Annotated in this window: 46 protein-coding genes, 1 tRNA gene and 3 rRNA genes (1 of these 50 running past the window's edge); 23 read left to right on the forward strand and 27 right to left on the reverse strand. The window is 69.7% G+C overall.

Annotated features, from left to right (window positions below; translation table 11 throughout):
- Positions 1-76: 76 nt before the first annotated feature.
- The 6 genes from rrf to dnaE form a co-directional block, all read right to left on the reverse strand.
- A 5S ribosomal RNA gene (rrf, locus tag QRX60_RS00005) occupies positions 77-193 on the reverse strand.
- An 82-nt stretch (positions 194-275) separates the two neighbouring features.
- Positions 276-3392, reverse strand: a 23S ribosomal RNA gene (locus QRX60_RS00010).
- Positions 3393-3721: 329 nt separating this feature from the next.
- Positions 3722-5240 (reverse strand): 16S ribosomal RNA (locus QRX60_RS00015).
- The 16S, 23S and 5S rRNA genes sit together here, the layout of an rRNA operon.
- Before the next feature lie 359 nt (positions 5241-5599).
- On the reverse strand, positions 5600-6793 hold the full coding sequence (locus tag QRX60_RS00020; RefSeq protein ID WP_285998729.1) for a low temperature requirement protein A: 1194 nt from the start codon (positions 6791-6793) through the stop codon (positions 5600-5602).
- Positions 6794-7214: 421 nt separating this feature from the next.
- Positions 7215-8696 carry an MFS transporter gene (locus tag QRX60_RS00025; RefSeq protein WP_285998730.1) on the reverse strand — a complete coding sequence of 494 codons (1482 nt, stop codon included), beginning with the start codon at positions 8694-8696 and terminating at the stop codon, positions 7215-7217.
- Between the two features lie 103 nt (positions 8697-8799).
- Complete coding sequence (dnaE, locus tag QRX60_RS00030; protein ID WP_285998731.1) at positions 8800-12384, reverse strand: DNA polymerase III subunit alpha; 3585 nt, start codon at positions 12382-12384, stop codon at positions 8800-8802.
- A gap of 721 nt (positions 12385-13105) precedes the next feature.
- Between dnaE and QRX60_RS00035 the strand changes: the two genes are divergently transcribed.
- The 5 genes from QRX60_RS00035 to QRX60_RS00055 all read left to right on the forward strand — a co-directional run bounded on the left by QRX60_RS00035 (position 13106) and on the right by QRX60_RS00055 (position 19184).
- Positions 13106-13753, forward strand: a complete 648-nt coding sequence (locus QRX60_RS00035; RefSeq protein ID WP_286003458.1) for a FadR/GntR family transcriptional regulator — start codon at positions 13106-13108, stop codon at positions 13751-13753.
- Complete coding sequence (locus QRX60_RS00040; RefSeq protein WP_285998732.1) at positions 13750-15171, forward strand: amino acid permease; 1422 nt, start codon at positions 13750-13752, stop codon at positions 15169-15171. The genes QRX60_RS00035 and QRX60_RS00040 overlap by 4 nt, the downstream gene beginning before the upstream one ends.
- Positions 15168-16097, forward strand: a complete 930-nt coding sequence (locus QRX60_RS00045) for an asparaginase (protein ID WP_285998733.1) — start codon at positions 15168-15170, stop codon at positions 16095-16097. The genes QRX60_RS00040 and QRX60_RS00045 overlap by 4 nt, the downstream gene beginning before the upstream one ends.
- Positions 16094-17485 carry an aspartate ammonia-lyase gene (gene aspA, locus QRX60_RS00050; protein ID WP_285998734.1) on the forward strand — a complete coding sequence of 464 codons (1392 nt, stop codon included), beginning with the start codon at positions 16094-16096 and terminating at the stop codon, positions 17483-17485. Before QRX60_RS00045 ends, aspA begins: the two co-directional genes overlap by 4 nt.
- A 73-nt stretch (positions 17486-17558) precedes the next feature.
- Positions 17559-19184: a CocE/NonD family hydrolase gene (locus QRX60_RS00055; protein ID WP_285998735.1), complete on the forward strand. Its 1626-nt coding sequence runs from the start codon at positions 17559-17561 to the stop codon at positions 19182-19184.
- On the opposite strand, the gene QRX60_RS00060 is transcribed toward QRX60_RS00055, so the two are convergent.
- Positions 19174-19932 (reverse strand): metallophosphoesterase, encoded by a 759-nt coding sequence (locus QRX60_RS00060; protein WP_285998736.1) that lies wholly within the window; start codon positions 19930-19932, stop codon positions 19174-19176. The two genes, QRX60_RS00055 and QRX60_RS00060, sit on opposite strands and share 11 nt — an antisense overlap.
- Positions 19929-20561: a GntR family transcriptional regulator gene (locus QRX60_RS00065; protein ID WP_285998737.1), complete on the reverse strand. Its 633-nt coding sequence runs from the start codon at positions 20559-20561 to the stop codon at positions 19929-19931. The genes QRX60_RS00060 and QRX60_RS00065 overlap by 4 nt, the downstream gene beginning before the upstream one ends.
- 45 nt (positions 20562-20606) lie before the next feature.
- Between QRX60_RS00065 and QRX60_RS00070 the strand changes: the two genes are divergently transcribed.
- Positions 20607-21776 carry an aminotransferase class V-fold PLP-dependent enzyme gene (locus QRX60_RS00070; protein WP_285998738.1) on the forward strand — a complete coding sequence of 390 codons (1170 nt, stop codon included), beginning with the start codon at positions 20607-20609 and terminating at the stop codon, positions 21774-21776.
- Here QRX60_RS00070 and QRX60_RS00075 read toward each other — a convergent pair.
- Together QRX60_RS00075 and QRX60_RS00080 are read right to left on the reverse strand one after the other, a co-directional pair.
- Positions 21773-22720 (reverse strand): SDR family NAD(P)-dependent oxidoreductase, encoded by a 948-nt coding sequence (locus tag QRX60_RS00075; protein WP_285998739.1) that lies wholly within the window; start codon positions 22718-22720, stop codon positions 21773-21775. The genes QRX60_RS00070 and QRX60_RS00075 overlap by 4 nt on opposite strands.
- Before the next feature lie 55 nt (positions 22721-22775).
- Positions 22776-23912 (reverse strand): acyl-CoA dehydrogenase family protein, encoded by a 1137-nt coding sequence (locus tag QRX60_RS00080; protein ID WP_285998740.1) that lies wholly within the window; start codon positions 23910-23912, stop codon positions 22776-22778.
- Between the two features lie 31 nt (positions 23913-23943).
- Between QRX60_RS00080 and QRX60_RS00085 the strand changes: the two genes are divergently transcribed.
- Both QRX60_RS00085 and QRX60_RS00090 read left to right on the forward strand, forming a co-directional pair.
- The gene (locus tag QRX60_RS00085; protein WP_285998741.1) at positions 23944-25431 is read left to right on the forward strand and encodes an AMP-binding protein; all 1488 of its coding nucleotides are present in this window, start codon (positions 23944-23946) and stop codon (positions 25429-25431) included.
- A gap of 14 nt (positions 25432-25445) precedes the next feature.
- Positions 25446-25862, forward strand: a complete 417-nt coding sequence (locus QRX60_RS00090; RefSeq protein ID WP_285998742.1) for a cupin domain-containing protein — start codon at positions 25446-25448, stop codon at positions 25860-25862.
- Here the strand turns inward: QRX60_RS00090 and QRX60_RS00095 are convergent.
- Entirely contained in the window at positions 25859-26323 is a 465-nt protein-coding gene (locus QRX60_RS00095; protein ID WP_285998743.1) for a MarR family winged helix-turn-helix transcriptional regulator, read from the reverse strand. The genes QRX60_RS00090 and QRX60_RS00095 overlap by 4 nt on opposite strands.
- A 125-nt stretch (positions 26324-26448) precedes the next feature.
- Between QRX60_RS00095 and QRX60_RS00100 the strand changes: the two genes are divergently transcribed.
- Complete coding sequence (locus QRX60_RS00100; RefSeq protein WP_286003459.1) at positions 26449-26949, forward strand: carboxymuconolactone decarboxylase family protein; 501 nt, start codon at positions 26449-26451, stop codon at positions 26947-26949.
- Between the two features lie 227 nt (positions 26950-27176).
- Positions 27177-28643, forward strand: a complete 1467-nt coding sequence (locus tag QRX60_RS00105) for an MFS transporter (protein WP_408630249.1) — start codon at positions 27177-27179, stop codon at positions 28641-28643.
- Here the strand turns inward: QRX60_RS00105 and QRX60_RS00110 are convergent.
- The 3 genes from QRX60_RS00110 to QRX60_RS00120 all read right to left on the reverse strand — a co-directional run bounded on the left by QRX60_RS00110 (position 28603) and on the right by QRX60_RS00120 (position 29686).
- Positions 28603-28674, reverse strand: a tRNA-Val gene (locus QRX60_RS00110). The two genes, QRX60_RS00105 and QRX60_RS00110, sit on opposite strands and share 41 nt — an antisense overlap.
- Positions 28675-28720: 46 nt before the next feature.
- Positions 28721-29182 carry a peroxiredoxin gene (locus QRX60_RS00115; protein WP_285998744.1) on the reverse strand — a complete coding sequence of 154 codons (462 nt, stop codon included), beginning with the start codon at positions 29180-29182 and terminating at the stop codon, positions 28721-28723.
- A gap of 72 nt (positions 29183-29254) precedes the next feature.
- Positions 29255-29686 carry a DUF3052 domain-containing protein gene (locus tag QRX60_RS00120; RefSeq protein WP_285998745.1) on the reverse strand — a complete coding sequence of 144 codons (432 nt, stop codon included), beginning with the start codon at positions 29684-29686 and terminating at the stop codon, positions 29255-29257.
- A gap of 417 nt (positions 29687-30103) precedes the next feature.
- On the opposite strand from QRX60_RS00120, the gene aceE reads away from it, so the two are divergent.
- Both aceE and QRX60_RS00130 read left to right on the forward strand, forming a co-directional pair.
- Positions 30104-32899 (forward strand): pyruvate dehydrogenase (acetyl-transferring), homodimeric type, encoded by a 2796-nt coding sequence (gene aceE / locus QRX60_RS00125; protein WP_285998746.1) that lies wholly within the window; start codon positions 30104-30106, stop codon positions 32897-32899.
- Positions 32900-32972: 73 nt separating this feature from the next.
- A complete protein-coding gene (locus QRX60_RS00130; RefSeq protein ID WP_285998747.1) occupies positions 32973-34184 on the forward strand; it encodes an alpha-hydroxy acid oxidase in 1212 nt (403 codons plus the stop codon).
- Here the strand turns inward: QRX60_RS00130 and QRX60_RS00135 are convergent.
- Positions 34181-34936 carry an SDR family oxidoreductase gene (locus QRX60_RS00135; RefSeq protein WP_285998748.1) on the reverse strand — a complete coding sequence of 252 codons (756 nt, stop codon included), beginning with the start codon at positions 34934-34936 and terminating at the stop codon, positions 34181-34183. The genes QRX60_RS00130 and QRX60_RS00135 overlap by 4 nt on opposite strands.
- A 70-nt stretch (positions 34937-35006) precedes the next feature.
- Between QRX60_RS00135 and QRX60_RS00140 the strand changes: the two genes are divergently transcribed.
- Positions 35007-35606, forward strand: coding sequence for a TetR/AcrR family transcriptional regulator (locus tag QRX60_RS00140; protein ID WP_285998749.1), 600 nt, complete (start codon positions 35007-35009; stop codon positions 35604-35606).
- Positions 35607-35716: 110 nt separating this feature from the next.
- Entirely contained in the window at positions 35717-37333 is a 1617-nt protein-coding gene (locus QRX60_RS00145; protein ID WP_285998750.1) for an L-lactate permease, read from the forward strand.
- On the opposite strand, the gene QRX60_RS00150 is transcribed toward QRX60_RS00145, so the two are convergent.
- The 4 genes from QRX60_RS00150 to QRX60_RS00165 form a co-directional block, all read right to left on the reverse strand.
- A complete protein-coding gene (locus tag QRX60_RS00150) occupies positions 37314-37949 on the reverse strand; it encodes a nicotinamide mononucleotide transporter family protein (RefSeq protein ID WP_285998751.1) in 636 nt (211 codons plus the stop codon). The two genes, QRX60_RS00145 and QRX60_RS00150, sit on opposite strands and share 20 nt — an antisense overlap.
- A gap of 342 nt (positions 37950-38291) precedes the next feature.
- A complete protein-coding gene (locus tag QRX60_RS00155; RefSeq protein WP_285998752.1) occupies positions 38292-39068 on the reverse strand; it encodes a mechanosensitive ion channel family protein in 777 nt (258 codons plus the stop codon).
- A 309-nt stretch (positions 39069-39377) separates the two neighbouring features.
- Positions 39378-40598 (reverse strand): ABC transporter permease, encoded by a 1221-nt coding sequence (locus QRX60_RS00160; protein ID WP_285998753.1) that lies wholly within the window; start codon positions 40596-40598, stop codon positions 39378-39380.
- A complete protein-coding gene (locus QRX60_RS00165; RefSeq protein WP_286003461.1) occupies positions 40595-41500 on the reverse strand; it encodes an ABC transporter ATP-binding protein in 906 nt (301 codons plus the stop codon). Before QRX60_RS00165 ends, QRX60_RS00160 begins: the two co-directional genes overlap by 4 nt.
- Positions 41501-41629: 129 nt before the next feature.
- On the opposite strand from QRX60_RS00165, the gene QRX60_RS00170 reads away from it, so the two are divergent.
- The 5 genes from QRX60_RS00170 (at position 41630) to QRX60_RS00190 (ending at position 46529) form a co-directional block, all read left to right on the forward strand.
- Positions 41630-42844: a PucR family transcriptional regulator gene (locus tag QRX60_RS00170; protein WP_285998754.1), complete on the forward strand. Its 1215-nt coding sequence runs from the start codon at positions 41630-41632 to the stop codon at positions 42842-42844.
- 183 nt (positions 42845-43027) lie between these two features.
- Entirely contained in the window at positions 43028-43951 is a 924-nt protein-coding gene (locus tag QRX60_RS00175) for an ACP S-malonyltransferase (RefSeq protein WP_285998755.1), read from the forward strand.
- On the forward strand, positions 43948-44931 hold the full coding sequence (locus tag QRX60_RS00180; RefSeq protein WP_285998756.1) for a beta-ketoacyl-ACP synthase 3: 984 nt from the start codon (positions 43948-43950) through the stop codon (positions 44929-44931). Before QRX60_RS00175 ends, QRX60_RS00180 begins: the two co-directional genes overlap by 4 nt.
- Before the next feature lie 74 nt (positions 44932-45005).
- On the forward strand, positions 45006-45251 hold the full coding sequence (locus QRX60_RS00185) for an acyl carrier protein (protein WP_004559006.1): 246 nt from the start codon (positions 45006-45008) through the stop codon (positions 45249-45251).
- A 27-nt stretch (positions 45252-45278) separates the two neighbouring features.
- Positions 45279-46529, forward strand: coding sequence for a beta-ketoacyl-[acyl-carrier-protein] synthase family protein (locus tag QRX60_RS00190; RefSeq protein ID WP_285998757.1), 1251 nt, complete (start codon positions 45279-45281; stop codon positions 46527-46529).
- Between the two features lie 47 nt (positions 46530-46576).
- Here QRX60_RS00190 and QRX60_RS00195 read toward each other — a convergent pair whose 3' ends face one another.
- The gene (locus QRX60_RS00195) at positions 46577-47164 is read right to left on the reverse strand and encodes a hypothetical protein (protein WP_285998758.1); all 588 of its coding nucleotides are present in this window, start codon (positions 47162-47164) and stop codon (positions 46577-46579) included.
- A 32-nt stretch (positions 47165-47196) separates the two neighbouring features.
- Positions 47197-47700 (reverse strand): DUF3145 domain-containing protein, encoded by a 504-nt coding sequence (locus tag QRX60_RS00200; RefSeq protein WP_285998759.1) that lies wholly within the window; start codon positions 47698-47700, stop codon positions 47197-47199.
- A gap of 272 nt (positions 47701-47972) precedes the next feature.
- Between QRX60_RS00200 and QRX60_RS00205 the strand changes: the two genes are divergently transcribed.
- Positions 47973-50057, forward strand: a complete 2085-nt coding sequence (locus QRX60_RS00205; protein WP_285998760.1) for a hypothetical protein — start codon at positions 47973-47975, stop codon at positions 50055-50057.
- A gap of 17 nt (positions 50058-50074) precedes the next feature.
- Here the strand turns inward: QRX60_RS00205 and QRX60_RS00210 are convergent, their stop codons facing one another.
- Positions 50075-51469 (reverse strand): dihydrolipoyl dehydrogenase family protein, encoded by a 1395-nt coding sequence (locus QRX60_RS00210; RefSeq protein WP_285998761.1) that lies wholly within the window; start codon positions 51467-51469, stop codon positions 50075-50077.
- Between the two features lie 137 nt (positions 51470-51606).
- Here QRX60_RS00210 and QRX60_RS00215 point away from each other — a divergent pair, with 137 nt between their 5' ends.
- The gene (locus QRX60_RS00215; RefSeq protein ID WP_285998762.1) at positions 51607-52023 is read left to right on the forward strand and encodes an Lsr2 dimerization domain-containing protein; all 417 of its coding nucleotides are present in this window, start codon (positions 51607-51609) and stop codon (positions 52021-52023) included.
- A gap of 74 nt (positions 52024-52097) precedes the next feature.
- On the opposite strand, the gene QRX60_RS00220 is transcribed toward QRX60_RS00215, so the two are convergent.
- The 5 genes from QRX60_RS00220 to QRX60_RS00240 form a co-directional block, all read right to left on the reverse strand.
- Positions 52098-52829 carry a lipoate--protein ligase family protein gene (locus tag QRX60_RS00220; protein ID WP_285998763.1) on the reverse strand — a complete coding sequence of 244 codons (732 nt, stop codon included), beginning with the start codon at positions 52827-52829 and terminating at the stop codon, positions 52098-52100.
- Entirely contained in the window at positions 52826-54211 is a 1386-nt protein-coding gene (locus QRX60_RS00225; protein ID WP_285998764.1) for an NAD(P)(+) transhydrogenase (Re/Si-specific) subunit beta, read from the reverse strand. Before QRX60_RS00225 ends, QRX60_RS00220 begins: the two co-directional genes overlap by 4 nt.
- Complete coding sequence (locus QRX60_RS00230) at positions 54208-54510, reverse strand: NAD(P) transhydrogenase subunit alpha (protein WP_072482404.1); 303 nt, start codon at positions 54508-54510, stop codon at positions 54208-54210. Before QRX60_RS00230 ends, QRX60_RS00225 begins: the two co-directional genes overlap by 4 nt.
- Positions 54511-54515: 5 nt before the next feature.
- The gene (locus QRX60_RS00235) at positions 54516-55628 is read right to left on the reverse strand and encodes a Re/Si-specific NAD(P)(+) transhydrogenase subunit alpha (RefSeq protein WP_285998765.1); all 1113 of its coding nucleotides are present in this window, start codon (positions 55626-55628) and stop codon (positions 54516-54518) included.
- Between the two features lie 123 nt (positions 55629-55751).
- The gene (locus tag QRX60_RS00240; RefSeq protein ID WP_285998766.1) at positions 55752-56369 is read right to left on the reverse strand and encodes a TetR family transcriptional regulator; all 618 of its coding nucleotides are present in this window, start codon (positions 56367-56369) and stop codon (positions 55752-55754) included.
- Positions 56370-56562: 193 nt separating this feature from the next.
- Here QRX60_RS00240 and QRX60_RS00245 point away from each other — a divergent pair, with 193 nt between their 5' ends.
- Both QRX60_RS00245 and QRX60_RS00250 read left to right on the forward strand, forming a co-directional pair.
- Positions 56563-57630, forward strand: coding sequence for a ferredoxin reductase (locus tag QRX60_RS00245; protein ID WP_285998767.1), 1068 nt, complete (start codon positions 56563-56565; stop codon positions 57628-57630).
- A gap of 10 nt (positions 57631-57640) precedes the next feature.
- Positions 57641-57671: the start of a fatty acid desaturase family protein gene (locus QRX60_RS00250; RefSeq protein WP_285998768.1), read on the forward strand. It continues 1079 nt past the right edge of the window; only the first 31 of its 1110 coding nucleotides appear in the window; it begins with the start codon at positions 57641-57643; the stop codon falls past the right edge of the window.

Raw genomic sequence — 57671 nt, forward strand, 5'->3', positions numbered from 1 at the left:
CCGGGGGAGTGGATGCGGGCATGAGAAAAGGCCCCGGGAGAACCAAAGTTCTCAACCGGGGCCTTCCCCAACATAAGTTCGGCGGTGTCCTACTCTCCCACAACCCTTCGGTTGCAGTACCATCGGCGCTGTCAGGCTTAGCTTCCGGGTTCGGAATGGGACCGGGCGTTTCCCTGACGCTAAAACCACCGAAACACTACGAAACAACCACACCCCCCACAAACACGAGGGCCGTGTGGTGTTTCAGAACCGTAGAGTGGATGCGTAACACCTTCGTAGACAAGTCCTCGGCCTATTAGTACCAGTCAACTCGACAACACATCACTGTGCTTCCATTTCTGGCCTATCAACCCAATGGTCTCTTGGGAGCCTTAACCCACAAAGGGTGGGATACCTCATCTTGGAACAGGCTTCCCGCTTAGATGCCTTCAGCGGTTATCCCTTCCGAACGTGGCCAACCAGCCATGCCCCTGGCGGAACAACTGGCACACCAGAGGTTCGTCCGTCCCGGTCCTCTCGTACTAGGGACAGCCTTCCTCAAGTATCCTACGCGCGCGGCGGATAGGGACCGAACTGTCTCACGACGTTCTAAACCCAGCTCGCGTGCCGCTTTAATGGGCGAACAGCCCAACCCTTGGGACCTACTCCGGCCCCAGGATGCGACGAGCCGACATCGAGGTGCCAAACCATGCCGTCGATATGGACTCTTGGGCAAGATCAGCCTGTTATCCCCGGGGTACCTTTTATCCGTTGAGCGACACCCCTTCCACCAGGAGGTGCCGGATCACTAGTCCCGACTTTCGTCCCTGCTCGACATGTCTGTCTCACAGTCAAGCTCCCTTGTGCACTTGCACTCAACACCTGATTGCCAACCAGGCTGAGGGAACCTTTGGGCGCCTCCGTTACTCTTTAGGAGGCAACCGCCCCAGTTAAACTACCCATCAGGCACTGTCCCTGAACCAGATCATGGCCCGAGGTTCAGATTCCCAATTCGACCAGAGTGGTATTTCAACAACGACTCCACAGTAACTAGCGTCACCGCTTCACAGTCTCCCACCTATCCTACACAAGCCGAACCGAAAACCAATACCAAACTATAGTAAAGGTCCCGGGGTCTTTCCGTCCTGCCGCGCGTAACGAGCATCTTTACTCGTAGTGCAATTTCGCCGGGCCTGTGGTTGAGACAGCCGGAAAGTCGTTACGCCATTCGTGCAGGTCGGAACTTACCCGACAAGGAATTTCGCTACCTTAGGATGGTTATAGTTACCACCGCCGTTTACTGGCGCTTAAATTCTCAGCTTCGCCCCAAAAGGCTAACCGGTCCTCTTAACGTTCCAGCACCGGGCAGGCGTCAGTCCATATACATCGTCTTGCGACTTCGCATGGACCTGTGTTTTTAGTAAACAGTCGCTTTCCGCTGGTCTCTGCGGCCACCCACCCCTAGTCCGCAAGGGACTTCAAGGTGTTTGGCCCCCCTTCTCCCGAAGTTACGGGGGCATTTTGCCGAGTTCCTTAACCACAGTTCACCCGATCGCCTTGGTATTCTCTACCTGACCACCTGTGTTGGTTTGGGGTACGGGCCGTGCATGCACTCACTAGAGGCTTTTCTCGGCAGCATAGGATCACTCTACTTCGCCTCAAACGGCTACGCATCACGTCTCAGCCTCATGGAACACGGATTTGCCTATGTTCCGGCCTACACGCTTACACCAGTACTACCACTCACTGGCGGAGCTACCTTCCTGCGTCACCCCATCGCTTGACTACTACGAAATCAGGTCCCACGCTCCACACACACCCCGCCATCCGAAGATATTGGGACGCGGCTTCGGGTGGTTAGTATCAAACGCCTCGTCATGGGCGCACATGCTCGGGTACGGGAATATCAACCCGTTGTCCATCGACTACGCCTGTCGGCCTCGCCTTAGGTCCCGACTTACCCTGGGCGGATTAGCCTGGCCCAGGAACCCTTGGTCATCCGGCGGCAGAGTTTCTCACTCTGCATTCGCTACTCATGCCTGCATTCTCACTCCCACACCCTCCACGACTGGCTTCCGCCGCCGCTTCCCTGGATGCAGGACGCTCCCCTACCCATCCACACCACTAGACAAGAGACTCAAGGCCTCAAGCCGATGTATTGCATGAATGACACAGCTTCGGCGGTGTGCTTAAGCCCCGCTACATTGTCGGCGCAGGACCACTTGACCAGTGAGCTATTACGCACTCTTTCAAGGGTGGCTGCTTCTAAGCCAACCTCCTGGTTGTCTGGGCAATCCCACATCCTTTCCCACTGAGCACACACTTAGGGGCCTTAGCTGGTGTTCTGGGCTGTTTCCCTCTCGACGACGAAGCTTATCCCCCGCCGTCTCACTGCCACACTCTCACACCACGGTATTCGGAGTTTGGTTGATTTCGGTAACCCGGTAAGGCCCCTAGACCATCCAGTAGCTCTACCCCCGTGGTGAAACATGTGACGCTGCACCTAAATGCATTTCGGGGAGAACCAGCTATCACGGAGTTTGATTGGCCTTTCACCCCTACCCACAGCTCATCCCCTCAGTTTTCAACCTAAGTGGGTTCGGGCCTCCACGACGTCTTACCGTCGCTTCACCCTGGCCATGGGTAGATCACTCCGCTTCGGGTCTAGACCACGCGACTCAATCGCCCTATTCAGACTCGCTTTCGCTACGGCTACCCCACACGGGTTAACCTCGCCACGCAGCACTAACTCGCAGGCTCATTCTTCAAAAGGCACGCCATCACCCAAAGGCTCTGACGGCTTGTAGGCACACGGTTTCAGGTACTCTTTCACTCCCCTCCCGGGGTACTTTTCATCTTTCCCTCACGGTACTCGTCCGCTATCGGTCTTCAGGAAGTATTTAGGCTTACCGGGTGGTCCCGGCAGATTCACAGCAAATTCCACGAGCTCGCTGCTACTCGGGAACACCAAACAAACAATCAACGACATGTTTTCGCGTACGGGGCTCTCACCCACTCCGGCCCGCCATCCCAAGCGGTTCCACTAACATACGTGACCATTCCGAGGACTGTCAGATCCTCGACGCTGGGTCCCACAACACCGCACATACAACGCCTGACAGCTTGACATATACACGGTTTAGCCTCTTCCGCTTTCGCTCGCCACTACTCACGGAATCACGGTTGTTTTCTCTTCCTACGGGTACTGAGATGTTTCACTTCCCCGCGTTCCCTCCACACACCCTATATATTCAGGTGCGGGTAACACCACATCACTGGTGCTGGGTTTCCCCATTCGGAAATCCTCGGATCACAGCTCGGTTGACAGCTCCCCGAGGCTTATCGCAGCCTCCTACGTCCTTCATCGGCTCCTGAAGCCAAGACATCCACCATGTGCCCTTAACAACTTGACCACAAAGATGCTCGCATCCACTCTACAGTTCTCAAACACCACACCAGAAACAAACAACGTTCCAGGGCTATGCTCTAGCCCTGAGGCGTGCTGCCTCAGGACCCAACAGTGTGCTTCATGAACAACTTGCCCTCCAGGCGCCGGCCCTTCGTTCCACGACCGCAAGCGGTCAGTACTAGACGAGGCATTGCCAACCAGAACAAGCCATAACCAGTAGTTCCACAATTCCTTGAGCAACCGGAACAAGCACACATTCGGCACTTGAGTTCCAGCCACCCCACCACGGTAGTTCCGGGAATCCCGGCCGAGTGGATGTGTTGTGCTCCTTAGAAAGGAGGTGATCCAGCCGCACCTTCCGGTACGGCTACCTTGTTACGACTTCGTCCCAATCGCCAGTCCCACCTTCGACCACTCCCTCCCTTACGGGTTGGGCCATGGGCTTCGGGTGTTACCGACTTTCATGACGTGACGGGCGGTGTGTACAAGGCCCGGGAACGTATTCACCGCAGCGTTGCTGATCTGCGATTACTAGCGACTCCGACTTCACGCAGTCGAGTTGCAGACTGCGATCCGAACTGAGACCGGCTTTAAGGGATTCGCTCCACCTCGCGGTATCGCAGCCCTCTGTACCAGCCATTGTAGCATGTGTGAAGCCCTGGACATAAGGGGCATGATGACTTGACGTCATCCCCACCTTCCTCCGAGTTGACCCCGGCAGTCTCCCACGAGTCCCCGCCATAACGCGCTGGCAACGTAGGATAAGGGTTGCGCTCGTTGCGGGACTTAACCCAACATCTCACGACACGAGCTGACGACAGCCATGCACCACCTGTACACCAACCACAAGGGAAGCCCCATCTCTGGGGATGTCTGGCGCATGTCAAGCCCAGGTAAGGTTCTTCGCGTTGCATCGAATTAATCCACATGCTCCGCCGCTTGTGCGGGCCCCCGTCAATTCCTTTGAGTTTTAGCCTTGCGGCCGTACTCCCCAGGCGGGGCGCTTAATGCGTTAGCTACGGCACGGACAACGTGGATGTCGCCCACACCTAGCGCCCAACGTTTACAGCGTGGACTACCAGGGTATCTAATCCTGTTCGCTCCCCACGCTTTCGCTCCTCAGCGTCAGTATCGGCCCAGAGACCCGCCTTCGCCACCGGTGTTCCTCCTGATATCTGCGCATTTCACCGCTACACCAGGAATTCCAGTCTCCCCTACCGAACTCAAGTCTGCCCGTATCGACCGCACGCTCCACGTTAAGCGTGGAGATTTCACGGCCGACGCGACAAACCGCCTACGAGCTCTTTACGCCCAATAAATCCGGACAACGCTTGCACCCTACGTATTACCGCGGCTGCTGGCACGTAGTTAGCCGGTGCTTCTTATCCAGGTACCGTCACTTGCGCTTCGTCCCTGGCGAAAGAGGTTTACAACCCGAAGGCCGTCATCCCTCACGCGGCGTCGCTGCATCAGGCTTGCGCCCATTGTGCAATATTCCCCACTGCTGCCTCCCGTAGGAGTCTGGGCCGTGTCTCAGTCCCAGTGTGGCCGGTCACCCTCTCAGGCCGGCTACCCGTCGTCGCCTTGGTAGGCCATTACCCCACCAACAAGCTGATAGGCCGCGGGTTCATCCTGCACCGCCGGAACTTTCAACAACACTTCATGCGAAGCGTTGTGATATCCGGTATTAGACCTCGTTTCCAAGGCTTATCCCAGAGTGCAGGGCAGATTACCCACGTGTTACTCACCCGTTCGCCACTCATCCCCACCCGAAAGTGGTTCAGCGTTCGACTTGCATGTGTTAAGCACGCCGCCAGCGTTCGTCCTGAGCCAGGATCAAACTCTCCAACAATGAATAGTTTGATCGAGACTATTTCTCAATCTAGATTTTCTCAAAGGAACCTCATACGAGGTTTCATATATAAGCTCTACTGGCTTAGTTCACTAGCACACTGTTGAGTTCTCAAGCAACACACTCCGAATCCACCCGCTTTACCGGCGGCTAAGATCCTCGGCGTTTGTTTCAAGCTTTGTTCCGAGGCTATCACCTCGGTTCAGGACCACCCACTCTACCACGTTCGTGGGAGCTTGGTTCGTGGCCCCGGCGGCCGCCCGGTTTCCCTGGCGACTTGGAGAACTTTACATGCCCTCGAAACCCCCTCGCACAGGGGGGGTCCCTTTATTCGCGCCAGGCCGCTGACCTGCGTCGATCTACGACTGGGGCTGCCCTTGGGTCGCGACGACCGTCAGCGCGACGAGCGCGGCCGTCAGGACCGCGGCGACGTGGATCGGCGCCGGCGTGAACGACGCCGCGACGACGAGCACCGCTGTCACCGGGAAGCCGATCGCGATCGGGCGGCACTCGTTGGCCGGTCCGATGTGCAGCAGCCACACGCTCAGCAGGAAGACCGCCACCGGCACCGTCGTCGGCAGCGCCGCGGCCACCCCGCCGAGGTCGTGCAGCGTCCCCGTGTCGTAAGCGACCGCCACCTCGAGCCCGGCCCCCACGGCCGCGGCGGACGCGAAGATGAGGTAGTGGCCGTAGCCCCAGCTCATCGACGTGAACATGGTCGGCCGGCGGACGAGCCGCGCGTGCCCCGGCCGGTCGAAGTACAGCCACCACATGGAGAACACGAGCACCAGGCCCGCCGCGGCCAGCGAGATCAACGCGCCGAGGTGCCCGGGCTCGGCCGCGCCCTCCTTGATCGCGGTCGTCGCGCTGAGGATCACTTCGCCGAGCACGATCAGGGTGAACAGGCCGTACCGCTCGGCGATGTGGTGCGGGTGCCACGTGGTGCCGTGCCGGCTCTCCGCCCAGACCGGGACCGCCATTTCCAGCACCGCGAACACGACGAAAGCGATCACCTGCACTCCGTGCGGCAACCACAGGTAGGAAACCCACAGCACCTGGACCATCGCGATGCCGACGGCGTACCGCAGCGCGGCGGGGCGGCAGCCCGGGTCCGACCGCGCCGCCCGCAGCCACTGGAACACCAGCGCGAGCCGCATCAGGACGTAGCCGGCCACCATCAGCCGGAAGTCGCCTTCGAACGCGGCCGGCACCGCGGCCGCGACGGTCAGCCCGCCGGCGATCTGCACGAGCGTGGCCAGCCGGTACGGGACGTCGTCGGTGTCGAACGCCGAGGCGAACCAGCTGAAGTTCAGCCAGCCCCACCAGATCGCGAAGAACACCATCGCGAACGACGAGACGCCGTGGGCGGCGTCCCCCTCGGCCAGCGCGTGGTGCAGCGACGCCGCGGCCTGGCCGACGGCGACCACGAAACAGAGGTCGAACAGCAGTTCCAGGGGCGTCGCGACGCGGTGGTCCTCACCGCTGTCGCGCGAGCGCATCGGCCGGTACCAGCCCCGGGTCCGGTACCCCGGCCGCAACGGCTGCTCGGTCATCGGCGCTCCCCGGGCTCGTGGCTGTCGGACGCGGTCATCCCAACATGATCACGAGCCGGGTGGAAGCACGACACGGAGGAACGGACGGGCCCGGTTCCCCCTCACCCGGGCCCGCCCGCCGCCGTCACGCGCCGGCAGCCGCCGATGGGCATCCCTTCCGCGAGTGCCGGACGGTCCCCCGCGGACGCCGACACTCACTGGACGGAAGGTGACCGAGTGTGTCCATTCCCTCGAACTCCGGACGCCTCGATCGCTCGGGTCGGTCACCCCATCCCCGGGTGACCGACCGATTGCCACTGTCGGTAGCCGAAGCCGCGCAGTGAAGGCTCCATAAGATCTACCCGGTTGCTCTGCGTAGCACCAGTGTCTTTCCGTGCTCGTCACTCGTTTGGAGCATCGCTAATCTGCCGAAAGTAGTGTCTCAGCCGCGGTGCACGTCCGAGGCGGCCGCCTCGGCCCTCCGAGCCGCTCGTTCCTGCTCGGAAGTTTGCGCACGGTGGTGCCGCGCCCGGAGTTCGGCGATCGCGAGGGCCAGCGCGGTGCACGTCAGACCGGCCGCGCAGCACAGCGCGACGGTCAGCGCGAGCGGGTAGTCCGTCGCCGCGCCGACGACGGTCCCGAACACCGACGCGAGCACGGCGGTGCCGATCGCGGTGCCGATCCGCTGCCCGGTCTGCAACGCGCCGCCCGCCACCCCCGCCATCCGGACCGGCACGCACTCCAGCGTCAACGTCGTGTTCGGCGAGATCACCATGCCGCCACCCACGCCCGCGAACAGCAGCGGCAGCGCGAACGCCCACCCGGACGCCGACGGCGGCACGAGCTCGGCGAGCAGCGCGACGGCGAGCAGGCCCAGCGCGACCATGGTCAGGCCGGTGACGGTCAGCCGCCGGCCGAAGGTCGGCACGAGCCGCCCGGCGACGGCCGCGGACACCGCCGAGCCGACCGCGAACGGCGTCACCGACAGCCCGGACTGCAGCGGCGTGTAGCCGAGGCCCTGCTGGAAGAACATCGCGAAGACCAGCCAGATCCCGGCGAACCCGCAGAAGTAGAGAGCGCCGACCGCGGCCCCGGCGGAGTACCCCGGGGTGCCGGTGAACAGCCGCGTGTCCAGCAGCGGCGTCCGGTCGCGCCGGACGACCGAACGCTCCCAGCGCACGAACGCGAACCCGAACACCAGCGCGACGACGAACATCCACCACAGCCGCGCGGGGCCGTCGGTGTCCGATTCGATGACCGGGAGCAGCACGCCGAGCACGGCGACCGCGAGCAGCACGATGCCGACGAAGTCGATCTCCGACCGCACCCGGAACTGCTTCTTCTCGCTGCGCGGCAGCAGCCGCAGGGCCAGCGCGAACGCGAGGACCCCGATCGGCACGTTGACGTAGAACACCCAGCGCCAGCCGTCCTGGGCGCCGAAGACGGCGAGGATGAACCCGCCGAGGATCGGGCCGACCGCCGTGGAGATCCCGACGACGGCGCCGAACATCCCGAACGCGCGGCCGCGCTCGGCGCCGCGGAAGAGGTCCTGGATCAGGCCGGTGTTCTGCGGGGTCAGCATGCCCGCCGCCACACCCTGGGCGAGCCGCGCGATGACCAGCGTCGTCTCGTTCGGTGCCGCGCCGGCCAGGGCACTGGTGATGACGAACGCGGCGAGCGCGCCGAGGAACATGGTCCGGCGGCCGAACGCGTCGCCGAGGCGGCCGCCGGTGACCAGGACCAGCCCGAACGCCAGCGCGTAGCCGGAGACGACCCAGCGGATCCCGCCGCTGCTCGCGTGCAGCCCGGTCTGCATCGACGGCAGGGCGACGTTGACGATGCTGACGTCGAGCAGACCCATGAACCCGGCCGTCAGCGAGACGGCGAGCGCTTTCCAGCGCCTCGGATCGGGTTCGTACGACATGGATGAGCTGACCTCACGCGTGTTCACCGGCTGGGGATACCCCACTCAGCAAACACGAAAGGCGGGATCCGCGCGCGTTGTGCGAATCCCGCCCTTCGGCGGATCAGGTGGACGCGGTGATGCCGCGGATGCCCTTGAGCTCCCCGATCAGCATGGAGCTGACCTTCACCGGGTAGTCGTAGAGCGCGAAGACCGTCTGGTTCTTGCCCACCAGCTTCAGGTGCACCGGGGTTTCGCCCTTGTGGGCGAGCAGCGTGGACCGCAGCTCGCTCACCACCGACTGGTCGATCTTCTCCGCCGCGGCGAGCAGGACCAGCGGCGGCTCGTCGTCGCCGTTGCCCGTGCCGACCTCGGACAGGTCCAGCGTCGCGAGGCCGCCGCCGAAGACCGACATCTTGTCTTCGCGCCAGTTGACCCGGCCCTTGACCAGCACCGCGTTGTCCTCGATCAGCTCGCCCGCGAACAGCGCGTACGACTTCGGGAAGAAGAGCACCTCGAGGGAAGCGTCCATGTCCTCGACCGTGCAGATCGCCCAGGGCTCGCCCTTCTTGTTGACCCGCCGCTCGAGCGAGGTGATCAGCCCGGAGATGACGATCTCGCCTTCCCGCGGCGGATCGGCGAGGATCGAGGCGATCGGCTTCGGGGCGTGCTTGCGCAGGATCCGCTCGGCGCCGTCCAGCGGGTGCGCCGAGACGTACAGGCCGAGCATCTCCCGCTCGTAGGCCAGCAGCTGCTTGCGCGGGTACTCCTCCTCGCCGAACTTCAGGTGCGCGAGCGGCGACGACGACGGCTGCGCCTCCCCCTCGTCCCCGCCGAAGCCGAACAGGTCGAACTGGCCCATCGCCTCCTGGCGCTTGAGCGGGACGACGGCTTCCACCGCGTCTTCGTGGACCTGGATCATCGACAGCCGCGTGTGGCCGAGCGAGTCGAACCCGCCCGCCTTGATCAGCGACTCGATGACCCGCTTGTTGCAGGCCACGAGCTCGGACTTGTCGAGGAAGTCGGTGAAGGAGGCGTACTTGCCCTTCTCCGCGCGCGTCTTGATGATCGACTCGACGACGTTCGCGCCGACGTTGCGGACGGCACCCATGCCGAAACGGATGTCGTCCCCGACGGCCGCGAACCGCAGGGCCGACTCGTTGACGTCCGGCGGCAGCACCTTGATGCCGAGGCGGCGGCACTCGGACAGGTAGACCGCCGACTTGTCCTTGTTGTCGCCGACCGACGTGAGGAGGGCCGCCATGTACTCGGCCGTGAAGTTCGCCTTGAGGTACGCGGTCCAGTAGGAGACCAGGCCGTACGCGGCCGCGTGGCTCTTGTTGAACGCGTACCCGGCGAACGGGAGGATCGTGTCCCAGAGCGCCTTGACGGCCTCGGCGGAGAACCCGCCGGGGACCAGGTCGCTGGCCTTCATGCCGGCTTCGAAGCCCTCGTACTCGAGGTCGAGGACTTCCTTCTTCTTCTTGCCCATCGCGCGGCGGAGCACGTCCGCGCGACCCATCGTGTACCCGGCCACCTTCTGGCCGATGTGCATGATCTGCTCTTGATACACGATCAGGCCGTAGGTGTCGGCCAGGATCTCCCGCAGCGGCTCGTCGAGCTCCGGGTGGATCGGCTTGACCTTCTGCCGGTTGTTCTTCCGGTCCGCGTAGTCGTTGTGCGCGTTCATGCCCATCGGGCCGGGGCGGTAGAGCGCGCCGACCGCGACGATGTCGTCGAACACCGTGGGCTCCATGCGCCGGAGCAGGTCGCGCATGGGCCCGCCGTCCAGCTGGAACACGCCGAGCGTGTCGCCGCGGGCGAGCAGCTTGTAGGTCTCCGGGTCCTCGACGCCCAGGGTATCGAGGTCGATGTCGATCCCGCGGTTGGCCTTGATGTTGTCGATCGCGTCGCCGATGACCGTCAGGTTCCGCAGGCCCAGGAAGTCCATCTTCAGCAGGCCGATGGCCTCGCACGACGGGTAGTCCCAGCCGGTGATGATCGAACCGTCGTCACGCTGCCAGAGCGGGATGGCGTCGGTCAGCGGGTCGCACGACATGATGACCGCGCAGGCGTGCACGCCCGCGTTGCGGATCAGGCCCTCGAGGCCGCGGGCGGTCTCGAAGATCGTCTTGCACTCTTCGTCGGTCTCGACCAGGGCGCGGACCTCGGCGGCCTCGCCGTAGCGCTCGTGCTTCGAGTCGACGATGCCCGAGAGCGGGATGTCCTTCGCCATGATCGGCGGCGGCAGCGCCTTGGAGATCTTGTCCGCGATCGCGTAGCCCGGCTGGCCGAAGTGGACGCGCGCCGAGTCCTTGATCGCGGCCTTGGTCTTGATCGTGCCGAACGTGATGACCTGGGCGACCTTGTCCGAGCCGTACTTGTCGGTCGCGTACCGGATCATCTCGCCGCGCCGGCGGTCGTCGAAGTCGATGTCGATATCGGGCATCGAGACGCGCTCGGGGTTCAGGAACCGCTCGAACAGCAGCTTCTGCGGGATCGGGTCCAGGTTGGTGATGCCCAGGACGTACGCGACGAGCGAGCCGGCGGCCGAACCACGGCCCGGGCCGACCCGGATGCCGACGCGGCGGGCGTAGCTGATGAGGTCGGCGACGATCAGGAAGTAGGCCGGGAAGCCCTTCCCGATGATGACGTCGAGCTCCTTCTCGATCCGCTCGGGGTAGCCCTCGGGCGGGCCCTCCGGGAAGCGCCACTTCAGGCCCTTCGCGACCTCTTCGCGCAGCCAGCCGCCCTGGTCGTAGCCCTCGGGGACCTCGAAGAACGGCAGCCGGTCCTTGTGCGCGTAGACGTCTTCGTACGACTCGATGCGCTCGGCGATCATCAGCGTCGTGTCGGCCGCGCCGGGGACCTCCTTGTCCCAGTACTCGCGCATCTCGGCGGCGGACTTGAGGTAGTAGCCGTCGCCGTCGAACTTGAAGCGGGTCGGGTCGTTGAGGGTCTTGCCGGCCTGGACGCACAGCAGCGCCGAGTGGGTGTCGGCCTGGTCCTTGGTGACGTAGTGCGAGTCGTTGGTGGCCAGCGGCTTGAGGTCGAGCAGGCGGCCGACCTCCAGGAGGCCCTCGCGGACCGACCGCTCGATCGGCAGGCCGTGGTCCATCAGCTCGAGGAAGAAGTTGTCGGCGCCGAAGATGTCCTTGTAGTCGGACGCGGCCTGGATCGCCGCCTCCTTCTGGCCCAGCCGCAGCCGGGTCTGCACCTCGCCCGACGGGCAGCCGGTGGTCGCGATGATGCCCGAGTGGTTTTCCGCGATCAGCTCGCGGTCCATGCGCGGCTTGCGGTAGTAGCCCTGCATGCTGGCCAGGGAGGACAGCTTGAAGAGGTTGCGCAGCCCGGTGGCGTTCTGGGCGAGCATCGTCATGTGGGTGTAGGCACCGGCGCCCGAGACGTCGCCGCCCTCGCCGAGCTCGTCGGAGCCGCGCTGGTTCGACTGCCCCCAGAAGACCGGCTTCTTGTGGAATCGGCTCTCCGGCGCGATGTAGGCCTCGATGCCGATGATCGGCTTGAGGCCGTGCTTCTTCGACTGCTGGTAGAACTCGTCGCCGCCGTACATGTTGCCGTGGTCGGTCATGCCGACCGCGGGCATGCCGAGGCGCGCCGCCTCCGCGAAGAGGGGAGCGATCTTCGCCGCACCGTCGAGCATCGAGTACTCGGTGTGGACGTGCAGGTGGACGAAGGAATCGTTCGACACCAGCGAAAACCTCCCCTAGGTGAATGGGACCGGCGCGCCCGGGTCCCTCACCCTAACCCGTGGCACCGACAGTCCTCGCACGTGCTCGCCGGGGTCGATTCTGCTCCTCGCGGGCGGTGTTCCGCCGCTGCGACGCGCCCCCTCTTCGGGCGGTGGTGATCACGGTGCGGCGGGTGGGCACCGGGCGCGGTCGGGCGGTCACGCGGGGCCGCCTTCGGCGGGTTGGCGGGTGTGGGTTGGCGGGGTGGCTTGGCGGGCGTGGGGCGGGCTGCCAGGGTCGCGAATGACTCATTCGCGGCGCCGAAGGTCGCGAATGAGTCATTCGCGACCTTCCGCCCGGCCGATGGGGTTGGCTGGCACGCGGCCTGACGGCGGCGACTGCGCTCGGAGGGGCAGATCTGGCGAGCCCGGAGGTTGGCCGCGGGCCGGGCCGCGGTGGCGGTGAGTTCCTGGGGCGTCGTGAATGACTCATTCATGTCGTCCGACGACATGAATGAGTCATTCACGTCATCGGGGCGGGCTGGCGCGCGAAGGAGGAGAGGCTCGTCGGACGTCATGAACGGCCCTTCGTGACCTGGCAGCCGCCCCGGCGCCGAGGTGAGGTCGGCCACAGCCGCCCTGGCTCGCGTTGACAGCCCGTCCCCCGGAACCGAACATTCCCCGCATGAACCTGTCTGACAGCCAGACAGCCGGACAAGGTGGTCCCCGGCGGGTGAGCGCCATGGAGGCCGTGCTGGCCCACCTGCGGCGGCTGATCGAACGCGGGGACTACCCCGTCGGCGCCAAGCTTCCCTCCGAAGCGGCCCTGAGCAGGGAGTTCGAGGTCAGCCGCTCGGTCATCCGGGAAGCCCTGCGCGGCCTGCAGGCCCTCGGCATGACCGAGTCCAAGACCGGCAAGGGCACCTTCGTCACCGCCACCGGGCCCGCCGACAACCCCACCTTCGGGCCCTACTCCGCCCGCGACCTCATCGAGGTGCGCCGGCACGTCGAGATCCCCGTCGCCGGGTACGCCGCACTGAGACGCAGCCAGGACGACCTCGACCTGCTCGGCCACCTCGTCGAGCGGATGGACGCCGAGACCGACAACACCGCCTGGGTCGCGCTCGACTCGCTCTTCCACATCACCATCGCCCAGGCCTCGGGCAACCCCGTCTTCGGGAAGGTGATCGAAGAGATCCGGGACGCGCTGTCCCGCCAGTCCGCCTTCCTCAACCAGCTCGGCGACCGGCGCCGGCAGTCGAACGTCGAGCACCGGGAGATCGTCACGGCGATCGAGAGCGGCTCCGAAGAGCGAGCCGTCGCCGCCATGACCGCGCACCTCACGCACGTCGAAGCCACCCTCACCAGCATCGTGAACGGGGACCAGTGACCGAACAGACCCTCACGGCCACCACCGCGGACGCGGGCGACGCCGGCTACCGCAAGGCCCTCAAGCCCCGGCACGTGAACATGATCGCCATCGGCGGGGCGATCGGCACCGGCCTGTTCCTCGGCGCCGGCGGGCGGCTCGCGCAGGCCGGGCCGGCGCTCGCGATCGTCTACGCCGTCTGCGGGCTCTTCGCCTTCTTCGTCGTCCGCGCGCTCGGCGAACTCATCCTCCACCGGCCCTCCAGCGGCGCCTTCGTCTCCTACGCCCGCGAGTTCATGGGCGAGAAGGGCGCGTACGTCGCCGGCTGGATGCACTTCCTCAACTGGTCGACCACCGGCATCGCCGACATCACGGCGATCGCGCTCTACGCGCACTTCTGGTCGTTCTTCTCCCCGGTCCCGCAATGGGTGCTCGCGCTGGCGGCGCTCGCCGTCGTGCTGACGCTGAACCTCGTCTCGGTGAAGCTGTTCGGCGAGATGGAGTTCTGGTTCGCCATCGTCAAGGTCGCCGCGCTCGTGCTGTTCATGGTGATCGGGATCTTCCTGCTGGTGACGCAGACGCCGATCGACGGCGCCACCCCGGGCCCGCAGCTCATCACCGGCCACGGCGGGATCTTCCCGGCCGGGCTGCTGCCGATGGTCCTCATCGTGCAGGGCGTGGTGTTCGCCTACGCCTCGGTCGAACTGGTCGGCGTCGCCGCCGGCGAGACCCCGAACCCGGAGAAGATCATGCCGAAGGCGATCAACTCCATCATGTGGCGGATCCTGGTCTTCTACGTCGGCTCGGTGGTCCTGCTGGCGATGCTGCTGCCGTGGAGCTCCTACTCCAAGGAGCAGAGCCCGTTCGTCACCGTGCTCTCGCACCTCGGCGTGCCCGCCGCCGACAGCGTGATGAACCTGGTCGTGCTCACCGCGGCGCTGTCCAGCCTGAACTCCGGCCTCTACTCGACCGGCCGGATCCTGCGGTCGATGGCCAAGGCGGGCTCGGCGCCGAAGTTCACCGGCGTGATGAACCGCAACCAGGTGCCCTACGGCGGCATCCTGCTCACCGCGTCGGTCTGCGTGCTGGGCGTCGGGCTGAACTACCTGGTGCCGAAGGAGGCCTTCGACATCGTGCTGAACTTCGCCGCGATCGGCATCCTCGCCACCTGGGCGATCATCGTGGTCTGCCACCTGCTCTTCGTCCGCAAGACCAAGCGCGACGGCGTCGAGCGGCCGGCGTTCCGGCTGCCGTTCTCGCCGTACACCGAGATCGCGACGCTGGTGTTCCTCGCCGCGGTCGTCGTGCTGATGGGCTTCGACGAGACCGGCCGGATCACCCTGCTGGCCCTGCCCGCGATCGCCGTCGCGCTGGTCGCCGGCTGGTTCGCCGCGCGCAAGCGGATCGACATGCGCGCGTTCGACGAGGAGGGCGTGTGAGTCACGAACCCCTGGTCGAGCTGGTGCGCGACGGCATGGTCGAGGGCGTGCACCACGGCTCCGCGATCGTGCTCGCCCCGGACGGCACCACGCTCTTCGCCGCGGGCGACCCGGACGCCGCGATGTACCCGCGGTCGACGGCGAAACCCCTGCAGGCGACGGCGATGGCCCGGCTCGGGCTGCGCCTGTCCCCCGCCGGGTTCGCCATCGCGGCGGCCAGCCACTCCGGCGAGCCGATGCACCTCGACGCCGCGACGGCGGTGCTCGCGGGACGCTCCCCCGACGCGCTGGGCAACCCCGCGGACTTCCCGTTCGACCCGATCGAGCGCGACCACTGGGTCGCCGCCGGGCGCGCCCCGGGCCGGCTCGCGCACAACTGCTCCGGCAAGCACGCGGCGATGCTCGCGACCTGCGACCTGAACGGCTGGCCCGCCGCCGGCTACCTCGACCCGGCCCACCCGTTGCAGCGCGCGATCGCCGGCACCGTCGAGGACCTGACCGGGCGGCGCATCGACCGGGTCGCGGTGGACGGCTGCGGCGCGCCGCTCTTCGCGACGTCGCTGCGCGGCCTCGCCACCGCCGTGGCGAAGATCGCCACGGGCGCGTCCGGGACGCCTGAGCACCTGGTCGCCGACGGGATCCGTCGGCACCCGGAGCTGGTCGGCGGCAGCCGCCGCGACGTCACCGCCGTCATGCGCGCGGTGCCCGGGCTGATCGCGAAGGACGGCTTCGAGGCCGTCCAGGCCGCCGCGCTGCCGGACGGCACCGCGATCGCCTTCAAGATCGCCGACGGCGGTGACCGGGCGCGCCCGCCGGTGCTGGCCGCCGCGCTGAGGCTGTGCGGGATCGACGTCCCGCCCGGCCCGGAAAACCTGCGCGTCACCGGAAAACTGGCCGAGAGCATCTCCGTGGGGAGCCCGCGATGACCACCCGCCGCGAACACGACCTGCTGGGCGACAAGGACGTCCCCGCCGACGCGTACTGGGGCGTGCACACCGCCCGCGCCCGGGAGAACTTCCCCATCACCGGCACCACGATCGCCGCCTACCCGCACCTGATCTCGGCGCTGGCCGCGGTCAAGGAGGCCGCCGCGCGCGCCAACGCCGAGCTGGGCCTGCTCGACCCCGAGATCGCGGACGCGATCGGCGAAGCCTGCCGGGAGATCCGCGCAGGCGCGCTGCACGGCGAGTTCGCCGTCGACGTCATCCAGGGCGGCGCCGGGACCTCGACCAACATGAACGCCAACGAGGTGATCGCGAACCGCGCCCTCGAGCTGCTCGGGCACGCCAAGGGCGACTACCACGTCGTGCACCCCAACGAGCACGTCAACCTCGGGCAGTCGACGAACGACGCGTACCCGACCGCGGTCAACGTCGCGACGATCCTCGCCGTGCGCGAGCTGTCCGAGTCGATGGTCGTGCTGGAGCGGGCGTTCGCCGCCAAGGCCGTCGAGTTCCACGACGTCCTGAAGATGGGCCGCACGCAGCTGCAGGACGCGGTCCCGATGACGCTCGGCCAGGAGTTCGGCACCTACGCGGTGATGCTCGGCGAGGACCGGCTGCGACTGAACGAAGCCGTCGCCCTGCTGCACGAGATCAACCTCGGCGCGACGGCGATCGGCACCGGCCTCAACGCCGCGCCGGGCTACGCCGAAGCCGCGTGCCGCCACCTGCGCGAGATCACCGGGCTGCCGGTCGTCACCGCCGCGGACCTGGTCGAGGCGACGCAGGACTGCGGCGCGTTCGTGCACCTGTCGGGCGTGCTGAAGCGGATCGCCGTCAAGCTCTCGAAGAGCTGCAACGACCTGCGGCTGCTGTCGTCGGGCCCGCGCGCCGGGCTCAACGAGATCAACCTGCCGCCGGTGCAGGCGGGGTCGTCGATCATGCCCGGCAAGATCAACCCGGTCGTCCCCGAAGTGGTGAACCAGGTCGCGTTCGAGGTGATCGGCAACGACGTCACCGTGACCATGGCCGCCGAGGCCGGGCAGCTGCAGCTCAACGCGTTCGAGCCGATCATCCTGCACGCGCTGTCGGAGAGCATCACGCACCTGGGCGCGGCCTGCCGGACGCTGGCCACGAAGTGCGTCTCGGGGATCACGGCGAACGCCGACGTCCTGCGCGGGTACGTCGAGAACTCGATCGGGCTGGTCACGGCGCTGAACCCGAGCATCGGCTACGCGGCCGCGACCGAGATCGCGAAGGAGGCGCTGGCGACCGGGCGAGGCGTGGCCGAGCTCGTCGTCGAGAAGGGCCTGATCCCGGCCGAGGAGCTGGCGAAGCTGCTGCGGCCGGAGACGCTCGCCCGGGTGCTTTAGTGGGGCGCGCCCGCCCGGCAGCCGGTATCGTCGATCCGGAAGGCAGGACTCCACTTCGGAAGGCTGGGCGCCCGTGCTGGACCGACTTGTCGACAAGATGCTCGGACTTCCCCGAGCCGAAGGCCCGAAGCCGGTCGTGACGCGCGATCTCACCGTGCCGATGCCCGACGGCGTCACGCTGCTCGCCGACCGGTACGCCCCGGCCGGGACGACGTCGGCGCCGGTGGTGCTGATCCGCACGCCCTACGGGCGCAAGGGCATCCTCTCGAAACTCTTCGGCGACACCTTCGCCCGGCACGGGCTGCAGACGGTCATCCAGAGCACCCGCGGCTCGTTCGGCTCCGGCGGCGAGTTCCGGCCGTTCCACCTCGAGCGCGAGGACGGCGTCGCGACCGCCGAATGGCTGCGCGCGCAGCCGTGGTGCGACGGGAACCTCGCCATGGCCGGCGCCAGCTACCTCGGGCACACGCAGTGGGCGGTCGGGCCCTACCTCGACCCGCCCCTGGCCGCGATGTGCCTCGGTGTCACCGCGTCGGAGTTCGTCTCGACGTTCTACCCGGGCGGCGTGCTCGCGGCGGACAACATGGTCTCGTGGTCGGCGATGATCGGCCGGCAGGAAGAGCGCTTCGCCGCGCTGCCGAACCCGCTGCAGAAGCGCAAGACGCGGAAGGCGATGTCGTTCCTGCCGCTGAGCCGCGCCGACGTCGCCGCGATCGGGAAGCCGGTGCAGTTCCTCCAGGACATCACCGAGCACTTCGTGCCGGACGACGACTACTGGGCGATGTCCGACCACAGCGCCGAAGTCGCGAAGCTGGACGTCCCGGTGTCCATGGTCACCGGCTGGTACGACCTGTTCATCGGCTCGCAGCTGCGCGACTTCCGAACCCTCGCCGAGGCGGGCAAGGCGCCGCGGATCACGATCGGGCCGTGGGCGCACGGGGAGCCCGCCAGCATGGGCCCGATGATCCGGGACCAGCTCGGTTTCCTGCGCGCCCACCTGCTCGGCGACCGCACCTTCCTGCAGCGCGCCCCGGTCCGCCTCTTCCTGCAGGGCGCCGGGACCTGGCTCGACTTCGAGTCGTGGCCGCCGCCGTCGACGGCGACCGCGGCCCACCTGCGGCCGATCGGCGGGCTCGGCGAACGGGCCGGCGACGAGGCGCTGCCGACGACGTTCACCTTCGACCCGGCCGACCCGACTCCGGCGGTCGGCGGGCCACTGCTGACGGGCGAGTGGAAGCAGCGGGACAACCAGGAGGTCGAGGCGCGGCCGGACGTCCTGGTGTTCACCGGCGAGCCGCTGCCGTCGGACCTCGACGTCATCGGCGAGGTGACGGCGACCGTGCACGTGCGCACCGAGCTCGGGCACGCCGACATCTACGTCCGGTTGTGCGACGTCGACTCCGGCGGGGTCTCCCGCAACGTGACCGACGGGATCCGCCGGCTGCGGCCGGGGTTCCCGTCGGCGGACGCGGACGGCGTGGTGACGGCGGAGGTGACGCTCGACCCGACGGCCTACCGCTTCCGCCACGGCCACCGGCTGCGCGTCCAGGTGGCCGGCGGGGCGTTCCCGCGGTTCGCGCGCAACCACGGGACCGGCGAACCGGTCACGTCGGCGGTCGACGGGAAGCCGAACCGGTTCGAGGTGTTCCACGACGCCGCCCGGCCGTCGAAGATCACCCTGCCGGTGTTCAACAGCTGACGGTGCGGTGGTGGCTGGTCACCCGGCCGTCGTCGTGCACCACGTGCAGCAGCAGCGAAGGCGGCCGCTCGTAGTCCAGCGGCCCGCCTTCGTCCCAGCCGCGGTCGGCGCCCGGCTCGGCCGGCAGCAGCGACTGCGAGACGACGCCGGGGGCGATGCGCAGCGGCACCCCGGCGAACGTCGTCGAAGCACCCGTGTGCACGTGCCCGGCCAGCAGCGCCACCACGCGCGGGTGGCGCAGCAGGACCCGGGCGAGCCGCTGCTCCCCCGACTGCCGGATCGCGTCGACCAGCGGGACACCCACCTCGACCGGCGGGTGGTGGAAGGCGACGACCGCCGGGCCGTCGCCGCCGGCGAGGACGCCGTCGAGCCAGTCGATCGTCTCGTCGGCCAGGAAACCCGCGCCGCGGCCCGGGATCGTCGAGTCGCACATCGCGAACAGCACGCCGCCGACCTCGTGGGCGACGTCGACGGGTGCGTCGGAGGCGGGCAGGCCCAGCAGTCCGGTGCGGAACGCCGCCCGGACGTCGTGGTTGCCGGGACACACCAGCACCGGCGCCGGGTGCTTCAGCAGCTCGGCGGCGCGCGCGTACTCCGACGCCGCACCGTGGTCGGCGATGTCGCCGGTGACGACGACGGCGTCGATCGGGCGAGCCAGCCCGCCCAGCCAGGCCATCACGGCGGCGACGCGGTCCTCGGCCCGCGGGCCGTCGTCCAGGTGCAGGTCACTCAGGTGCGCGATGATCATCTTTCGTCCTTCCCCAGGTACGCCAGCGCTTTCACCCAGTTGCGGACGAGCACCGCGGACGCGGTCGGCAGGTCGCCGTCGCGCAGGGACGCGGCGATCCGGCGGTGCTCGCCGATGCTCTCCCCGGCGCGGTCCGCTCCGCCGAAGTAGCACGATTCGTACCGCTTGAGCAGCGGCTTGGTCTGCTCGATCAGCCGCAGCAGGTGCGGGTTCGGGCAGCGCGAGAGCAGCAGCGCGTGCCACCGGTCGTCCACTTCGGACAGATCGTCGCCGCGCTCCAGCGCCGCGGCCATCTCGTCGGCGACGGCGTCGAGCGCGTCCGGCAGCCCGGCCAGCTCCAGGGGCGACGTCCAGCGCAGGGCGAGCGCTTCGAGCTCGGCCAGCAGCGGGTAGAGGCGGCGGGCTTCGTCCGGGTCGAACGGCGGCACCAGGAACCCCCGCCCCGGCGCGGAAACGAGCAGGCCGCGGTCGGCGAGCCCGATCAGCGCCTCCCGCAGCGGCGTCCGGCTGACGCCCAGCTCGCGGGCCAGGTGCACTTCGTTGACGCGGGCGCCGGCGGCGAGCCTCCCGTCGAGCACGCGGGTGGTGATCTCCTCGATGAGGTCGCTGCGCAGCGGGGTTCGGGCCACGTTCGCAGTATTGCATACAGAAAGGACCTACTGTATTCAGTTCACATGGCCTTCGACGTCGACCGCGCCCGCCGTGAAACGCCCGGCTGCGCCGAAGTGGTCCACTTCAACAACGCCGGTTCCGCGCTCCCCCCGGCCGTCGTGACCGACACCGTCGTCGACTACCTCCGCCACGAAGCGCTGGTCGGCGGGTACGAAGCGGCTGCCGAGGCAGCGGACCGCCTGGACGCGGTGTACGCCTCGGCGGCACGGCTCGTCGGTGGCGAGCCCGACGACATCGCGCTCACCGACAACGCGACCCGCTCGTGGCAGGCGGTGTTCTACGCGCTTCCGTTCAACGCCGGCGACCGGATCCTCACTTCCCGCGCGGAGTACGCCAGCAACGCCATCGCGTTCCTGCAGGTCGCCCGGCGCACCGGCGCGGTCGTCGAAGTGGTCGGCGACGACGAGTCGGGGCAGCTGGACGTCGAGGAGCTGCGGCGGCGCGTCGACGGCGACGTCAAGCTGATCGCCGTCAGCCACGTGCCCACCCAGGGCGGCCTGGTCAACCCGGCCGAGGAGATCGGCGCGGTCGCCGAAGCGGCCGGCATCCCGTTCCTGCTCGACGCGTGCCAGTCGGCCGGCCAGCTCGACCTCGACGTGACGCGCCTCAAGTGCGACGCGCTCTCCACCACCGGCCGCAAGTACCTGCGCGGGCCGCGCGGCACCGGGTTCCTCTACGTGCACCCCCGGCTGCGCGAACGGCTGGAGCCCGCGATGCTCGACCTGCACTCGGCGACCTGGGTGTCGCCCACCGAGTACGTCGTCGACCCGACCGCCAAGCGCTTCGAGGTGTGGGAGCGCGACTTCGCCGCGGTGTTCGGCCTCGGCGCGGCGATCGACTACGCACTCGGCTGGGGTTTGCCGGCCATCGAGACGCGTGTCGAATCGCTGGCCGCCACCCTGCGCGCCCGGCTCGCCGAAGCCGGGGCGCGCGTGCACGACGTCGGCGCCCGCAAGTGCGGCATCGTCACCTTCAGCGTCGACGGCACCCCGGCCGGGGAGATCAAGGCCCGGCTCGCCGAGGCGAACATCACCACCTCGATCTCGTCGCGGACGTCGGCCCAGTTCGACTTCACCGCGCGCGACCTGCCGGACATGGTCCGGGCGTCGGTGCACTACTACAACACCGAGGACGAGATCGACCTGCTGGTGCGGCAGGTGGAAAAGCTCTAGAAGGCGTCGACTCCGGTCAGCTCGGCCGAAACCGTCCACAGGCGCTCGGCCAGGACCGGGTCGATCGCGTAGTCCTTGACGCCGGTGCGGCCGCCGTCGGCGGGCGCCGGCTCGGCGATCTCGCAGTCCTCGAGGTAGACGCCGCCGAGGCCGTCGAGCTGCGGGGACGTCGCCGCCCACACCTGCGTCGCCGCGCCCTGCTCCGGCGTCTTGGCGCCGCCGGTGACCTGCCCGGCCTCGTCGACCATGCCCGCGTCGACCAGCTCCTGACGGTCCAGGTGGCGCACCAGCTCGGTCAGGATCCGGCCCGGGTGCAGGGCGAACGCGCGGACGCCGTGCTCGCGCGCCAGCTTGTCGAGCTGGACCGCGAAGAGGACGTTCGCCGTCTTCGCCTGGCCGTAGGCGAGCCACTTGTCGTAGCCCTGGCGGAATTCGAGGTCGTCGAACCGCACCGGGCCGTAGTGGTGGCCGCGCGAGGACACCGAAACCACGCGGGCGCCCGGGGTGAACGCCGGCCAGAGCCGGTTCACCAGGGCGAAGTGCCCGAGGTGGTTGGTCGCGAACTGCGCCTCCCAGCCCGGCCCGACGCGCGTCTCCGGCGACGCCATGATCCCGGCGCTGCCGATGAAGATGTCGATCCCCCGGCCCGAGGCGAGGAACCGCCCGGCGAAGGCGCGGACGCTGTCGAGGTTGCCGAGGTCCAGCTCGTCGATCTCGACGTTTTCGAAGCCCCGCAACGCTTCTTCGGCTGTCGCGCGGCGGCGGGCCGGGACGACGACGTGCGCGCCCGCCCGCGTCAGGGCGCGCGTCGTTTCGAGCCCGATGCCGGAGTAGCCGCCGGTGACGATCGCGAGCTTGCCGGTCAGGTCGATGCCGGCCAGGACCTCGGCCGCCGTGCTGGTGGCGCCGAAGCCCGAGCCGATCTTGTGCTGTGCAGTGGTCATACCCCGACGCTAGGAGCTGGAGTGAACTCCAGCGCAACCCCGAGTGACGCAGGGATCAGTCCTTGAGCAGCTGCCGGGCGATGACGAGCTTCTGGATCTCGCTGGTGCCCTCGTAGATGCGGAACAGCCGCGCGTCGCGGTAGATCCGCTCGACCGTGACGCCGCGGACGTAGCCCATGCCGCCGTGCACCTGGACCGCGCGGTCGGCGACCCGGCCGAGCATCTCGGTGCAGAACAGCTTCGCCGACGACGGCCCGAGCTTGCGGTCCTCGCCCGAGTCGTACTTCGCGGCGGCTTCGTGCACCATCGCGCGGCCGGCGGCGAGCTCGGCGTGCGACTCGGCCAGCAGCGCCTGCACGAGCTGGTACTCGCCGATCACGCGGCCGCCCTGGCGGGCCGTCCGCGCGTAGTCGACGGCTTCGGCGAGCGCGCGTTCGGCCATGCCGACGCACAGCGCCGCGATGTGCAGCCGGCCGCGGGCGAGCGAGGCCATCGCGATGCCGAAGCCCTTGCCCTCCTCGCCGACCAGCGCGCCGGCGGACAGCTCGACGTCGTCGAAGACCACCTCCGACGTCCACGCGCCGGCCTGGCCCATCTTGGCGTCGTGCGGGCCGACGGTGACGCCGTCCGCGCCGGCGGGCACCAGGAACGCCGAGATGCCGCGGCTGCCGGTGCTGTCGAGGTCCGTGCGCGCGAACGCGACGAAGACCTCGGCCAGCGGCGCGTTGGTGATGAACCGCTTGGTGCCGGACAGCCGGTAGCGGTCGCCGTCGCGGACCGCTCTGCTCGTCAGGCCGCCCGGGTCCGAGCCGGCCTCGGCCTCGGTGAGCGCGAACGACGCGATCGCCTGCCCCGCGGCCAGCCGCGGCAGCCAGCGGGTGCGCTGGTCCGGCGTCCCGTAGTGCACGATCGCCTGGCCGGCGATGCCGTTGTTGGTGCCGAACAGCGACCGGAACGCGGGCGTCGTGTGGCCGAGCTCGATCGCGAGCCGGACGTCTTCGGCCATGCCCAGGCCGAGGCCGCCGTACTCCTCGGGCAGCGCCCAGCCGAACAGGCCCAGCTCGGCGGCCTTGTCCCGGATTTCGGCCGGGATCTCGTCGCGCTCGTCGATCTCCGTCTCGCGCGGCACGACCTCCTTGCGGACGAAGTCCCGCACCGCACCGAGCACCTGCCCGAAAAGCTCCGCGTCCATGCGTCGCACCGTACCCGGTAGCGTGCGGCGCGTGAGCACCTTCTTCGCCGTGGCAGAGCAGCACCCGGACCGCCTCGCGGTGCTCGCGCCGGACGGCACGGCCGCGACGTTCGGCGAGCTGGCCGCGCGGGCGAACCGGCTGACGCACGCGCTGCACCGGCTGGGGCTCGGGCCGGGCGACGGCGTCGTCGCGATCGTCCACAACGGACTCCCCTACTTCGAGCTGCTGTTCGCCACGCTGCAGGCCGGGATGTACTTCACCCCGGTCAACTACCGGTCGTCGCCGGCCGAAATCGCCTACGTGGTGGAGAACAGCGGCGCGCGGGTCGTCGTCGCCGACGCGGACATCGCGCGGGGCTGCGCCCTCGACGTGCCCCGGTTCTCGGTCGGCCCGGCCGAGGGCTGGGGCGACTACGCGTCCTGGGGCGAGGACGAGCCGTCGACCGCGCCGCAGCCGCGGACCGCCGGCCAGACGATGCTCTACACCTCGGGCACCACCGGGCGGCCCAAGGGCGTCCGGCGCGCGCTGAGCGGGAACCCGCCGGCCCTGCACCCGATCCACCGCGACCTGATGGCGCTGTTCGACGTCCGGCCGGGGCCGGGCGTGCACCTGGTCGCGTGCCCGCTCTACCACGCCGCGCCCGGCTCGTTCGCCGTCAACGCGATGCACCTCGGGCACAGCGCGGTGCTGATGGACCGCTTCGACGCCGAGGAAACCCTGCGGCTCATCGAACGGCACTGCGTCACCGGCACCCACCTGGTGCCGACCATGTTCCACCGGATGCTGCGGCTGCCCGAGGACGTCCGCGCGCGCTACGACACGTCGAGCCTGGTGAGCGTGATCCACGGCGCGGCGCCCTGCCCGCGCGAGGTCAAGGAGCGGATGATCGGCTGGCTCGGCCCGGTGGCGCACGAGTACTACGGCGCGTCGGAAGGCCTGATCTGCGGTGTCACGGCGGCCGAATGGCGGGAAACGCCGGGAACCGTGGGCCGGCCGCTGACCGGCGTGCGGCTGAAGATCCTCGACGACGACGGTTCCGAGGTGCCGGACGGCGAGCCCGGCACGATCTGGTTCAGCTCCGCGCACACCGCGATCGACTACCTCGGCGACCCGGAGAAGACGGCGGCCAACCGGTCCGGGGAGTTCATCACGGTCGGCGATTTCGGGTACCGCGACGCCGAAGGCCGCGTGTTCCTGCTCGACCGGCGGACCGACCTGATCCTTTCCGGCGGCGTCAACATCTACCCCGCCGAGATCGAGGCGCGGCTGCTGAGCCACCCGGACGTCGCCGACGCGGCGGTGATCGGCGAACCGGACGAAGAGTGGGGACAGCGGGTCGTCGCCGTCGTCGAGCCGGTGCCGGGCGTGGTGCCGGACGACGCCCTGGCCGCGCGGCTGGCCGAGCACTGCCGCGGCGAGCTGGCCGGCTTCAAGACGCCTAAGCGGTTCGACTTCACTGATCGCCTCCCCCGCACCGAATCGGGCAAGATGATGCGGCGCACCCTGCGCCAGGCTTGAGGGAGGACCGCCCGATGCGCAAGACCGTCACGCTCTTCGCCGCGACCGCGCTGGCCGTCACGCTGGCGTCCGGGACCGCGTCCGCGACGCCCGGCAGCGGCGTCGCCGGCACGATCCTGGCCCAGAAGACCATCGGCCACACCGACTACACACTGCGGGAGATCACCATCCAGCCCGGCGGCTACACCGGCTGGCACTTCCACGACGGCACGCTCTACGCGTACGTGAAGGCCGGGACGCTGACGCACAACCTGGCCGACTGCAGCATCGACGGCGTCTTCGGCACCGGGCGCGCGTTCACCGAAAAGCCCGACCAGGTGCACATCGGCCGCAACCTCGGGACGACGCCGCTGGTGCTCGAAGTCCTGTACGTGCTCCCGGCGGGCAGCCCGCTGTCGGAGGACGCGCCGGACCCGGGCTGCGGCTTCTAGCTCGAGAACCAGCCCGCCGCGTCCAGGCGGTAGGCCGCGGGACCGACGACCGCGCGCAGATCGGTCTCGAGCGCGGTCATCCGCTCGGCGCCGACCGTGCGGGCCCAGTCTTTTCGCAGGTCGTCGAAGATTTCCGCGGACTTCGTGAGCGCGTCGACGCCGTGCGCGGTGAGCCGCACGATCTTGCGGCGCGCGTCATCGGGATCGTCGGCGCGCTCGGCGTACCCGAGCGCCTCGAGCCGCTCGACCGTCTTGCCGGCCGCCTGCTTGGACACGCCGAGCCGGCGGCCGATCTCCGACGCCGTCGCGCCCCGGACCCCGATGGCCTGCATGGCGAAGCCGTAGGACGGGCGGACGTCCGGGTGCCCGCGGCGCGCGAGCTCGGCGTGGAGCCGGTCGATGAGCGTGCGGAACCCGCCGAAGAGCAGGAAGGGCAGCTCGTAGCCGGGCGCGTCGGTCATCACCCCTTGCCTTTCTCGACAACCAGGTTTACGGTTTCGACAACCACGTTGTCGATACTACGTCTGGAGACGTCTTGTTCCCCGATCACACCCCGGAGTCTGCACCCCCGGCCGCCCGCCCGGCGATGGCGGCCACCGCGAAGAAGTTCGGCCGCGTCCCGTCCGCCGTCGCGCGCCTGGCGACGTCCCCCGAACTGCTGACCGGCTTCCTGAAGCTCAACGCGATCTTCGAGTCCACGACACTGCCGGCGCTGGACCGCGAAGTGCTGGTCATGACGGTGGCGGCGCGCAACGGCTGCCACCTCTGCGTGGCGATGCACACGGCCACCCTGGAAGGCCTGTCCGCCGCACCGGAGCTGGTGGCGGCGCTGCGGGCGCAGTCTTCGCTGCCTTCACCGAGATTGGAGGCGCTGCGGCGGTTCGTGCTGACGGTCATGGACACGACGGGCGACGTCCCGCCCGCCGAGCTGGCCGCTTTCACCGGCGCCGGTTACACGGCGCAGAACGCCCTGGAGGTGGTGCTGGGGATCGGGACGTACACGCTGTCGACGTTCGCGAACCGCCTGACGGACGCGCCACTGGACGACGCTTTCGCCGGCCACGCTTGGCGCGCTACCGCGGTCTGACGGTGGTTCCGGTCGCGTCGCCTTCGACGAAGGCGCGTCAGGCCTCGGCGACCGGCGTTCCTTTCCATCGCTGCCGCGGTTTCATCCCTTCGCTTCGGCGATCGGTCGCCGGCTACTCGCCGGACACGGCCCCGAGGTTCATGTGACTCAGGTCTCACCTCTCACGACGTCCGGTCGCGGCGCGCGGCTCCGACCCCTGGGTGTTCAACCACCGAGAAGGAGTCGACATGGACAAGCCGGCCGGACGGCGGGAGTGGCTGGGGCTGACGGTGCTCGTGCTGCCCACCCTGCTCGTCGCGATGGACATGACCTCGCTGTTCCTCGCGCTGCCGCAACTGAGCGCCGACCTCGGGGCGAGCGCGACCGAGCAGCTGTGGATCACCGACAGCTACGGCTTCGTGGTCGCCGGCTTCGTGATCACCATGGGCACCCTCGGCGACCGGATCGGCCGGCGCCGGCTGCTGTTCGCCGGAGGCGCCGCCTTCGCGGCCCTGTCGGTCGTCGCCGCGTTCTCCACCAGCCCGGCGATGCTCATCGTCGCCCGCGGCGCGCTGGGCATCGCCGGGGCGACGCTGATGCCCTCGACACTCGCCCTGATCACGAACATGTTCCGCGACGGCCGGCAGCGCGGGAAGGCCATCTCGATCTGGGCCACCTGCCAGTTCGCGGGCGGCGCGGCCGGCCCCGTCCTGGCCGGGTTCCTGCTGCAGCACTTCGCGTGGGGCTCGGTCTTCCTGGTCGCGGTCCCGGCGATGGGCGTGCTGCTCGCCGCCGGCCCGTTCCTGCTGCCGGAGTTCCGCACCCCCGCGGCCGGGCGGCTCGACTTCGCCGGGGTCGGGCTTTCGCTGGCCGCCGTGCTGCTGATCGTGTTCGGCCTCAAGCAGCTGACCACCGGGGACCTGCTGGTGCCCCTCGCTGCGCTCGCCGCCGGTGCCGCACTCGGCACCGTCTTCGCCCGCCGCCAGCTGACCACGTCGTCCCCGCTGCTGGACCTGCGGCTGTTCCGCAACCGGCCGTTCACCGCGGTGCTGGTCGCGCTGGTGTTCGCCGGCGTCGCGATGGCCGGCGTCGGCCTGCTCGTGACGCAGTACCTGCAGAGCGTCCTGGGCTACTCGCCGCTCGCGTCGGCGGTGCTGTTCGCCCCGATGGGGCTGGGCGTCGCGGTGGGCACGATGACGGCGCCGGCCCTGACCCGCCGGATGGCCCCGGCGACAGCGATCGCGGGCGGCCTGGTGGTCTCGGCGGCCGGCGGCATCCTGCTGGCCTTCACCGACGGCGCGGGGCTGGTCATGGTGGGCATCGCGGTGCTGACGCTGGGCACGGGCCCGCTGTTCGCGCTGGGCATCGGCCTGGTGGTCGGCTCGGTCCCGCCGGAACGAGCGGGCTCGGCGGCGTCGATGGCCGACACGGGCAACTACCTGGGCGGCTCGCTGGGCCTGGCCCTGATCGGCCTGACGGCGACGGCGGTGTACCACGGGGTGTTCCCGGGCGGCACGACGCTGGCCGTCGACGTGGTCCGGCCGGAGGTGGCGGACCAGGCGAAAGAGGCGTTCACGACGACGGTGAACGTGACGGGCGTGATCGCGGCAGTGCTGTTCGCGGGCCTGGCGCTGCTGGTGACGGCGATGCGTCGCCCCGCGAAGGGTGAGCCGGTGGGCGCAGCAGGGTTCGAACCTGCGACCGCTCGGGTGTAAGCCGAGTGCTCTTCCGCTGAGCTATGCGCCCCCTCGGGCGGCGGCCCCGGAAAACCGGGAGCCGCCGTCCGGGGAAATCAAGCCAGTTCGGCCACGGCCTTCTTCCAGCCCTGCTGGTCGCGGGCCTCGCCCGGCGCGTTGACCTCCGCGAACCGCACCACGCCGTCCTGGTCGATCAGGAACGTGCCGCGGACCGCCAGGCCGGCCTGCTCGTTGAACACGCCGTACGCCTTGGCCACCTCGCCGTGCGGCCAGAAGTCGGACAGCAGCGGGAACTGGTAGCCCTCCTTCTCGGCCCACGCCTTCAGCGAAAACGGCGTGTCGACCGAGACGCCCAGGACCTGGACGCCCTTGCCGTCGTAGTCGGCGAACTCGTCACGGAGCTGGCACAGCTCGCCGGTGCAGATGCCGCTGAACGCGAACGGGTAGAAGACCAGCAGCACCGGCTTGTCACCCCGGAAGGACGACAGCTGCACGGGCTGCTTGTTGTAGTCGTTGAGCGTGAAGTCAGGGGCCTCAGAACCGACCTCGACGGTCATACCGCGTTTCCTCTCCCGTACGGACACGTGCCTGCGACGACAACCCTATCGTGTCAGCCGGGCGGGACCTGTTCAGCGCTGCTTCGACTTCGACTTCGGGGAGACCAGGCGCGTGCCGATCCAGTTCGCCCCGACGCTCATGTTGGCGGTCTGGGCCAGTCCGACGACGGGCACCGCTTCGGCGATCTCGCTCGGTTCGACGTGCCCTGGCTGTCCCGTCTTCGGGGTGAGCACCCAGATCACGCCGGTCTCCTCCAGGGGGCCTCGTGCGTCGATGAGCGCGTCACCCAGGTCGCCGTCGTCCTGGCGCCACCACAGCAGCACCACGTCGATGACCTCGTCGGCGTCCTCGTCGAGGATGTCCCCGCCGATCTGCTCCTCGATCGCCGCGCGGACGTCGTCGTCGACGTCCTCGTCCCAGCCGATCTCCTGGACCACCATCTCGGGCTTGATGCCGAGCCTCTCGGCGACGCTGGTCTGATCAGCGTCTCCCGCGGCGACCACTGCTTTCACTCCTCCAACTACGACGGAGCGTGGCGTCCGACCCCCTCTGTGAGGGTACGGCTGCGCCACACTCGGCGACCCGGTTGCCGATAGCGAACACTGGTGCGGCTCCGCGCGCAACCGTCCACACCGGATCTTTGACAACTCGTGTCGCAGGATACGGCCCGCCACCGGCCTCCCGCGACGGCGTTTCGGGTACCTCCGGAGACCGGTCTGCCACCCCTTCGGGGGGCGTCCCCTAGGGTGGGGAGGAAGAAAACGCGCGCGCGATACACCGCGCGCGGGGAGTGGCTCGACCGGGTCGGCTGATGTTACCGCTCAGTAGCGGTGCGGAAGCCGGGACGGAAGACGACGATGGAGAGTCGTACACCCCCGAGTACGAGCACCACCGGCTGCAACTTTTCGCAAGGAGACCCCTTGGCCCCGCAGAACGACGGCGCCTCCGGCAAGGAGACCCCGGCACGCGTACGCGTCATCCGTGACGGATTGGCGGCGCACCTGCCCGACATCGACCCGGAGGAGACCGCCGAGTGGCTGGACTCCTTCGACGAGGCGCTGGCCAGGGGAGGTCAGCAGCGGGCCCGGTACCTGATGCTGCGCATCCTGGAGCGCGCCCGGGAACGCAACGTCGGCGTACCCGCGCTGACCTCGACGGACTACGTCAACACCATCCCCACCGAGAACGAACCGTGGTTCCCCGGTGACGAGGAGATCGAGCGCCGGTACCGGGCCTACATCCGGTGGAACGCCGCGATCATGGTGCATCGGGCGCAGCGCCCCGGCGTCGGCGTCGGCGGGCACATCTCGACCTACGCCTCCTCCGCCGCGCTCTACGAAGTCGGGTTCAACCACTTCTTCCGCGGCAAGGACCACTCCGGCGGCGGCGACCAGATCTACATCCAGGGCCACGCCTCCCCCGGCATCTACGCCCGCGCGTTCCTCGAGGGCCGGCTGACCGAGCAGCAGCTCGACGGCTTCCGCCAGGAGTACTCGCACGCCGGCGAGGGCGGCGGCCTGCCGTCGTACCCGCACCCGCGGCTGATGCCGGAGTTCTGGGAGAACCCGACGGTGTCGATGGGCCTCGGCCCGATGAACGCCATCTACCAGGCGCGGTTCAACCGCTACCTGCGCGACCGCGGCATCAAGAACACCGACGACCAGCACGTCTGGGCGTTCCTCGGCGACGGCGAGATGGACGAGGCCGAGTCGCGCGGCCTGATCCACGTCGCGGCCGGCGAGGGCCTCGACAACCTGACCTTCGTGATCAACTGCAACCTGCAGCGGCTCGACGGCCCGGTGCGCGGCAACGGCAAGATCATCCAGGAGCTGGAGTCGTACTTCCGCGGCGCCGGCTGGAACGTCATCAAGGTCATCTGGGGCCGCGAGTGGGACTCGCTGCTGCACGCCGACCGCGACGGCGCGCTGGTCAACCTGATGAACGTGACGCCCGACGGCGACTACCAGACGTACAAGGCCAACGACGGCGCCTTCGTCCGCGAGCACTTCTTCGGCCGCGACCCGCGGACGAAGGACCTGGTCAAGGACCTCTCCGACGCCGACATCTGGAACCTCAAGCGCGGCGGCCACGACTACCGCAAGGTCTACGCGGCGTACAAGTCGGCGCTGGAGCACCACGGCCAGCCGACGGTGATCCTGGCCCACACCATCAAGGGCTACGGCCTGGGCCCGGCGTTCGAGGGCCGCAACGCCACGCACCAGATGAAGAAGCTCACCCTCGACGACCTGAAGCTGTTCCGCGACTCGCAGCGGATCCCGATCAGCGACGAGGAGCTCGAGCGCGACCCGAAGCTGCCGCCGTACTACCACCCGGGCGCGAACTCGCCCGAGATCGAGTACCTGATCGGCCGCCGCAAGGCGCTCGGCGGCTTCCTGCCGGAACGCCGCCCGAAGGCCGCCAAGGCGCTCGTGCTGCCCGGCGACAAGGTCTACGAGGGCATCCGGAAGGGCTCCGGCAAGCAGGAGGTCGCCACCACGATGGCGTTCGTCCGGCTGGTCCGCGAGCTGGCGAAGGACTCCGAGATCGGCAAGCGCGTCGTCCCGATCATCCCGGACGAGGCCCGCACCTTCGGCCTCGACTCGATGTTCCCTACGGCCAAGATCTACAACCCGCACGGCCAGACGTACACCTCGGTCGACGCGAGCCTGATGCTGGCCTACAAGGAGTCCGAGAAGGGCCAGCTGCTGCACGAGGGCATCAACGAGGCGGGCTCGACCGCGTCGTTCACCGCCGTCGGCACGTCGTACGCGACGCACGGCGAGCCGATGATCCCGATCTACATCTTCTACTCGATGTTCGGGTTCCAGCGGACCGGTGACGGCCTGTACGCCGCCGCCGACCAGATGGCCCGCGGGTTCGTCCTCGGCGCCACCGCCGGCCGCACCACGCTGACCGGCGAGGGCCTGCAGCACGCCGACGGGCACTCGCTGCTGCTGGCGGCGACCAACCCGGCCGCGGTCGCCTACGACCCGGCGTGGTCGTTCGAGATCGCGCACATCGTGAAGGACGGCCTGCGCCGGATGTACGGCGAGGCCGGCCCGGACGGCAACGGCGAGAACGTCTTCTACTACATGACGATCTACAACGAGCCGTACCAGCAGCCCGCCGAGCCGGAGAACCTCGACGTCGACGGCCTGCTGAAGGGTCTGTACAAGTACGCTGGCGCGCCCGAGGGCGACGGCCCGGAGGTGCAGATCCTCGTCTCGGGCGTCACGATGCCGGACGCGCTCAAGGCCCAGAAGATGCTGGCCGAAGAGTGGGGTGTGCGGGCGTCGGTGTGGTCGGCCACGTCGTGGACCGAGCTGCGGCGCGAGGCCGTCGAGATCGACCACGACAACCTGCTCTACCCGGGCAGCGAGCCGCGCGTGCCGTACGTCACCGAGGCGCTTTCACGCGCGAACGGCCCGGTCGTGGCGGTGTCGGACTGGATGCGCGCGGTGCCGGACCTGATCCGCCCGTACGTGCCGACCGACATGCTGACGCTGGGCACCGACGGGTTCGGGTTCTCCGACACCCGGCCGGCGGCGCGGCGGAAGTTCCTGGTCGACGCCGAGTCGATCACCGTCGGCGCGCTGTCGATCCTGGCCAAGCGCGGCGAGGTCGACCAGGCGAAGGTCCTCGAAGCGGCCACGAAGTACCGGCTCGACGACATCGCGGCCGCCGGGCCGCAGACGTCGGATTCCGGCAGCGCGTGACCTGGTGCTAGAAAGGGACCCGGCAGACATCCGATGTCTGCCGGGTCCCCGCTCGCGTAGGGAGTTGATGAAGGTGACGAAGCGCCGACTGCCGAAGCCGGACGAGCTGAAGCAGCTCCTGCGACCGAAGCCGATCGTGCTGAACCCGACCGAGCGGCGCCTGGCGAACGCGCACACCATCGCCGACCTGCGGACGGCCGCCCGCAAGCGCACCCCGCGGGCGGCGTTCGACTACACCGACGGCGCGGCCGAGCTCGAAGACAGCCTGCGCCGCGCCCGGCAGGCCTACCGGCGGATCGAGTTCCACCCGAACGTCCTGCGCGGGGTGTCCGATGTGGACACCACTCGCGAGATCCTCGGCAAGACGTCGGCGCTGCCCTTCGCCTTCGCCCCCACGGGGTTCACGCGGATGATGAACCACGAGGGCGAGGCCGCCGTCGGCCGCGTGGCGCAGCGCAACGGCATCCCGATGGGCCTCTCGACGATGGCGACGACGTCGATCGAGGACCTCGCCGAGGCGGCGCCGGAGGCCCGCAAGTGGTTCCAGCTCTACGTCTGGCGCGACCACGGCGCCGGCGAAGATCTGATGAATCGCGCGTGGGCGGCGGGCTACGACACGCTGATGCTGACCGTGGACACCCCGGTCGGCGGCGCGCGCCTGCGCGACGTCCGCAACGGCCTGACGATCCCGCCGGCCCTGACGCTCAAGACGTTCCTCGACGGCGCGACGCACCCGGCGTGGTGGTTCAACCTGCTCACCACCGAGCCGCTGCACTTCGCGTCGCTCAGCCACTTCGACGGCACCGTCGCCGAGCTGCTGAACAAGCTGTTCGACCCCACGCTGAACTACGACGACCTCGACTGGGTGCGGCAGACCTGGCCCGGGAAGCTCGTGGTCAAGGGCGTGCAGAACGTCCAGGACGCCCGCGACGTCGTCAAGCACGGCGCCGACGCGGTGCTGATCTCGAACCACGGCGGCCGCCAGCTGGACCGCGCGCCGACGCCCCTGGAGCTGCTCCCGGCGGTGCTGGACGAGCTCCAGGGCGGCGCCGAGGTCTGGATCGACACCGGCATCCTGTCCGGCGGCGACATCGTCGCGGCGATCGCCCGCGGCGCCGACGCCGTGCTGATCGGCCGCGCGTTCCTCTACGGCCTGATGGCCGGCGGCGAGCGCGGCGTCCAGCGCTGCGTGGACATCCTGCGCACGGAGATGGTCCGCACGATGCAGCTGCTCGGCGTCCGGACGCTGAAGGACCTGACGCCGAGCCACGCCACCCTGCGTTAGACCTGCGCCTGGCCGCCGTCGACGAAGAACTCGACCCCGTTGACGAAGCTCGCCTCGTCGGAGGCCAGGAACAACGCGGCGGCGGCGATCTCCGCCGGGTCCGCGAGGCGGCCGAGCGGCACCTCGGCCGCGAGGCCGTCGACGAGGCCCTGCTGCGCGTCGTCGTCCACCAGGCCCAGCAGGCCCGGCGTGCGCGTCGGGCCCGGGCTCAGGACGTTGACCCGCGTGCCCGTTCCCTTCAGGTCGAGCGCCCAGCTGCGGGCGAAGTTGCGGACCGCCGCCTTCGTCGCCGCGTAGACGCTGAAGGCCGGGGAGACCTTCGTCGACGTCGTCGATCCGGTGAGGATGATCGACGCGTTCGCGTTCAGCAGCGGCAGCGCCTTCTGGACGGCGAAGAGGACACCCTTGACGTTCGTGCCGAACGTGGTGTCGAACTGCTCCTCGGTGATCTCGCCGAGCGGGGCGAAGCCCCCGCCGCCGGAGTTGGCCACCAGCACGTCCAGCCCTCGGCCCCGCTCCGCCACCGCCCGGTAGAGCTCGTCCAGGTCGGCCAGGTTCGCCGAGTCCGCCCGGACCGCCGTCACGCCGCCGCCGATCTCGGCGACCGCGTCGTCGAGGGCCTCCTTGCGACGGCCCGTGATGAAGACGTGCGCGCCTTCGGCCGCGAAGCGCTTCGCGATGGCGAGCCCGATGCCGGTGCTGCCCCCGGTCACGACCGCGGTCTTGTTCTCCAGGTTCACGATGCCCTCCAAGTTCTTGACTATCTAGTCCAGAACGTACGCCGTTCTGGACGAGATAGTCAAGAATGGGTAGCCTGACCCCATGGCGAGACCCCGGAGCTTCGACGAGGCAGCGGTCCTGCGCGCGGCCAGGGACCAGTTCTGGGAGCACGGTTACGCGGGCACGAAGGTCGACGACATCGCCGCCGCGACCGGCCTCGGCAAGGGCAGCCTCTACGGCGCCTTCGGGGACAAGCACGCGCTCTACCTGCGCGTCTACGACTACTACTGCACCGAATCGACCGATGGCGTGCGGCACCAGCTCGAAGGCCCCGACGACACGGCCCTCCGACGGCTCGGCGACCACGTGCGGGCCATCGCCGAGTCGGTCGCCGCCGACCGGGAGCGCCGCGGCTGCCTGATCGCGAAGGGCGCCGCCGAATGCGCGGAGCACGACGAGGCGGTCGCCGCGCGGACCCGGCGGGCGTTCCGCGACCTGCAGGACTACCTGACGGCGTGCATCGCGGGCGCGCAGCGCGCGGGCGACATCGACACCGGCCCGGACCCCGCCCACCTGGCCGGGCTCGTGCTCGCCGTCCTGCGCGGCCTCGAAGCGCTCGGCAAGGGCGGCGTCGAGCCGGACAGCATCCGCGCGATCGCCGAGACCGCGATCGCCGTGCTGCCCCGGCCGGTCAAGCCCTGACCCGTTGGGCCAACCGGTCTCAACTTCTTGACGGACCGGCCGGTTTGTGACGAAGATCTCGGGCACTCGCCGAAAGGCCGTTTTCGCATCGTGGAAAACGGAGGTCGCCCGTGTTCGTGCAGGATCTGACTCCCCTCGGTTCTCTTGGCCTGTCGGCGCTCGTCGCCGTGCTGCCCCTCGCCACCGTCCTCGTGCTCCTCGGCGCCGTCCGGATGCGGGCGCACCACGCCGCCCTGATCGGGCTGCTCGTCGCGCTCGTCGTCGGGATCGCCGCGTACGGCATGCCGGTCGTCCAGGCCGTCTCCGGCGCGTTGCAGGGCGCCGCGTTCGGGCTGTGGCCGATCATGTGGATCGTCGTCAACGCACTGTGGATCTACCGGCTCACCGTGCGGACCGGGCACTTCGACGTCCTGCGCCGCTCGTTCGGCCGGATCTCCGACGACCCGCGGATCCAGGCGCTGATCATCGCCTTCTGCTTCGGCGCGCTCATGGAGGCCCTCGCGGGCTTCGGCGCGCCGGTCGCGATCAGCGCCGTGATGCTGGTGGCCGTCGGTTTCCACCCGGTGAAGGCCGCGGTCGTCGCGCTGGTCGCGAACACCGCGCCGGTCGCGTTCGGCGCGATGGGCACGCCCGTCGTCACGCTCGCCCAGGTCACCGGCCTGCCGCTGCAGCAGGTCTCGTCGATCGTCGGCCGCCAGACGCCGCTGCTCGCCCTGGTCGTGCCGCTGCTGCTGGTGATCATCGTGGACGGCAAGCGCGGCCTGAAGGACACCTGGCTGCCCGCGCTGGTCTGCGGGGTCGCGTTCGGGCTCGTGCAGTTCCTCGCGTCCAACTTCGTCTCGCCGCAGCTGGCCGACATCGGCGCCGCGCTCGCCGGTGCCGCCGCGCTGGTCGCGCTCCCCCAGACCCGCCGTCCGGTGCCCGAAGCCGTCCGGATCGGCATGGGCGGGACGACGACGACAACCGAAGAAGCGCCGCCCGAGGACTCCCGCAACGACGTCCTCAAGGCCTACCTGCCGTACGCGCTGATCATCGTGATCTTCTCCCTGGCCGTGCTGCCGCCGATCAAGAAGCTGCTGGACAAGGCGACCTGGAAGTTCCACTGGCCGGGGCTGAACGTCGTCGGCCCGAACGGGAAACCGGTGTCCGGCAACACGTTCTCGCTGCCGTTCCTCAACACCGGCGGAACCTTGGTGCTCCTGGCCGGGATCCTGACGGCGGCGATCCTGGCCGTGTCGGCGAGCGGCACCGTGCAGGAATGGCTGGCGACGGTCAAGGAACTGCGGTTCGCCATCCTCACCGTCACCGGGGTGCTCGCGCTGGCCTACGTGATGAACCTGTCCGGCCAGACGTCGACGATCGGCACGTTCATCGCGGCCGCCGGCGCCGGCCTCGCGTTCCTGTCGCCGGTGCTGGGCTGGTTCGGCGTCGCCGTCTCGGGCTCGGACACGTCGGCGAACGCACTGTTCGGCGCGCTGCAGGTGACCGCGGCGAACAAGACGGGCCTGGCCGCGGACCTCCTGGCCGCAGCCAACAGCTCCGGTGGTGTCCTCGGCAAGATGGTCTCCCCGCAGAACCTCACGATCGCCTGCGTGGCGGCGAACCTGCCGGGCGAAGAGGGCAAGCTGCTGCGGAAGGTGCTGCCGTGGAGCCTGGGGCTGCTGCTGGTGATGTGCCTGATCGTGTTCGGGCAGAGCACCGCGGCGCTCAGCTGGATGCTGCCATGACCTGACGGCCGGCCACCCGCTTCGCGGAGCGGTTCCAGCTCCACCAGCCGTGCACGACGAGCCCGGCGAAGACGATGTAGATCGCGGCGGAGAAGTACAGCCCGGACGAGATCTGCAACGGCACGCCGATCGCGTCGACGACCAGCCAGACCAGCCAGAACTCGACGAGCCCCGCCCCCTGCGCACCGAAGGCGACGAGGGTGCCGACGAAGATGGCGGCGTCCGGCCACGGTGCCCAGGACGCGTCGAGCGCGTCGAGCACCAGGGCCATCACGGTGGTGCCGGCAACGAAGGCGCCGAGCATGGCGAGCCGTTCGACGAGCCGTCCCTGCCGCACGACGACGCCGAACACCGGGTCCTGGCGGCGGGTCCAGGCCCACCAGCCGTAGACGGAGATGGCGAGGATGGCGACCTGGCGGGCGGCGAGCCCGCCGAGGTGGGCCGAGGCGTAGACGGCGAACAGCAGCACGGTCGCGCCGACCTGCACGGGCCACGTCCACAGGGTGCGACGCTGCGCGAGGAACACGACGGCGAGCGCGAAGACTTGCCCGGCGAGCTCCGCGATCGAGATCCACTGACCGAGCACCGTGATTCCGTGGTGCAGCAGGAAATCCACCTGACGCCCCTTTCGTCCTACCGCATCAAACATGCGCCGGAGGGGGTGAATTCCCTAGAGACTGTGAGCCGCGGAACATCCCACCGCGTGGACGTCGTCGCCGAGGCGGAGCGTGCCGCCGCGGACGACCCGGGCCTGCACGCCGAACGTAACGCCGGCGGTGTCGGAGATCGTCTTGAGCACCCCGGGCGCGGCCGGCAGCCCGTCGCCCCAGCGTAAGCCGTGAATGGCTCATTGCGGGACTTGAAGTCCGTCAATGGGCCATTCACGGCTTCGGGGCCCGGCGGCGCGTCGGGGCCCGGCGGCTTCCTCGCCCGCCGGGCCCCTCCCGGTCCGCTCCGCTCAGAGCTGCGGGCGCGGGGTGCCCGCGGGCGGCGTCGGGGTGTTGTCCGCGCCGACCGTCGCGCGCGGCGGCGCGCTCGTGCCCATCTCGCCGGTGCGCTGCGCCGGCGTCTCCGCCATCTGCTGCTGCATGTTCGCGATCCAGCCGCGCCAGCGGTCCTGCGCCGGCTTGATCAGGCCGCCGCCGAAGCCGACCACGATCACGCCGCCGATCGTCGCCAGCACCGCGATCAGCACCGGGCCGGTGATCGCCGTCGCGATGTTCACCTGGCCGAGCGCCGCGATGATGCCGAACGCCATGATCAGCCAGTAGGCGCCGGTGGCCAGGTACCGGCCGGCCGGGCGGCCCGCCATCGCCGACGAAACGACGTCACGCACGACCTTCGCGATCGCCGCGGCGACCACGACGAGCACCAGTGCCACGACGATCCGCGGCAGGAACGCGATGATGTCGTTGAGCAGCTGGCTCACCGGGTTGGTCGGCCCGAAGACGCCGAACGCCAGCTGCAGCGCGATCAGCAGGATGAAGTAGTAGACCAGTTTCACGAGGATCCCGGTCGCGTCGATCTTCTGCTGGCCGACGGTGCCGGAAAGACCGGTCTTCTCGATCAGCTTCCCGAACCCGGCCTTTCCGAGGACGAGACTCAACCCTTTCGCGACGGCCTTCGCGATCAGCCAGCCGATCAGCAGGATGATCAGGAAACCGACGAGTTTCGGGACGAACGTGGCCACGAGATTCCACGCCTGCCCGAGCCCGTCCTTCAGTTGCTGGCCCATACCGACTCCCTCCAAGGGTTTGCGCCCGAATCGCCCACCCGCCGATTCGGGGTGGTGCCGCTTTGTGCACCGGATCGTTGATCAGGTACCCAGCGGCGGCAACTCGTGCGCCCCACGATCGAGTGAGACGACTGGCGCGCGAAGATCACCCGTGGCCATACTGGTTTCACCGGTGGGGACCGGGGAGACGAGGCCGTCCGGCGCAGCGTAAACCGCAAGCGCCGGGCGGCCTCGAGCATTGGGGGGAATACGCGTTCCGGCCCCCGGACACCGGAGGCGTCCGAGGGCCGGATGAACGATCGGCGAACTTCAGGCGGCGCGCAGGGCGTCGCGGAGTTTCACCTTCGCGCCGGTGCGCATGACCGCATTCCGGTAGATCCGCGCGGCCAGCCAGATCAACGCCGGAATCAGCAGCACCACCAGTCCCACCGACACCACGGCTTCCCAGACCGGCACCCCGCCCATGGCCAGCCGCATCGGCATCAATGTCGGCGAGAACACCGGAATCACCGAAAGCACTTCGACGAACGTGTTGCCCGGATCGCTCGGCAGCACGGAAATGCCGACCACGTATCCGGCGATCACCAGCATCAGCGCGGGCATCGTCGCGCCACCGACGTCTTCCTGGCGCGAAACCAGCGCCCCGAGCGCGGCGAACACGATCGAGTACATGAAGAACCCGAGCAGGTACCACACGATCAGCCACACGACGGTGCCGACGGCCGCCGAAACCGAGATCGTGAGCACGTTCGTGGCCAGTCCGGCCACCACCCCGCCGACCCCGATCACGACCATCTGGATCAGCCCGACCACGCCGATGCCGAGCACCTTCCCGGCCATCAGCTGCCACGGCTTGATCGTCGACAGCAGCAACTCGACCACGCGCGACGTCTTCTCCTCGACGACGCCCTGCGCGACGGTCTGGCCGTTGATCATCAGGGACATGTAGATCAGGATGCCCGCGATGATGCCCAGCACGAGCTGCTGGCCGTTGTAGTCGTACGGCTGCTCCAGCGGCGGGTCCTCGATGAACTTCGCGGACCCGACCGCGGCCTGGAACCGGGCCGGGTCGCCGCCGAGCCCGGTGATCTGCTGGGTGATCGCCACCTGCTGGGACAGCAGCTGCAGGACGTTGGCCAGCTTGCCGTCGAGGTCCTTCTTCACCTGGACGTGCACGGTCTTGCCGTCGCCGGTGAGCAGCGCGTCGATCGAGCCGTCGGCCAGCTTCGCGCGGCCGGCGGCCTCGTCGGCGACCTGGACGACGTCGATCTTCTCGCCGACCGTCTGCCCGCCGGCCCGCAGCGGTGCCGAGAGCGGGGCGGTCGCCGGCGTGTAGCCGACGGTCGAGTCGGCACCGCCCCCGCCCGAGATCAGCTTGATCAGCACGATGCCGACCACGATCAGGAGCAGCATGACGACGGTCGCGATGCGGAACGCCTTCGACTTCACCCGGGTGGTGATCTCCCGGGAGGCGACCAGGCCCACCGCGGCCGCCGGGCTCATCCGGACGTCCGGAACCGGGGTGCTCATGCGGGGACCTCCTGCGTGACGACGGAACGGAACAGTTCGGTCAGCGACGGCTGCTCGCGGGCGAACTCGTGCACCCGCCCGGTGGCCAGCGCCGCCTTGAGCACGACCTGGTCGTCGGCGCCGTCGCCCAGCTCGAGCTCGGTCACCGACCCCGTCCGGCCCAGCACCTTCACCCCGGGGAGGGCGTCGGCCCAGCCGTCGGCGGCGTCGGGCGCGTCGACGCGCAGCCGGACGGCGCCACCCGCGCGCAGCTCCTCGACGGTCCCCTTGGCGACCATCTGTCCACTCCGGACGATCCCGACCCGGTCGCAGAGCCGCTCCACCAGGTCGAGCTGGTGACTGGAGAACACCACCGGCACACCGTCGGCGGCCTTCTCCTTGAGCACCTGGCTCATCACGTCGACCGCGACCGGGTCGAGGCCGGAGAACGGCTCGTCGAGCACCAGGATCCGCGGTTCGTGCACCAGCGCCGCGGCGAGCTGGACGCGCTGCTGGTTGCCGAGGCTGAGCTTCTGCACCTCGTCGTCGCGGCGCCCGGCGACGCCGAGCCGTTCGGTCCACTTCTCCGCCGACGAGCGCGCGTCGGCCGCCGACATGCCGTGCAACCGGGCGAGGTAGGTCAGCTGCTCGGCCACCTTCATCTTCGGGTAGAGACCGCGTTCCTCGGGCATGTACCCGATTCGGCGCCGCGTTTCGTGCGTCACCGGTGCGCCGTCGTAGCGCACTTCGCCGGCGTCCGCGGAAAGCACGCCGAGCGCGATCCGCATGGTGGTGGTCTTGCCGGCACCGTTGCTGCCGACGAAGCCGAACAGCTCGCCCGGCCGCACGTCGAACGTCATTTCGTGCAAAGCGACCACGTCACCGAAGCGTTTTGAGACCTTGTCGATCTCCAAACCGGCCATTCCGGTTCCCCCGTTCATTCACTGGCTCCCCCCGCTCGCGATCCTAGGCAGTTCCTACACGCGCCGCATAGCACCGCGCGTTGCCGCCGGGGGCTGCGAAAGGTGCGGGCACGTAGGATCGCGTGCGCCATGGATGGAACCACCGCCCCGCGCCGGGTGCCGAAGCACCACGGGCTCTCCGCGAAGACGCTTCGGCGGCTGGAGCACGCCTCCGGCAGCCTGGCGAGCGCGAGCATCGCGGTGATGGAGCGGCGGCTGACCTGGTTCGCCCGGCTGCCCGCCGACCAGCGCGCGAGCGTCCTGATGATCACGCAGGCGGGCGCCGCGGGCTTCGTCGACTGGCTGCGGGACTCGAAGGAGGCACTGAAGCTGACGACCGAGGCGTTCCGCGACGCCCCGGCCGAGCTGTCCCGGTGGGTCAGCCTGCGCCAGGCGGTCGGCATGGTGCGCCTGGCCATCGAAGTCTTCGAAGAGAAGCTGCCGGAGTTCGCCGCGAACGAGGCGGAACGAGCGGCGCTGATCGAGGGAATCCTGCGCTACGGCCGGGAAATCGCGTTCGCGGCGGCGAACTCGTACGCGGCGGCGGCGGAGGCCCGCGGCGCGTGGGACGCCCGCCTGGAGGCGTTGGTCGTCGACGGGATCGTCCGTGGCGACGCGGAGGAGTCCGTGCTCTCGCGCGCGACGGCGCTGGGCTGGGAGCCGTCGGGGGCGGCGACGGTCCTGGTGGGCAATCCGCCGTCGGAGGACCCGCCGACGGTGGTTTTCGAGGTCCGCAGCCGGGCGGCCCGCGTCGGCCGCCCGGTGCTGCTGTCGGTCCAGGGCTCCCGGCTGGTGGTCGTGGTCGGCGGCCCGACCGAGGGCGGTGTGAAGGAGCGCGAGATCCTCACGCGGATGTCGGTGGCGTTCGCCGACGGCCCGGTGGTGGCCGGCCCGACGGTGCCGTCGCTGGCGGAGGCGCACCACAGCGCGACGGAGGCGTTGTCGGGGCTGCGGGCCGTGGTCGGCTGGCCGGGCGCGCCCCGCCCGGTCCGTTCGGCGGACCTGCTGCCGGAGCGCGCGCTGTCGGGCGACGCGGAGGCGGAACGCCTGCTGGTGGACACGATCGCGCGCCCGCTGGAGGAGGCCGGCCCCACGCTGCAGCGCACGGTGGAGGCGTACCTGGAGAGCGGCGGGGTGCTGGAGACGTGCGCGAAGACGCTGTTCGTCCACCCGAACACGGTCCGGTACCGGCTGCGGAAGGCAGCCGATCTGACGGGGCGCCAGGCGACGGACCCGCGGGACGCCCTGGTGCTGCGGATCGCGCTGGCGGTGGGCCGGCTGGCGAGGGCCCGCGGCCTCTGGTGACCCCGTCCCGAGACGGGCGTCACGTGATGGACTTAACAGCGAAAGGTGATTGAACCCGACAAGGCTTCCGGGTTACGCGCGAGCTTCTCCGGCGCGTCTTTGGAGGTTTCCGACAAAGACGCCGCACAGACACTGTGAGCGTCGGCATCACGCCGAAGCACCGTGAGCGTGTTGTCTTGAAGGGTGACAGCAGCAGTCCTCGCTCCCGGTCAGGGGTCCCAGGCCCCCGGCATGTTCACGCCCTGGCTCGACCTCGACGGCGCGCGCGAGCGTGTCGCGCTGTGGTCCGAGCGCGCGGGCCTCGACCTGCTCCGCCTCGGCACCGAGGCGGACGCCGACGAGATCCAGGACACCGCGGTCGCGCAGCCGTTGATCGTCGCGCTGTCGCTGCTCACCTTCGAACACCTCCAGGCCACCGCGCCGGTGCCCGCGGACGCGCCGGTCGCCGGGCACTCCGTCGGCGAGCTCGCCGCCGCCGCGATCGCCGGGGTGCTGAAGCCCGAAGACGCCGTCGCGCTCGCCGCCGTCCGGGGCGCCGAGATGGCGAAGGCGTGCGCGCTGGAACCGACGTCGATGGCCGCGGTCATGCTCGGGGACCCCGAGCAGGTCGTCGCGTGGCTCGAAGCACAGGGCCTGACCGCCGCGAACCGCAACGGAGCGGGGCAGATCGTCGCCTCCGGTGCCGCCGACGCCATCGCGAAGATCGTCGCCGAGCCCCTCGAAGGCACGAAGATCCGCGCCCTCAAGGTCGCCGGCGCGTTCCACACGCAGTACATGGCGCCCGCCGAAGAGGCGCTGCGCGCCCACGCCGCCGAGCTGACCCCGGCCGACCCGACCCGCCCGCTGCTGTCCAACGCGGACGGCGCGGTCGTCACCAGCGGGGCCGAGTACCTGGAGCGCCTCGTCGCGCAGGTCACCCGGTCGGTCCGCTGGGACCTGACGATGGACGGCCTGGTCTCCCTCGGCGTCACCCGCACCGTCGAACTCGCGCCCGCGGGCACGCTGACCGGCCTGGTCAAGCGGCAGCTCAAGGGCGTCGTCACCACTACCACCGCGCTGAAGACGCCGGCCGAGCTGGCGGCGCTGCGCCAGGAGGACGCCTCGTGACCGACCGACCCGCCCTGAGCCTCAACCCCGGCTCCCGCGGCAGCCGCGTGCTGGGCATCGGCAGCGCGCAGCCGGACAAGATCGTCACCAACGACGACCTTTCGCAGCTCATGGAGACCAACGACCAGTGGATCCGTGACCGCGTCGGGATCATCGAGCGCCGGTTCGCCGAGAAGGACGAGTCGCTCACCGACTTCGCCGTCGCCGCGGGCACCGCCGCGCTGGCCGACGCCGGCGTCGACCCGTCCGAAGTGGACACGGTGATCCTGCCGAACTGCACCATGCCGACGCTGATCCCGAACGCCGCCGCCCAGGTGGCCGCGCGGATCGGCATCCCGAGCCCCGGCGCGTTCGACCTCAACGCCGCGTGCGCCGGGTTCTGCTACGGCCTCGGCGTCGCCTCCGACCTCATCCGGGCCGGCTCGGCGAAGAAGGTCCTCGTCATCGGCGCGGAGAAGCTCACCGACTCGGTCGACCCGGTCGACCGGGCCAACGCGATCATCTTCGCCGACGGCGCGGGCGCCGCGGTCGTCGGCGCGGCCGACGAGCCGGGGATCGGCCCGGTCACCTGGGGCAGCGCGGGCGACCTGGTCGACCTGATCTACATGCGCGACGACAAGTACATCTACCAGGAGGGCCAGTCGGTCTTCCGGTGGGCGACCACGAAGATCGCGCCGATCGCGATGCAGGCGCTCGACGCCGCCGGGCTCAAGCCGTCCGATGTGGACGTGCTGATCCCGCACCAGGCGAACCTGCGCATCGTCGAGGCGATCGCGAAGAAGCTGCGGGCCAACGGCGCCCGCGAAGACATGGTCGTCGCCGACGACATCAAGTACTCCGGCAACACCTCGTCGGCGTCCATCCCCCTCGCGCTGGACCACATGCGCAAGGCCGGGACGGCGAAGCCGGGCGACGTCGTGCTGGCGGTCGGGTTCGGCGCGGGCCTGTCCTACGCCGGGCAGGCGTTCGTCTGCCCCTGATCACCGTTACGCTCCCCGCGGGCACTCGCCCGAGGGCATCCAGACCCAAGAAACACCGAGAAGGGAACAACCCCATGGCTGACAACGCTGAGATCCTCGCCGGCCTCGCCGAGATCGTCGAAGAGGTGGCCGGTGTGGCTCAGGACGACGTCACCGCCGAGAAGTCGTTCGTGGACGACCTGGACATCGACTCGCTGTCGATGGTCGAGATCGCCGTGCAGGCCGAGGACAAGTTCGGCGTCAAGATCCCGGACGACGAGCTCGCCAACCTGAAGACCGTGGGCGACGCCGTGAACTACGTGTCGGCCAACTCCAAGTAAGTCTGTTCCCTCCTTGAGGAGACTCCCATGAGCAACATCGACGTCGTGATCACCGGTCTCGGCGCCACCACACCGCTCGGCGGGGACGTGACGTCCACCTGGGACGGTCTGCTGGCCGGGCGGAGCGGGATCCGGACGATCGAGGCCGACTGGGTCGAGGAGCTGCAGCTGCCGGTCAAGATCGGCGGCATGCTGGCCGTCGATCCGTCGGAGGTCCTTCCGCGGGTGCAGGCCCGCCGGCTGGACCGCTGCGAGCAGGTCGCACTGATCGCCGCCCGCCAGGCGTGGGCCGACGCCGGGTACTCGGAACCGACGGACGAGCACACGGACGTCGACCCCGACCGCCTCGGCGTGTCGATCGGCACCGGCGTCGGCGGCCCGGTCACCCTGCTCACCCAGAACGATCTGTTGCACCAGCAGGGTCTCCGCAAGGTGTCGCCGCTGACCGTGCCGATGCTGATGCCGAACGGCCCGGCCGCGCACGTGGGCATCGACCTGAAGGCGCGGGCCGGGGTGCACTCCCCGGCCTCGGCCTGCGCTTCCGGTGCCGAGGGCATCGCGAGCGGGGTGGAGATGATCCGCTCCGGCCGCGCCGACGTCGTGGTCGCCGGGGGCGCCGAAGCGTGCATCCACCCGATCACGCTGGCCGGGTTCGCCCAGGCCCGCACGGTGTCCACGCGCAACGACGACCCGGCGAGCGCGTCACGTCCGTTCGACGCGAGCCGCGACGGCTTCGTCCTCGGCGAAGGCTCCGGCGTGGTCATCCTGGAGCGCGCCGACCTGGCGAAGGCGCGTGGGGCACGGATCTACGCGACGATCGCCGGGCACGGCATCACCTCGGACGCCTACCACATCACGGGCAACCACCCCGAGGGCATCGGCCAGATCGCCGCGATGCGCGCGGCGATGAAGATGGCCGGCGTGACCGCCGCGGACGTCGGGCACGTGAACGCCCACGCGACGTCCACTGTGGTCGGTGACATCGGCGAGGCGGCGGCGATCCGCAACGCGGTCGGGGAACACCCGGTCGTGACGGCGCCGAAGGGCGCGCTGGGCCACCTCGTCGGCGGTGCCGGCGCGGTCGAGGGGATCATCACGATCCTGTCGATCTACCACGGCATCGTGCCGGCCACCCTGAACCTGACCGACCTGGACCCGCGGGTGCAGCTGGACGTCGTGTCGGGCGAGGCCCGCAAGGTCGAGCTGACCGCGGCGATCAGCAACTCGTTCGGCTTCGGCGGGCACAACACCGCGCTGCTGTTCACCCCGGCCGCCTGAGTTCGTAGCGACGAAAAAAGGGGCCCGGCTTCGGCCGGGCCCCTTTTTCAGCATTTTTCGTGCTCGGGCGGCGGCCCGTTGTCGACGGCGTCGATCTTCAACCCGCTCCGCTCGGCGATCACCGGCAGCACCAGGCGCCACTTGATGCAGGTTTCCGGGAAGAAGTCCGGGGCGTCGGCTTTCTCCTGCCTGCTGGTGAAGCCGACGAGGACCCGCAGCGACGCGTTGGCGCCGCGCTCGATCCGGTAGACCAGCGCGTTGGAGTCCGTTGTGGACCTGACGCCCTTCCGCCAGTCGGCGAGCGGCTGACGCGCGATCCGTTCGCTGCTGACGGTCGTCGTCCACTGCTGGTACTGCTTGGCGTTGATGGCCGCGAAGTACGTTTCGAGGAGCGCGTGCACGGCTTCGGCCTGCGGGTGCGCGTTCGCGTCGTCGGTCATCTCGACGAGGCCCGCCGATGCGCCGCCGGTGGCCGACGACGGCGGAGCCGTCGAGACGGTGGTCTCGTCGGCCGGCTGGTCGGGACGGCGGTAGACCTCGCGCGCGAGCAGGCCGGCGCCCACGGTCACGGAGAGCACCACGACCACGACGGGCACCAGCCAGCGCTGGCGGGAGCTGGGGGCGGGGGTGGTCACGCCGCAAAGCGTACCGGCACCCCCTCCCGCGGCTAGCCGACCTGGTGCAGCCAGGTCACCGGCGCGCCGTCGCCGGCGTGGCGGTAGGGCTCGAGCGCCTCGTCCCAGCTCGCGGCGAGGAGTTCGTCGAGCTTGTGCGCGAGCGACTCACCCCCGCGGGTCATGGCCACGAGGGCGCGCAGCTGGTCTTCGCCCACCACGATGTCGCCGTTGGCGCTGGTCCGCCCGTGCCACAGGCCGAGGCCGGGCGCGAAGCAGAACCGTTCGCCGTCGACGCCCGCGCTGGGCTCTTCGGTGACCTCGAACCGAATCATCGGCCACGCCTTGAGGGCGGACGCCAGTCTGGCGCCGCTGCCCGCGGGCGCGCGCCAGCCGCACTCGGCGCGAAGCTGACCCGGGCTGGCCGGCTGCGCCGTCCACTTCAGGTTAACGCGGGCACCCAGGGTGCCCGAAATGGCCCACTCGACGTGCGGACATACCGCAGACGGCGACGAGTGGACGTACACCACACCTCGGGTGCTGCCACGGGTGCTCACTGCTACCTCCGCTTGTTGCTCGACGAGGGACGTCTTCCCCTACGCCCTACTTCGAGCTGCAGCGCGGCCTCAGTGCGGCTCCCGAATGCCGCCTCCGATGCGTTGTAGCACATTCTGCACCCCAACCGTGCTGTTTGGCCACATGAACACCACAAGTCACCCAGGGCCCCACTTTCGGTGGGCTCGCGGCCGCGTCGTCCCCGTGTCGCACGATGGATACCACCGCGCGCGCTAGCGTGATGGACCGGAACGACGAGCAGGGAGGGGTTTCGGTGCGACTGGTGCGCCTGGAGCGGCAGCAGTCCCGGGTGGCCGACGACGTCCGGGCGGCGCTGGCATCCCTCGGCCGTGGCAGCACCGTCATCGGCGGGATCGCGCTGGTGGGCGTCGGCTCGGTGACCGAGCGCCCGATCGAGGCGGTGGTCCTGCTGCCCCACGGCGTGATCATCGTGATCGGCGTGGACCTCCCGGACCCGGCGCTGCGGCTGGAAGCCCCGCTGGGAGCGGAGTGGAAGGCCGACGGCTGGCCCCTGGTCGCCGACGACGACGCGATCAACCCGGCGACGGAAGCATTGGACGTCTCCCAGGCGTGCGAGCGGCGGATCGCTTCGCTGGTGCCGGGGACGGGCCCGGTGGGGACGATCGTCGCGGTAGGACCGTACGTGGAGACGGTCGACCAGCCGGCCGGGGACCTGGCGGGCCCGGTCCGGGTCCTGCACCCGACACCGACGACGATGCTGGCGGCGACGGTGTCGCTGGCGACGGCCCACCGGCCCCGGTCGGTGGACCAGGTGCGGGCGCTGATCCGCGGGCTGGCCCCGGAGGCACCGGAGTTTTCGGACGAGGTGCTGCTGGGCGAGGGGTTCAGCCGGTTCACCGACGACTCGCCGCCGGAGTCCCTTTGGGACAGTGGCCCGGCGGTGCCGAGTCAGGGCGGAGCGGCTGCCGCGGGTGTGGCTGCCGCGGGCGGAGCCGGGTGGCAGAGCAGAACTCCGGTTCCGGCCGGGCCCGAGCCCGTGCCCGCCGAGGACCCGGAGCCGGCGTCGGCTTTTGCCGAAAACTCGGATTCCGCAGCCGTCTCCACCGAAGATCCGGAATCCGCCGAACTCGCGGCCGTCTCCCTCGAGAACTCAGAGCCCGCCGAACCGACGGCCACCTCTACCGAGGACCCAGAGCCCGAAAACACGGCCGCCGCCACCGAGAACTCAGAACCCGGCGAACCCGCGGCCGCCCCCACCGAGAACCCCGAACCCACGGCCACCTCCGCTGACGGCGAGCACCCGGAGCCCGGCGCCGGGTCGCGAGCTGCCGAGCCCGTGCCCGAAGCGGATCTCGCCGTCTCCTCGCCGCACTCCGGCGACGGAGCATCGGCTCTCCCCCCGGATTCCGAGCGCACCGAAGTACTCCCGGTTCCCGCGCAAGAAGACTCCCGCGCCCTCCCGCTGTTCCCCGGCGCGGCCGCGCCACCGCCGCTTCCGGGTTCCGCCCGGACGGGCGACGATTCTTCGCTCGCGGACGACACCGAACGCACCGAGAACCTCGGCTTCCCAGCCGCGCCCGGCCGAACCGGCCCGCGCCCCGCCGAGCCCGGCGCCGCCGCACTCGGACAAGCCCCGCAGTCGCCGAAGCCCGAGCGAAGCGCTCCTCGTGCCGTCACGCTCGACCAAACCAGTCTGCTGCTCCCCGAACCCGCGACCGCCGGCCGGCCGCAGCCCTTCCCCACCCCACGGCCGGCTCCCCGCCAAGCCGCCTCGACCTCGAAGACCGTCCGCTGGCTGCCCCTCGCGGCGATCGGTCTCCTGATCGCCCTGGTCGTCGCCGCCATCGCCGTCGCCACCTCCGGGGACGACACCGCCGCCGCTCCCACCGGGCCGCCCACCCCGGCGACCCAGCCGCCGCCCTCGAGCACCACCGCGCCCGCGCAGAGCCTCCAGTTCGCCCTGCGCGCCGCCGATCGCGACCAGCGGTGTGCTTCCCACGCCTTCGGGGACGCCCAGGCCAGCCTGCAGCAGACCAGCTGCTCCGGCGTCCGGCGCGCGTCCTACGCCGCCACCGTCGACGGCCGGGCCGCCGCCGTCACCGTCGGGATCGTCGAGTTCCCCGATGCCGCTCAGGCCGCCGCCTTCAAGGCCGTCGCCGACACCCCCGGCGGGGGCGGGATCCTCGACCTCGCCTCCGAGACCGGGAAGTGGGGCGCCACCCCGCCGCCGCAGTTCGAGAACGCCGCCTACACCTCCCGGGCCGAAGGCACCTCCGTGCGGATCGTCCAGGCGGTCTGGGCGCCGGGACCGTCCACTCCGGACGACCCCGGCCTGGCCCGGGCCGCGAAAGCCGCCCTGGACCTGCCCGCCCAGTGACGGGGCCCGCTCGGTGACTAGAGCCCGTAGGCCTCCAGCAGCCGCAGCCACACCTCGCTGATCGTCGGGAACGACGGCACCGCGTGCCACAGCCGGTCGAGCGGCACCTCGCCGACGATCGCGACCGTCGCCGAGTGCACCAGCTCCGAGACGTCCTGGCCGACGAACGTCACGCCGAGCAGGACGTTCCGCTCGGTGTCGACGACGATCCGGGCCTTGCCGGTGTAGCCGTCGGCGTGCAGCGACGAGCCCGCCACCGCGATGTCGATGTCGACGACCCGGTCGGCCGAACCGGGCCGCGCGTCCGCCAGGCCGACGGCCGCGACCTCCGGGTCGGTGAACACCACCTGCGGCACCGCGTGGTGGTCGGCCGTCGCGGTGAACCGGCTCCACGGCTCCGAAGACACCGGCGTCCCCGCGGCCAGCGCCGCCACCGTGTCACCGGCCGCGCGGGCGCCGTACTTGCCCTGGTGGGTCAGCGGGGCGCGGCCGGTGACGTCGCCCGCCGCGAACAGCCAGCCTCCGTCCACTGCGGACACCCGGCCGGTGTCGTCGGTCTCCAGCGCGCGGCCGGCCTCGACCCCGAACGCGTCGAGGCCGAGCCCGGCGGTCGCGGGACGGCGCCCGGTCGCCACCAGGAACTCGTCGACGACGATCGTCTCGCCGTCCTTCAGCGTCAGCTCGGTCCCGGAGGCACCCGCGGCGACCCGCTCGACCCCGGACTCCGTGTGCACGTATGCGCCGGCTTCGCGCAGCCCGTGCAGCACGAGGTCGCCGGCGAACGCGGCGTTGCGCGGCAGCGGCCGCTCGCCGGTGATCACCAGGTGCACCTCCGAGCCCAGCGACGCGAACGCCTGCGCCATCTCGACGCCGACCACGCCGCCGCCGAGGATGCCCAGCCGGGCCGGCACGGACTCCGCCGACGTCGCTTCCCGCGAGCCCCACGGCCGGATCGTGTCGAGCCCGGGGATCGACGGCGTGTGCGGCACGCTGCCGGTGCACACGATCACCGCGTGCCGCGCGGTCAGCACGCGGTCGCCGTCCAGGGTCACTTCCCGCTCACCGGTGATCTCGCCGTGCCCGCGGATCGGCTCGACGCCCACCCCGCGGGCCCACTCGACCTGCCCCGAGTCGTCGCCCTTGCCGGTGAACCAGTCACGGCGCGCGAACACCGCCGCGGGGTCGAGCCGGTCGCCGACCGGCACACCGGGGATCCGCTTGGCCGCGGCGAGGAGGTTTCCCGGCCGCAGCAACGCCTTGCTGGGGATGCAAGCCCAGTAGGAGCACTCGCCGCCGAAGCGCTCGTGCTCGACGAGGGCGACCTTCAGGCCCCCGCGGGCCGCTCGTTCGGCGGCCACCTCCCCCACCGGACCCGCGCCGATCACCACTACGTCAAAAGTCTGTCCAGACATGGCTTCAGCGCACACCACCACGCGGGATCACGCAAGCCAGCGGTTATCCTCGTCTTCGAAGCTGCAAGACATCGGCGGCCCGGGTGCCGTCGGCCCCGGTGCGCGCGAATACCACGTTCGAGCACGGGAGGTTTGTCGTGGCCAAGAACACGGCTGTGCAGGTCCTGGATGATCTCACCGGCGAGCCCGCCGCCGAGACCGTCGGGTTCGGGCTCGACGGCATCGACTACGACATCGACCTCTCCTTCGCCAACGCCGACGCCCTGCGCGAACTGCTGCAGCGCTACGCCGACGCCGGTCGCCGCACCGGCGGCCGCAAGCGCCGGCCGCGGATCGTCCCGGGCGCGAAGAGGCCGCGCGCGAAGGCGGTCGCCGGTCGCCGGACGGCCACGGCCGCGGCGCCGAAGACCACGGCCAAGACGAAGGCCGCCCCGGTGAAGGCCGAGCCCGCGAAGACCCCGCGCACCCGGAAGGCGGCGGAGCCCAAGAAGACCACGCGGGCGACGGCGAAGAAGGTGCCGGGCGTCACGTTCTCCGCGGCGGAGCACCCGTAGGTCCACAGTAGACACGAGGTCCGTGAAGGCCTCCTTCCCGGCTCTTATGGCCGGTAAGGAGGCCTTCACGGCTTTCAGGCCGCGCGCTGGGCGCCGTCCGCGTGCCAGGAGGGGTACCGGTACCGCGTGTGCAGCAGCGCGCGCTGGCGGCCCAGCTCGGCCGCCGACGGCGGGCGCGGCACCAGCGTCCCGAGGATCTGCGACGCCGCCGCCCGGACCGCCGCCGCGACCGACGGGAACCCGGGCCGCAGCCCGTGCTCGGCCAGCGACGCCACGGGGCTGCGGTGGGAGTCGAGCGGCCGCGGGTCCGGCGGCGCGCTCGTCAGGTAGCGGCCGACCAGCGCGGCCGACGTCTCGACCAGCAGCGTCGAATGCGCCAGCAGCCCGGTCTTGGTGCGGAACACGGCGAACCCGCACAGCTTCGCGTCGTCGACGAACAGGCCGCGGTCGCCGATCCGCGGCACCAGCCCGAGCTGGTCGACCGCGGCGCTCATCACCTTGCCGAGCGTCTCCAGCGGCCGGTCGGTGGGCCCCGGCAGGACCAGGGTCACGTTCAGGTTGCCCGGGTCGTGGAACACGGTGCCGCCGCCGCTGGCCCGCCGCAGCACCGGGACGCCGTCGCGGGCGCACTCCTCGACCCGCACTTCGCGCGCGATCCGCTGGCCGCGCCCCACCACGACGCAGACCGGGTTGCGCCAGAGCCACAGCACCGGTGACTCGGGCGCAACCCGGAGGAGCGCTTCGTCGAACGCCAGGTTCTCGGCCGGATCGGTGAATGCCGCACGCACGTCCGACCCGGTCGTCATAACGCCTTGAGTTCCTCCACGATCTCGCCCACCGACGTCTTGGCGTCGCCGAAGAGCATGCTGGTCTTCGGATCGTAGAACAGGTCGTTGTCGATCCCGGCGAAGCCCGAGCTCATACTGCGTTTCAAGACGATCACGGACCGGCTCTCGTTGACCTTGAGGATCGGCATCCCGTAGATCGGCGAGCTCGGGTCGTTCTGCGCGGCCGGGTTGGTGACGTCGTTCGCGCCGATCACCAGCGCGACGTCGGTCTGGGCGAACTCGGAGTTGATCTCGTCCATCTCCTTGAGCTGCTCGTACGGCACGTCGGCCTCGGCGAGCAGCACGTTCATGTGCCCGGGCATCCGGCCGGCGACCGGGTGGATCGCGTACTCGACCGTGATGCCCTTCTTCTCCAGCAGCTTCGCCATCTCGCGGACGGTGTGCTGCGCCTGCGCCACGGCCATGCCGTAACCCGGCACGACGACGACCTTGCTGGCGTACGCCATCTGGATCGCGGTGTCGGCCGCGCTCGTCGAGCGCACCGGCCGCGCCTCCTTCGGCCCGCCGGACGCGACCGCCGGGCCGCCGCCGAAGCCGCCCGCGACGATCGCCGGGATGGACCGGTTCATCGCCTTGGCCATCAGGTTGGTCAGGATCGAGCCGGACGCGCCGACGATCATGCCGGCCACGATCAGCGCCGTGTTGTCCAGCGCCAGGCCCATCGCCGCGGCCGAGAGCCCGGTGAACGCGTTGAGCAGCGAGATCACCACCGGCATGTCCGCGCCGCCGATCGGCAGCACGACGGTGAGGCCGAGGATGCCGGCCGCGACGAGCAGCCCGACGATCAGGAAGCCGGAGTCGCCGCCCGCGACGATGATCACCGCGCAGGCCAGCGCGATCAGCAGGAGCAGGGCGTTGACCGGCTGCTGCAGCTTGCCCATCGTGATCGGGCGGCCGCTGATCAGCTCCTGCAGCTTGCCGAAGGCGATGTTCGAGCCCCAGAAGGAGATCGACCCGATGATCGCGGCGAACAGCGACGCGATCGCGATGTAGGCGGGCTCGTGCGCGTAGCCGTCGGTGGAGTTGAACTCGACCCAGGCGATGAGCGCGACCGCGCCGCCGCCGACGCCGTTGAACAGCGCCACCATCTGCGGCATCGCGGTCATCTTGACCTTGCGCGCCGACGGGACGCCGACGAGCACGCCGATCCCGACACCGAGGACGATGAGCAGCCAGTTGCCCATGCCCGGGGTGAGCAGGGTCGCGACGACGGCGATGCCCATGCCGACGGCGGCGATCCAGTTGCCGCGGACGGCGGTGCGCGGGCCGGTGAGGCCCATCAGGCCGTAGATGAAGAGGGCGAACGCGATGATGTAGAGGATCGCGATGAAGTCGGTCACTTCTCGTCCTCCTCGGCCGGCGCGGGCTTCTTGCCCTTGAACATCGACAGCATCCGGTCGGTGACCAGGAACCCGCCGACGACGTTGATCGTGCCGAAGGCGATCGCGATCACGAGCAGGATCTTGTTGAAGACGCCGTCGACGCCGAGGCCGAGCACGACGAGCCCGCCGAGCAGCACGATGCCGTGGATGGCGTTGGTGCCGGACATCAGCGGGGTGTGCAGGGTGTTGGGCACCTTCGAGATGACGGCGAAGCCGACGAACCCGGCGAGCACGAGCACCGCCAGGTTCTGCACCAATGGGCTCACGAAGTACTCCCTTCGCGCCCGGCCACGCAGGCACCGGCGACGATCTCGTCTTCGAAGTTCAGCTCCAGCGCGCCTTCCTTCGTCACGAGCAGCTCCAGCAGCTCGGTGACGTTGCGCGCGTACAGCTCGCTGGCGTGCGAGGGCATTTCGGCGGGCAGGTTCAGCGGGGAGGAGATGGTGACGTCGTGCTCCACGACGTCCTCGCCCGGCTTGGTCAGTTCGCAGTTGCCGCCGGTCTCACCGGCGAGGTCGACGACGACCGACCCGGCCGGCATGCCCTTGACCGCGTCCGCGGTGACCAGCGTCGGCGCCTTGCGGCCCGGCACCAGCGCCGTGGTGATCACGACGTCGAACTTCGTGATGGCCTCGGTGAGCCGCCGCTGCTGCTCCTCGCGCTCCTCCGGCGTCAGCTCGCGGGCGTACCCGCCTTCGCCGACCGCCTCGATGCCGAGGTCCAGGAACTGCGCGCCGAGCGACTTGACCTGCTCGCCGACCTCGGGCCGGACGTCGTAGCCGGTGGTCTGCGCGCCGAGCCGCTTCGCCGTGGCCAGCGCCTGCAGGCCGGCGACGCCGGCGCCGAGCACCAGCACCTTGGCCGGCGGCACGGTGCCCGCCGCGGTGGTGAGCATCGGGAAGAAGCGCGGGAGCTTCTGGGCCGCGAGCAGCACCGCGCGGTAGCCGCCGATGCTGGCCTGCGACGACAGCGCGTCCATCGCCTGCGCCCGGGAGATCCGCGGGATCGCCTCCATCGCGAACGCCCGCAGGCCCGCTTCTTCGAGCTTCGCGAGCCCGTCCGGGTTGCCGCGCGGGTCGAGGAAGCCGACGAGGACGGTGCCCCGGGCCAGCTTCGCGACTTCTTCGGGCGCGGGCGGGTTGACCTTCACGACGATGTCGGCGCCCCACGCGTCGCCGAGTTCGGCGCCCGCCTGGGTGTACGCGTCGTCACTCAGGTGCGCGCGGGACCCGGCGCCCGGTTCGACCAGGACGCGCAACCCTCGCTGCGCGAGCCTCCCGACCAGTTTGGGCACCATGGCGACCCGGCGCTCCCCGGGGCGTGACTCGGTCACCACACCCACGGTGAGCTGCTGATGCTGTTCGCTGTCGGCCACACGACCTCCTCATCGGCGAGGCACGATCCGAGGGTTGTACCACGTCGGACCGACACTCCCCAGTGACGTGGGTCGCAAGTCCGGGGGTTGTGCCAGAAGATACGAGCGCCGTCGGAGAACCGTTCAGCCGGTTTTCCACCGGGGGATGCCGAGCAGGATCAGGCGCAGCCGTTTTTCCGCCGTTCCGGTGATTTTCGCGTCTTCACCGGGGCGGGCCTCCAGCAGTTCGACCGTGGTCGTGATCATCACGGAAACGATCAAGTCGGCCAGCATGTGCAGGTCTTCGGTGCTCCACGCGCGCAGCGGGGTGAACCGGGCGAGGTCGATCGCGAGGTCGCCGGAGAACATGCGCAGTTCGACGGCGATGGCGCGGGCGAGCGGACCGCCGCCGTAGCGCTCGCGCGTCAGGAACCGGAAATGGTCCTCGTTCGCCCGGACGAATTGGTGGACCGTGGCCACCGAAGCGCTGATCATGCCCTGGTAGGTGTCGGGATCGGCGCGCGCCGAACGCATCATGCCGCGCAGTGTGCGCGTCGCTTCTTCGACGAGCGCGACGCCGAGCTCCTCCATCGAGGCGAAGTGCCGGTAGAACGCCGTCGGCACCAGGCCGGCGCCCTTCGCGACCTCACGCAGGGACAGCGTCGCGAACGAGCGGTCGGCCAGCAGGTCCAGGGCGGTGTCCAGCAACGCCTGGCGCGTGCGCTGCTTGCGCTCCTGACGACTTACTGGCTCTTCGGACACGGGGTCCAGCGTACGGACTTCTTTGGGGGGTGCAGGGGGCCTGCCCCCTGCCGGGGGCCGGGGCGGAGCCCCGCTGAACACAGCGTCCACCGCGTTGCTCACGTCACATACTCCGCCTTCCGCGTTGACAGCTGCTCCACTTCTGCAGTGCACTATTCAGTGTACAGTCGTTCACTGTAACTGAGGAGGTCCGATGACGGCGCTCATCCCCCGGCGGGTGCGCAGCCTCGCTTCGCTGGCCGAGGCGCTGCTGACACCGCACGGGATGGACCGCTACCTGGAGCTCGTCGACCCGATGCTGGTGCGCCGCGAGATCCGCGGCCTGGTCACGGCGGTGCGCAAGCAGACGCCGGACAGCGTCACCCTCACCGTCAAGCCCAGCCGCGCGTGGCCCGGCTTCACCGCCGGGCAGTACGTCCGCCTGCAGGTGGAGATCGACGGCGTCCGGCGCACGCGCTGCTATTCACCGTGCGGTTCGCAGTACGACGGCGAACTCGAGTTCACGGTCAAGGAGCAGGGCCTGGTCTCCGGGCACCTGAACCGCGCGATCGGCGTCGGCTCGGTGCTCAACCTGTCCACTCCGGACGGTGGGTTCACGCTGCCCGCCGCCCGCCCGGGCCGCGTGCTGCTGATCGCGGGCGGCAGCGGCATCACGCCGGTGCTCGCCATGGCGCGCACGCTCGTGACCGAGGGCCACACCGGCGAGATCGTGTTCGTGCAGTACTCGAACGGGCCGGCCGACGCGCTGTACCGCACCGAACTGGCCGAGCTCGCCGCCCGGCACCCCGGGCTGCGGGTCGTGCACGCCTACACGCACTCGAAGGGCGGCGACCTGAACGGTTTCTTCGCGCCGGAGCACCTCGCGCGCGTGGCGCCGTGGTTCCGCGACGCGGAGGCGTTCGTCTGCGGCCCGAAGCCGCTGATGGACGCCGTGCGTGATCATTTGGGTGAACGCGTGCACACCGAGGAGTTCACTCCGCCGGCGCTGACCTTCGACACGGCGAACGCCGAGGGCCAGGTCCGGTTCAAGCGCAGCGGACGCGAGTGCGCCAACTCGGGGAAGCCGTTGCTGGAGCAGGCCGAGGAAGCGGGCCTGTCCCCGGAGCACGGCTGCCGGATGGGCATCTGCTTCTCCTGCACCCAGCTCAAGACCGCCGGGCGCGTCCGCAACGCCAAGACGGGCGAGATCTCCGGCGAAGAAGACGAAGAAATCCAGCTCTGCATCTCCGTCCCGGTCGGGGACGTCGAGATCGACGCTTAAGGAGCCCACCATGACCGGTCTTCAGGATCGCCTGACCCCCG

The sequence above is a fragment of the Amycolatopsis mongoliensis genome (assembly GCF_030285665.1).
In the GTDB taxonomy this organism is placed as follows: Bacteria; Actinomycetota; Actinomycetes; order Mycobacteriales; family Pseudonocardiaceae; genus Amycolatopsis; species Amycolatopsis mongoliensis.

Excerpts from the sequence above, each read along its gene's own strand:
- QRX60_RS00070 (WP_285998738.1), top strand. The coding sequence starts at position 20,607 with ATGGCCTTCGACGTCGACCGCGCCCGCCGTGAAACGCCCGGCTGCGCC.
- aspA (WP_285998734.1), top strand. The coding sequence starts at position 16,094 with ATGACCACCCGCCGCGAACACGACCTGCTGGGCGACAAGGACGTCCCC.
- QRX60_RS00190 (WP_285998757.1), top strand. The coding sequence starts at position 45,279 with ATGAGCAACATCGACGTCGTGATCACCGGTCTCGGCGCCACCACACCG.
- QRX60_RS00100 (WP_286003459.1), top strand. The coding sequence starts at position 26,449 with ATGGCGGCCACCGCGAAGAAGTTCGGCCGCGTCCCGTCCGCCGTCGCG.
- QRX60_RS00155 (WP_285998752.1), bottom strand. The coding sequence starts at position 39,068 with ATGGGCCAGCAACTGAAGGACGGGCTCGGGCAGGCGTGGAATCTCGTG.
- QRX60_RS00075 (WP_285998739.1), bottom strand. The coding sequence starts at position 22,720 with ATGACCACTGCACAGCACAAGATCGGCTCGGGCTTCGGCGCCACCAGC.
- QRX60_RS00090 (WP_285998742.1), top strand. The coding sequence starts at position 25,446 with ATGCGCAAGACCGTCACGCTCTTCGCCGCGACCGCGCTGGCCGTCACG.
- QRX60_RS00220 (WP_285998763.1), bottom strand. The coding sequence starts at position 52,829 with ATGACGACCGGGTCGGACGTGCGTGCGGCATTCACCGATCCGGCCGAG.
- QRX60_RS00140 (WP_285998749.1), top strand. The coding sequence starts at position 35,007 with ATGGCGAGACCCCGGAGCTTCGACGAGGCAGCGGTCCTGCGCGCGGCC.
- QRX60_RS00025 (WP_285998730.1), bottom strand. The coding sequence starts at position 8,696 with ATGTCGTACGAACCCGATCCGAGGCGCTGGAAAGCGCTCGCCGTCTCG.
- QRX60_RS00160 (WP_285998753.1), bottom strand. The coding sequence starts at position 40,598 with ATGAGCACCCCGGTTCCGGACGTCCGGATGAGCCCGGCGGCCGCGGTG.
- QRX60_RS00020 (WP_285998729.1), bottom strand. The coding sequence starts at position 6,793 with ATGACCGAGCAGCCGTTGCGGCCGGGGTACCGGACCCGGGGCTGGTAC.
- QRX60_RS00170 (WP_285998754.1), top strand. The coding sequence starts at position 41,630 with ATGGATGGAACCACCGCCCCGCGCCGGGTGCCGAAGCACCACGGGCTC.
- QRX60_RS00185 (WP_004559006.1), top strand. The coding sequence starts at position 45,006 with ATGGCTGACAACGCTGAGATCCTCGCCGGCCTCGCCGAGATCGTCGAA.
- QRX60_RS00035 (WP_286003458.1), top strand. The coding sequence starts at position 13,106 with ATGGAGGCCGTGCTGGCCCACCTGCGGCGGCTGATCGAACGCGGGGAC.
- QRX60_RS00060 (WP_285998736.1), bottom strand. The coding sequence starts at position 19,932 with ATGATCATCGCGCACCTGAGTGACCTGCACCTGGACGACGGCCCGCGG.
- QRX60_RS00095 (WP_285998743.1), bottom strand. The coding sequence starts at position 26,323 with ATGACCGACGCGCCCGGCTACGAGCTGCCCTTCCTGCTCTTCGGCGGG.
- QRX60_RS00105 (WP_408630249.1), top strand. The coding sequence starts at position 27,177 with ATGGACAAGCCGGCCGGACGGCGGGAGTGGCTGGGGCTGACGGTGCTC.
- QRX60_RS00245 (WP_285998767.1), top strand. The coding sequence starts at position 56,563 with ATGACGGCGCTCATCCCCCGGCGGGTGCGCAGCCTCGCTTCGCTGGCC.
- QRX60_RS00115 (WP_285998744.1), bottom strand. The coding sequence starts at position 29,182 with ATGACCGTCGAGGTCGGTTCTGAGGCCCCTGACTTCACGCTCAACGAC.
- QRX60_RS00165 (WP_286003461.1), bottom strand. The coding sequence starts at position 41,500 with ATGGCCGGTTTGGAGATCGACAAGGTCTCAAAACGCTTCGGTGACGTG.
- QRX60_RS00080 (WP_285998740.1), bottom strand. The coding sequence starts at position 23,912 with ATGGACGCGGAGCTTTTCGGGCAGGTGCTCGGTGCGGTGCGGGACTTC.
- QRX60_RS00210 (WP_285998761.1), bottom strand. The coding sequence starts at position 51,469 with ATGTCTGGACAGACTTTTGACGTAGTGGTGATCGGCGCGGGTCCGGTG.